This is a genomic window from Streptomyces sp. YKOK-I1 (genome assembly GCF_054660435.1).
Window position 1 is genome coordinate 5,593,603 of sequence record NZ_BAAGDR010000001.1, and the last position, 55,627, is coordinate 5,649,229.

The window sequence follows — 55,627 nt, forward strand, 5'->3', positions numbered from 1 at the left end:
CCCGCCGTGTCGTAGGCACGCAGCTCGTAGACGTAGGCCGCGCCGGTCACCGGGAGCGTGGTGTCGGTGTACGTGGTGGCGGCGGTCGAGGCCAGCCGGGTCCAGGTGGAGCCGTCGGCGGGGCGCCGGTAGACCCGGTGGCCGGCGAGGTCCATCTCCTTGTTCTTCGTCCAGCCCAGCTTCGCCCGGCCGGTCGCGCCGTCGTAGGCGACCGCGAGGCCCGTCGGGGTGAGCGGGGCGACCTTGTCGACCGCCGCCGAGGTGCGGGGCGTGTAGGCGAACTTGACGTTCGCGCCGCCGGTCCAGTTCACGTAGTCCACGCGGACGGTGTGCCTGCCCTTGGGGACCGTGAGGTTCAGGCTCTTCGTCACCGTCGTGGAGACGTTCTTCCAGACGTCGACCTTGCGGACGCCGTCGACATAGACGCGGACGCCGTCCTGGGCCGACACCGAGAAGGTGAAGGGGCCCCCGGAGCCGAAGTCGCGGGTCACCGTCCAGCGCACGCCGAAGTTGTTCGTGGGAAGGCCGGAGGCGGGGGCCCTCGTGCCCCAGTTCTCGCTGACCGCCGCGTCGCAGTCGGTCTTCTTCGCGGTGCCCGAAAAGGTGGTGTTCGCGAAGAATTGACGCTTGTACACCGGGGAGGTGCAGCTCGTCGTGGCCGAAGCGGGCGGGGCGGCGAGGGCGGTGAGGAGACCACCGGTCGTGGTGAGCACCACGGCCGTCGCGAGTCTGGCTGGCTTCATTCGATCCTCTGGTCGGGAAGGGCAGACGGGTACGGGAAACCGCCTGTCGTGATCACGACTCGCGAGAACTGGCCTTGGTTGTACGGCCCTTTGCCTGTGCGTGGAGCCCGCTTGGGGAGAGGGTGTAAAGAGAGGTCCGTACCCTCTTCGCTTCGTCTCCATGCGTCTTCACCCGCTGAGCGGAGGGTGATGTTGTTACTTCGTTAAGTGGTTCAACTTGACTCCGGAGGCCGCCGCCGCGTTGGCTTTTGGGACAACTGGGTCAACGTGTAGCGCCCAGGCACCGGAACGCACCTGAAGTGAGCCCCTCCATGCGTCGTATCGCCATAGCTGTGGTCGCCTCCACGATGTCCCTCTCGCTCGCGGGATGCGGGATGCTGGGGGCCTCGGAGGACAGCAGCTCAGCGACACCGACCCGGACGAACGACATCACCGTCGGCGTGCTGATGCCGGAGACGACGAACACCCGGTACGCGGAGTTCGACTACCCGATCATCAAGCAGAAGATCGCGGCCCTCACCAGCAACAAGGGCAAGACCCAGTACGCCAACGCGGCGTCCAGCGTCAAGAAGCAGAACGCCCAGATGCAGAAGATGATCGACGACAAGGTCGACTGCATCCTGCTCGACGCCGTCGACTCCCACAAGATCGCGCCCATGGTGAAGAAGGCCAAGGAGGCGAACATCCCGGTCATCGCCTACGACCGGCTCGCCGAGGGACCCATCGACGCGTACGTCTCCTTCGACAACGAACTCGTCGGCGAGGTGCAGGGCCGCGCCATCACCGAGGCGCTCGGCTCGGCCGACACCTCCGACCAGATCGTCATGATCAACGGCTCGCCCACCGACCCGAACGCCGCCCAGTTCAAGGAAGGGGCGATGAACGAGCTCAACGGCCGGGTGACCATCGCCGCGACCTACGACACCGACGGCTGGAAGCCCCCCATCGCGCAGGCCAACATGACCAAGGCGATCGAGAAGATCGGCAAGGACAACATCGCGGCCGTCTACTCCGCCAACGACGCCATGGCCGGCGGCATCATCAAGGCCCTGGAGGCCGCGGGCGTCAGCGGCAGCAACCTGCCCCCCATCACCGGCCAGGACGCCGAGCTGCCGGCCGTGCAGCGGATCATCAGCGGCGAGCAGTACATGACCGTCTACAAGCCGTACGCCGGTGAGGCGGAGGCCGCGGCCGAGGCGGCCGTCGCCAAGGTCCAGGGCCGTGAGCTCCAGTTCGAGGCGCTCACCCGCGACAAGGTCGACAGCCCCACCAACAAGTCCATCCCGGCCAAGCTGGTCACCGTGGTCGCGCTCACCAAGAGCAACATCAAGTCGACCGTCATCGCGGACGGCATCTACAAGGTCTCCGACATCTGCACCGAGAAGTACAAGGCCGCCTGCGCCGCCATCAACCTGAAGTAGCCCGCCGGGACGCGCCCCGGCGGGCGCCCCCCGCAGGGGGACCCCGCCGTGGGCCCGTCACGCCACCCGGGTGAACTCCACCGTGACCTCCGGCGGGCCGCCGGCCACACCCCGGTAGATCCCCTTGTGCGGGGTGACGTCGTCGTAGTCGCGGCCCCGGCCGACCACCACGTGGGACTCGTCGGCGCGGGCCCGGTTGGTCGGGTCGTAGCCGTACCAGTCGCCCGCCCAGTACTCGATCCAGGCATGGCTCTGCCCGGCCACCGGGCGGTGCAGCTCCGCCTCCCGCTCGGGGTGGAGATAGCCGGAGACGTACCGGGCGGGCAGTCCGAGGCCGCGCAGCAGCGCGATCGACACATGCGCGAGGTCCTGGCAGACGCCCGCGCCCTGCTCCCAGGCCTCCGCCGCCGAGGTGTTCACCCCCGTGGTGCCGGGGAGGTACGCGACCCGGTCGGCGACCAGGCCGGAGACGGCCACCGCCGTGGCGTGGGGGTCCAGGCCCGCCGCAGCCCTGCGCGCCTTCTTCACCAGCTTCGGCGGGACCGTCGTACGGACCGTCGGGGCGGCGAACTCCAGCAGCCGGGAGCCAGCGACCCGGTCCGCGATCTCCGGCCAGCCGAGGGCCGGGGGCAGCTCGTCCGGCGGGGCCGTCTCGACCAGGCTGGAGGCCGTGATCGTGAGATCGGCGTGCGGGTCCATCAGCTCGAAGGCGGTGACCTGCGTACCCCAGTAGTCCCAGTACGACCAGGTGGAGGCCGCCGGACGGATGGTCACCCGGGAATCCAGCGTGGTCTGTCCGGGCAGGGTCAGGGGGGTCATCCGGACCTCGTTGTGCGAGGAGACCGCGGCCTGCGCGTAGGAGACACGGGTCGTGTGCTGGATGCGGAGCCTGCGGGTCATCGCGCTCACGCTCCTTCCTGGGCCCACACCACGGGCCCCTGATACGGGAAGAACCGCTCGGCGACCGCCTCCGCCGAGGCCATGCAGGCGGTCTGGAGATCCCGCAGGAGCAGCGGCAGCTGGTCCTCCAGGCCCTCGGTGTCGAGGTACTCCAGGCGGGTGCGCAGCCCGCCGATGGGGCGGCGGGCCGGATCCTGGCGGGGCCGGCCGAGCGCCGACAGGCACTCCTCCGCCGTGGTCAGCGCGTGCAGCGCCGAGCGCGGGAAGTCCCGGTCCAGCAGCAGGAACTCCGCCACGCGCGCGGTGTCCCCGAAACCGCCGCGGACCCGCGCGAACGCCTCGTCGGCGCCGGACGCGCTCAGCAGCGTCGGCCAGTCCGGCGCGTGCGCGGCGTCCAGGACGCGCACCGACAGCAGTCGTACGGTCATGTCCACCCGCTCCAGACTCCGGCCGAGGACGACGAACCGCCAGGAGTCGTCCCGGCTCATCGTGGAGTCGGCCAGGCCGAAGAAGAGCGCGGCGCGGCTGCGGACCAGTTCCAGATAGCCGTACGGGCCCGTGCGGCGGGCGGCGCGGCGCTGGTCGGCGAGGGCGTGCCAGGTGGCGTTCAGGCACTCCCACATGGCCGAGGACACAGCCTCGCGGGCACTGCGGGCGTTGAGCCGGGCGGCGCCCAGGGCGCCTTCGATGGAGCCGGTCGAGCGGGCGTCGAACGCGAGCTGGTCGAGGACCTGCTGCATGTCGACCGGTGCGCGGCCCGCGTCCATGCCGAGGATCGCGTACAGCGACCGGCAGGCCAGGTCCTCGTCGCGCCAGGGGTCCTCCAGCATGCGGTGGAGGTAGGCGTCGAGGATGCGCGCGGTGGCGTCGGCCCGTTCGACGTAGCGGCCGGTCCAGGTCAGTGCCTCCGCGATGCGGGAGAGGATCACGTCGTTCACTGCTGCTGCGCCCCTTCCGGTACGAGGGTGGGGGTTCCGTCGGGGCCGAGCTGGCGGGGGACCACGGACGGGAGCGTGCCGTCCTCGGCGTCGCGGGAGGGGCCCTCGACGGGGCCCTCGGCGAGCACCCAGGTGTCCTTGGAGCCGCCGCCCTGGCTGGAGTTGACGATCAGGTTGCCCTCCTGGAGGGCGACCCGGGTCAGCCCGCCGGGCAGGACCCAGACCTCGTCGCCGTCGTTGACGGCGAACGGGCGCAGGTCGATGTGGCGGGGGGCCATGCGTTCGCCCGCGAGGGTGGGGGAGGTGGACAGGGCGACGGGCCGCTGGGCGATGAAGCCGCGCGGGTCGGCGGCAACGGCCTTCCGTGTCCTCTCCAGGGTCTTCGCGTCGGCCTTCGGGCCGATGACGATGCCCTGGCCGCCGGCGCCGTCGACCGGTTTGACGACGAGCTGGTCGATCTGGTCGAGGACGGCCTCCAGCTGGCCGGGTTCGTCGGGCCGGTACGACTCGACGTTGGGGAGAATCGGTTCCTCGCCGAGGTAGTACCGGATCAGGTCCGGGACGTAGGTGTAGAGCAGCTTGTCGTCGGCGACGCCGTTGCCGACCGCGTTGGCGAGGGTGACGTTCCCGGCCGTGGCCGCGCTCAGGATGCCCGGGCAGCCGATCACCGAGTCGGGGCGGAAGTGGAGCGGGTCGAGGAAGTCGTCGTCGAGCCGCCGGTAGACGACGTGGACGGGCACCTCGCCCCGGGTGGTGCGCATCCACACCCGGTTGTTGCGGCAGACCAGGTCGTGCCCCTCCACCAGCTGCACGCCCATCAGCCGCGCCAGCAGCGCGTGTTCGAAGTAGGCGGCGTTGCTGGGGCCCGGGGTGAGGACCACGACCCGGGGGTCGGCGGTCCGCTCGGGCGCGGCGGCCCGCAGCGCGGCCAGCAGCCGTGCCGGGTAGCCGTCGACGGGCACGACGTGCTGTCCGTCGAAGAGCGAGGGGAACACCCGGGTCATCGCCCGCCGGTTCTCGATGACGTACGACACCCCGCTGGGCACCCGTACGTTGTCCTCGAGGACCCGGAAGTCCCCGGCCTCGTCGCGCACCAGGTCGATGCCCGCGACATGGATGCGGACCCCGTTCGGGGGCTCCACCCCGTGGGCCGCGCGGTGGAAGTGCGGGGAGGTCAGCAGCAGACGCCAGGGGACGACTCCGTCCTCGAAGGCCCGGCAGGGCCCGTAGGCGTCGGCGAGGTAGGCCTCCAGGGCCCTGACCCGCTGCCCGACCCCGCGTTGTATGAAATCCCATTCGAGGGCGTCGAGGATCCTCGGCACCAGGTCCAGCGGCCAGGGCCGCTCCTCGCCCGCGAAGGCGTAGGTCACGCCCCGATCGGTGAACGAACGGGCCATCTGGTCTGCCCGGAAGCGCAGTTCACCTGGTTCGATCGGCTGGAGCGCCGCCAGTACCGGCTCGTAGGCGGTCCTGACCTCACCCGGCCGTTCGAACATCTCGTCCCACGCGTCGGCCAACGCGTACGCGTCAAATATGTCCGCCATGGCCCGACGTTAAGTGGGGGACGTAACAGGGCGATCACCCCGTGGTTTCCGGGAACGCACGCCTCCGCTGGGCGACGGGGCCCAGGGGTTCCCCGGGTCCGGCCGGGCTCCCCCGTCGTCCGGCCGGACCGACCCGGGTGGGAAGCACCCGGGGGGAAGTGGAATCAACGATGCCCGCCTCTTCCGGCCCGCGCCACCATCAGCTTGTTGCAGTGCGAGGGGCGGAGGCCGGGAGAAACCCGGTTATATGAGGGGTTTTCCGCTGCCGTGGCCGGGGGAGCCGTGTTGCGGAGCCGGTCCGCGCCGCGCATAGTGGCGTCCCGGAAGGCGCGTCAGAGAGGTGTCAGGCGGGGGTGGGATGGGCGATGGCCGGGCACGGGACGGAGGAGCATCCTCACGGTGCTGACCGACTGTGCGAGGCCGGGGATCGCGTGTATTCCCGGGCCGTACGGCGCGGACGCGTGCCGCGCTGCGACGCCGAGCAGGTTCCCTGTCTGCTGGAGCTGGCCCTGCTGCACCCCGATCCCGACGACATGGAGTGGCTGGTGCCGACCTCCCCGCAGGAGGTCATGACCCGGCTGCTGCGCGGGCTGCACGACGAGGTGAGCGCCAGTCAGCGGCGGATGGGTTCGGCCGTCGCCGCCTTCGAGTGGTACTCCGGTCTCGGGGGCCCCACGCCGGGCGCGCGGGCCCAGGAGGGCGCGGCGATCCGGGTCCTGGACGGCCCCTCGCGGATCCAGGCGGCGCTGGACCAGGCGACCGAGGCGTGCACGACCGAGGTGCTGACGGTGCAGCCGGGCGGCATCCGGCGCGAGCACGAACTGTCGGAGGGCCTGCACCGGGCGCTGGAGCTGCGCGGCCGGGGCGTGCGGATGCGCGATCTGTACAACCATGTGGCCCGGCACGGCCAGGGCCTGCTGAACTACCTGGAGCTGATGGGCGACGCGGTGGAGGCCCGGACCCTGGACGAGGTCGTCGACCGGCTGATCCTCTTCGACCGCAAGGTGGCCTTCATCCCGGCGAACGCCGACCGCACGATGGCGCTGGAGCTGCGCCACCCGGCCCTGGTGGCCTATCTGGTGACGGTCTTCGAGCGGCTGTGGCGGCTGGCGATCCCGCTGGGCGCCCAGCTTCCGGAGACCCGGGTCGAGGGCGTCTCGCACCGTGAGCAGTCCATCGCCGCGCTGCTGGCGGAGGGACACCAGGACGCGGTGATCGCCGAGCGCCTCGGGATCAGCGTCCGTACCTGCCGGGCCCATATCGCCCGGCTCTCGGAGACCCTGGGCGCGGCGAGCCGGACCCAGCTGGGGGTGCGGATCGCGCAGGTGGGACTGGACGGGCCGGTGGAGGGGAGCGGGGACGGCGCTGTGGTGGCGGGCGATGTGGCGGGCGCGTCGCCCGGCGCGGTGCAGGGCATGGTGGTGGACGGGGCGGGCCCGGACAGGCTGTCCGGCGCTCCTGCGGACGGGGTGCCGGGGCAGGTCTCCGGGCCGGGTCCGGGGGCGGGTCCGGGGCCCGGGGCCGGGGTCACCGAGGTGTTTCCGGATGCGCTTCCTGGTCGAGGATCCCCGACCGGGCGATGAGGTAGCCGAGCTGGGCGCGGCTCTCGCTGCCGAGGCCGGCGGCGAGTTTGGCGATGTGGACGCGGGCGGTGCGGATGTTCATGCCGAGGCGTGCGGCGATCACGGAGTCGGTGTGGCCCTCGACGAGGAGGGTGGCGATGGCCCGCTGACGGGGGGTCACCCCGTTGAGCGAGGGGCGTTGCACGGCCTGGGGGTACATCGGGGTGGCCAGCCGCCAGAGGCGGTCGAACGCGGTGGCCAGGAAGGCGATCAGGGCGGGCTGGCGGACTTCCAGGGCGAGGGTGCCGTCCTCGTTGGCGGGGAGGAAGGCCACGGTGCGGTCGACGACGAGCAGGCGGTCGGTGACCTCGTCGAGGCCGCGGGCCTCGGCGTCGCCGCTGAGCAGCTCGTAGTGGCCGATGATGACGTGGATGTGCCGGGTGGTGTGCTGGTAGAGGGTGCGGATCCGGCAGCCGCGGTCGAGCACGGCCTGGTCGCGCCGGCGGGCGATCTCCATGGCGGCGGCGGCCCGTTCGGTGTCGAGGCCGGTCCGCGGCTGGATGCACAGCAGTTCCTCGCGCATCTCGTCCATGGCCTCGCTGATGGCCTGGTTGATCTGCTCGTTGCCGCTGAGGACGCGCAGGGAGGCGGACTCCGCGGGGGCGGTGTGGCTGCCGGTGAGGCGCATGAGGGGTTCGAAGAGCGTGGCGAGCCGCTCCTCGTGGCGCCGTTCCTCGGCGATCCGGGCGGCGGAGGCGTTCAGCCGGCGGTGCAGGGCGACGGCGGGGGCGACGGGCTCCAGCCGGCGCAGATCGTCGACGGCCGGGTGGAGGAGGCCCAGGTCGAGCAGACAGGGGGCGGTCTCGGCGTCGCCTGCGGTGAGGTGGCCCTCGCGCAGGGCTCGTTCGTAGAGGCGGCTGCCCTGGGCACAGAGTTCTGCCACGCCGTGGTGGGGGTGCGGCGGCGCGTTCACGTCGGGTCTCTTTCCTGGTCGAGGATTCCTGAGCGTGCGATGAGGTAGCCGAGCTGGGCGCGGCTCTCGCTGCCGAGGCCGGCGGCGAGTTTGGCGATGTGGACGCGGGCGGTGCGGACGTTCATGCCGAGGCGGTCGGCGATCACGGTGTCGGTGTGGCCCTCGACGAGGAGGGTGGCGATGGCTCGCTGGCGGGGGGTGACACCGTTCAGGGTGGGCTGCCGCACGGCCTCGGGGTACATGGGGGTGGCCAGCTTCCACAGGTGTTCGAACGTGGCGGCGAAGTACCGGATGAGAGTGGGGTGGCGTACTTCGAGGGCGAGGGTGCGGTCCTTGTTGGCCGGGACGAAGGCGACGGTGCGGTCGAGCAGGATGAGCCGGTCGGTGACCTCGTCGAGGGTGCGGGCCTCGACGTCGCCGTGGATCTGCTCGTAGCGTGCCGCGACGGCCAGGGCGTGCCGCACGGTGTGCTGGTAGAGCGTGCGGATCCGGCCGCCGCGGTCCAGGAAGGCCTGGTCGCGTGCCATGGGCAGGAGGTGCACGGCGGGCGCCGTGTGGGTGTGGGCGGTGTGCGGCTGGATGCACCACATGTCCCGGCGGGCCTCGTCCATGGCGGAGGTGATGGCATCGTTGATGCGGTCATGACCACTCAGGACGCTGACGGGGGGTGCCTCCGGTCCGGCGGCGGGGCCCCGGGCGAGCCGCAACAGCGGTTCGAACGTCTCCACCAGCCGTGCCGTGTGCCGCCGTTCGTCCGCGACGCGGTCCGCGAGGGGCCGCAGCGCGCGGTGCAGGGCGAGGGCGGGCGGTACGGGTTCCAGCAGGCCGGGGTCGTCCCGGCCCGGCCGCAGCAGCCCCGCGGCGAGCAGACAGGGGGTGTCCTCGGCCTCGGGCCGGGTCACCCGGCGCTCGCGCAGGGCGCGGGCGTAGAGGCCCAGTCCCGGCTCGCACACCTCCTCGGCGTGGTGGTGCGCCTCGCTCGTCATCCGCGCCCTCTTCGGAAGCTCGTCACCTCACTCGTCCCGGTCCAGGATCCCCGACTGCGCGATCAGATAGCCGAGCTGGGCCCGGCTGCCGCTGCCCAGGGCGGTGGCGAGTTTGGCGATGTGGGCGCGGCAGGTGCGGACGTTCATCCCCAGCCGGCGGGCGATGGCCTCGTCGACATGGCCCTCGACGAGGAGTTTGGCGATGGAGTGCTGGATGTCGGTGAGGCCGTCGGGGGCGGTCTCGTACGGCGCTCCGGCGCTCAGCGGGACGGCCCGGTTCCACATGAACTCGAACACCTTGATGAGGTAGCGGACCAGCCCGGCGTGGCGGATCTCCAGGGCGACCTGGCGGTCGTCGCGGATCGGGATGAACGCCACCGTCTCGTCGCAGATGATCAGCCGCTCGACGAGTTCGTCGATGGTGCGGTACTCCGCCTTGCCGTCGGCGAACTGGTCCACCCAGGCGAGCCGTTCCGGGCTGTACCGGGCCGTGTGCTGGTAGAGGGTCCGGATCCGCACGCCGCGTTCGATCAGCGGCTTGTCGCGCTCCAGCGCCTCGATGAGCCGGCGTTCGGGGTGCCGGTGGCTCGGCTGGATCGAGAGCACCTCGTTGCGGCACTGCGAGGCGGCCAGGTCCAGGGCCCCGTTGATGTGGTCGAGGCCTTCGAGCAGGGTGATCGAGGGGGTGGAGGTCGTCGGCGGGGCGCTGAGCGTCATGAACGGCTCGAACGCCTCGGCCAGCTCGACGGAGAGCCGTCTGCGCTCGGTGATCTCGCGTTCGAGGGGGTTGAGCCGCTGGGCCAGGGCGACCGAGGGGGGAACCGGACGCAGCCAGTTCGCGTCATCGGCGTCGGGGTACAGCAGTGCGAGCTCCATCAGGCAAGGGGCGGGCTCCACGTCCACGCGGGCGATGCGTCCGGTGCGAAGTGCGTCCGCGTATAGGCGGCTTCCTTCCTCGCACAGGTCGGTCATGGCGTGGGGATGTGTCCCTTTTATTCGATTCGTTGCCAAATCTCCACCCCCCAGGGTCCTGAACATGCAGGAACATGATGCACCGATCGTGTGGCCATGACGTGCCCGAATGAGCCATCGTCTTACTCGTCGGGGGAAAGGGGAACTTCAAGTGAGGACGAAGCCGAATATGCGGAACAAAATGCTTCGCTCAGTACTTGTCGCCGCCTTCTCCGCCGTTCTGGCCTTCGGAGCGCTGTCCGGCCTGTCCGGCGGGACCAGCGAGCCGCAGCGCGACACGGCATGGTCGGCCGCGGCCAGTGGCGACGAGGATGCTTCTGTCTACCCGGCAGACACCGCGTGGAGCTGACGTGAGTACACCACCCGACGACCGTTCCTTCCGACGCGAGATGGCTACCGCCTACCGCTCCGGCTGGCACTTCATCGACCTGGTCACCGCCATCCCCCACAGTGGTGACTCGTTGATGGTGACCGTGTTCGGAGAACCGGTGGTCGTCACGCGGGACGAGGAGGACGACGTCCGGGCCTATCGGTGCCTGCGGCGGCCCCGGGGGGCGCCGCAGCCCGTACGGTGCGCGATCCGGTACGGAATGATCTTCGTGAACCTGGATCGGCGTGACCACCAGTTGTCGGAACCGGCTCCCCAGGCCGCTCCGCACACCATCTCAGCCACCCCCCGCAGTGCCTGACGCGATTCCCCCGTCGTAACAGATCGCCTCAGGTGCTTCCCCCCGCAGCGGCGTCACCGTGACCTGAACACGGTGACGCCGCTGCAGTTTTGTGGGGACATTTCCCCGTATCGGTGCGTTTCGGAACCCCTGTGCCGTGGCCGGAAAACGCCGCATGGCACGGCAGCCGGGTTTGGATCAGCCCCGGCCCGTCGTTCCGCCGTTCCTGTCCTTTCCGTACACGGGCGAAGCCTTGCCCGAACATTGAGCGGAATAGACTCAACTTTGTGTACGCTGGCACAGTCAGACAAGGGAGACGGCTGACGCAAGGAGGAGACAGCGAACGTGGACGCCGAGCTGACCAACCGGAGCCGGGACGCGATCAACGCGGCCGGCAACCGTGCCGTGTCGGGGGGACACCCCGACCTCACCCCTGCCCACCTGCTGCTCGCGCTGCTCCAGGGGCAGGACAACGAGAACATCGTCGATCTTCTCGCCGCCGTCGGCGCCGACCAGGCCGCCATCCGCGCGGGAGCCGAGCATGTGCTCGCCGGTCTGCCCAGCGTGACCGGCTCCACCGTGGCGCCCCCGCAGCCCAACCGTGAGCTGCTCGCCGTGATCGCCGACGCCCAGGCGCGGGCGAAGGAGCTGGGTGACGAGTTCCTCTCCACCGAGCACCTGCTGATCGGCACCGCCGCCAAGGGCGGCCAGGCCGCCGACGTGCTCGGCCGGCACGGCGCCGGCCCGGACCGGCTCCAGGACGCCTTCAAGAAGGCCCGCGGCGGCCGCCGGGTCACCACCGCCGACCCCGAGGGCCAGTACAAGGCCCTGGAGAAGTTCGGCACCGACTTCACCGCCGCCGCCCGCGACGGCAAGCTCGACCCGGTCATCGGCCGGGACCAGGAGATCCGCCGCGTCGTCCAGGTCCTCTCCCGCCGCACCAAGAACAACCCCGTCCTCATCGGCGAGCCCGGCGTCGGCAAGACCGCCGTCGTCGAGGGCCTCGCCCAGCGCATCGTCAAGGGCGACGTCCCGGAGTCCCTGAAGGACAAGCGGCTCGTCTCCCTCGACCTCGGCGCCATGGTCGCCGGCGCCAAGTACCGGGGCGAGTTCGAGGAGCGCCTGAAGACCGTCCTCGCCGAGATCAAGGAGAGCGACGGCCAGGTCATCACCTTCATCGACGAGCTGCACACGGTCGTCGGCGCGGGCGCCGGCGGCGACTCCGCGATGGACGCCGGCAACATGCTCAAGCCGATGCTCGCCCGCGGTGAGCTGCGCATGGTCGGCGCGACCACGCTCGACGAGTACCGCGAGCGGATCGAGAAGGACCCCGCCCTGGAGCGGCGCTTCCAGCAGGTGCTGGTGGCGGAGCCGACCGTCGAGGACACCATCGCGATCCTGCGCGGACTCAAGGGCCGCTACGAGGCGCACCACAAGGTCCAGATCGCCGACAGCGCGCTGGTCGCGGCCGCGACCCTCTCCGACCGGTACATCACCTCCCGCTTCCTGCCCGACAAGGCCATCGACCTCGTCGACGAGGCCGCCTCCCGCCTCCGGATGGAGATCGACTCCTCGCCCGTCGAGATCGACGAGCTCCAGCGGTCCGTGGACCGGCTGAAGATGGAGGAGCTGGCCATCGGCAAGGAGACCGACGCCGCCTCCCGCGAACGCCTGGAGAAGCTGCGCCGCGACCTCGCCGACAAGGAGGAGGAGCTGCGCGGGCTCACCGCCCGCTGGGAGAAGGAGAAGCAGTCCCTGAACCGGGTCGGCGAGCTGAAGGAGAAGCTCGACGAACTGCGCGGCCAGGCCGAGCGCGCCCAGCGCGAGGCCGACTTCGACACCGCCGGCAAGCTGCTGTACGGCGAGATCCCGGCCCTGGAGCGTGACCTGGAGGCCGCCACCGAGGCCGAGGAGGAGGCTGCCAAGGGCACCATGGTCAAGGAGGAGGTCGGCTCCGACGACATCGCCGACGTCGTCGCCGCCTGGACCGGCATCCCGGCGGGCCGCCTCCTGGAGGGCGAGACGCAGAAGCTGCTCCGCATGGAGGCCGAGCTGGGCCGCCGGCTGATCGGCCAGTCGGAAGCCGTCCAGGCCGTCTCGGACGCCGTACGGCGCTCCCGCGCGGGCATCGCCGACCCCGACCGCCCGACCGGCTCCTTCCTCTTCCTCGGCCCCACCGGCGTCGGCAAGACCGAGCTGGCCAAGGCCCTCGCCGACTTCCTCTTCGACGACGAGCGGGCCATGATCCGCATCGACATGTCGGAGTACGGCGAGAAGCACAGCGTCGCCCGGCTCGTCGGCGCGCCCCCCGGCTACGTCGGCTACGAGGAGGGCGGCCAGCTCACGGAGGCGGTCCGCCGCCGCCCGTACAGCGTGGTCCTCCTGGACGAGGTGGAGAAGGCCCACCCCGAGGTCTTCGACGTCCTGCTCCAGGTCCTCGACGACGGCCGCCTCACCGACGGCCAGGGCCGCACGGTCGACTTCCGCAACGCGATCCTCGTCCTGACCTCGAACCTGGGCAGCCAGTACCTGGTCGACCCGGTCTCCACGGAGGCGGAGAAGAAGGAGCAGGTCCTGGAGGTGGTCCGGGCGTCCTTCAAGCCGGAGTTCCTCAACCGCCTCGACGACCTGGTCGTCTTCTCGGCCCTGTCCAAGGACGAGCTGGGCCGGATCGCCCGCCTCCAGATCGACCGCCTCGCCCGCCGCCTCGCCGACCGCCGCCTCTCCCTGGAGGTCACCGACGCGGCCCTCGCCTGGCTCGCCGAGGAGGGCAACGACCCCGCCTACGGCGCCCGCCCGCTGCGCCGCCTGGTCCAGACGGCCATCGGCGACCGCCTCGCCCGGGAGATCCTCTCCGGCGAGGTCAAGGACGGCGACACGGTCCGCGTGGACACCTTCGGCGAGGGCCTGATCGTCGGCCCGAAGCCCACGAAGACCCTGTGACCACGCCGAGTCACCGCAGAGCGCGCCGGCCCCTGTTCCCCGGGGGCCGGCGCGCGCCGCTCGCACGCTCTCAGCGGAATTGCGCCAACCGGAGGTGAACCCTGGGGGGCGGGGCTTGCCACCCCCCTCCCCGGATGGGGGAGGATGGCGGGATCCGTACGAAGGGAAATTTCGGTGAGCATCGACCCGTCCTCGATTCCGAACTTCGGGGGCCAGCAGCCCGAGCCGCAGCCCCAGGGACCGGCGGGCCCCGTAGTCCCGGATCAGGACCTCGTGAAGCAGCTCCTCGACCAGATGGAGCTGAAGTACGTCGTCGACGACGAGGGTGACCTCGCGGCGCCGTGGGAGGAGTTCCGTACGTACTTCATGTTCCGCGGCGAGGGTGACCAGGCGGTCTACTCGGTGCGGACGTTCTACGACCGGCCCCACCAGATCGACGACAAGCAGCCCCTGCTGGAGGCGATCGACGACTGGAACCGGCGCACCCTGTGGCCCAAGGTCTACACGCACACCCACGACGACGGCACCGTCCGCCTCATCGGCGAGGCGCAGCTGCTGATCGGCGCCGGGGTGAACATCGAGCTGTTCGTCTCCTCCACGGTGAGCTGGGTGCGCGCGGCCATCGAGTTCGACAAGTGGCTGGTGGAGCAGCTGGGCCTGGAGAAGGACGTCGACGGCACGGACGGCGAGCCCGAGGAGGGCGACGCGTAGGTCCCCCCGACCGGCCCGTCCGTCCCGGCGGGGCACCGTCCACAGCCTGTGGACGGTGCCCCGCCTGCCGTTTTCGGCCCGCGAGATCGCGCTTGGCTCATGCCGGGTGGCCGAACCACAGGCCGGCGGCTCGCTCGAACGCTTCGGGGGCAGGGGTGTGGTCGCCTGCCCAGGCGACGACGCCGTCGGGGCGGATCAGCACGGCGCCCGATCCGAGGTCGTTCCGCGCCGCCCCGGCCGCATACCGTATCCGGCTTCCCCAGCCCTTGGCCGCACCGTACAGGCGGCGGCCGGCGCTGAAGTCGAGCGCGACGCCCCGGCCGTCCTGCGTCAGGTCGGCGAGACGGGTGCCGTCCTCGAGACGGAACTCCGGGGCGGTGCGGCCGACCAGCGGGTGCTCGCCGCCGAGGTCGAGGCGGTGGGCTGTGCCCGAGGTCTTCTCGAACACGTAGGTCGTCCCGTCCCGGGTCCCGAGCAGGTCACGCAGCACTCCCTGGACCGCCCGGGCATGCGGGTCCGGCCGCATGGCCGCCACCTGGGCGCGCGACCAGTCGAGCACCCCGGCGCCGATGGGGTGGCGCTCGCCGGTGTAGGTGTCGAGCAGTCCGTCCGGCGCGTGCCCGCGTACGGTCGCCGCGAGTTTCCAGCCCAGGTTCACGGCGTCGCCGAGGCCGAGGTTGAGTCCCTGCCCGCCGAGGGGGGAGTGGATGTGGGCGGCGTCGCCCGCGAGCAGTACGCGCCCCCGCCGGTACGCCGTCGTCTGCATCGCCCGGTCGGTGAAGGTCGAGGCGAGACGGACGCCGTTCAGTGTCACGTCGGTGCCGGACACGCGGCGCAGCACCGCCTGGAGATGGTCGCGGGTCGGCTGCCGCGAGCGGTCGTACGCGCCGCCGTCGAAGTCCGTCATGCCGATGTACTCCTTCGCGGGTGTCCGGAGGTACATGCCGGTCGGGGTCAGGTTGAACCCGGGGCGCAGTTTCTCGGGGTCGGCGATGTCGGCGAGGACGGCGTAGCCGGTGAACTGCGGATCGGTGCCGACGAAGTCGAAGCCCGCGAGCCCGCGTACCGTGCTGCGTCCTCCGTCGCAGCCGACGAGCCAGCGAGCCGCGTACTCCTGCCCGCCGGCTCGCGCGACCACGCTCTCGTCGTCCTGTGTGACGGCCGAGACCGTGACGCCGCGCCGGATCTCCACGCCGAACTTGAGAGCCCGCTCGGCCAGCACCGTCTCGACCGCTTCCATGCTTGTCATCAGGCCGTCCGCCGGGCTGGGAAGCCGGAACGGCAGGGCGGCGACGTCGACCTTGGCGGGATCGAGCATCATGCCGGCGAAGTGGCCCACAGTGCGCGGGGGTGACGGCTCGTCCGGGTCGGGGTGCGAGCCGGGGTCGTCGTGGATGCCCGAGGCGGTCAGCAGCGGGTGCAGCATCCCGCGGCGGTGGAACGCCTCGGCCGAAGAGGCGGACAGGCCCCGCATCCCGAGCGGGGCCGCCTTCCACGGGGAGCGGGGCTCCGGGTCCCGCTCGAGCACCAGAACGGAGCAGCCCGCGAGGCCGAGTTCGCAGGCCAGGAACAGGCCGACCGGGCCGGCGCCCACGATCACCACGTCATGCATGAGTACTCCTCTTACCGATTTCTGAAGGGTTGCGAGGACCCGACGGCGGCGGCGCGGGGTCCTGGTGTTCGCGCCGGCGCGGTCGCTCGGCTCAGGCCGCCGCGTTCGGCGGGTGAATCTCCTGGACGAACTCGCCGGAGGTTTCCTCGAAGATCAAGTCTTTCGTGGCCACGTATTCCGCCATGTAATCGCGCTGACCGTGGGCCATGACGGCCTCGACGCTCACCCAGTGTTCAAGGAGGGTGAAGGAGTGCGGGTCGTCCCGATCCCAGAGGATGCGGAACTCCAGGCAGTCCGGGTTGGCACGGATCGGTCCGACGATTTTCTTCAGCGCCTGCTCGGCTGCCTCGATCTTGTCCCGCCGGGCCCGGAGCCGGACCAGGAAGACCACGGGCCCCGGGTGGTCCTTCCGCTTGCGGTCGACGGCCTCGTCCGGGTCAGGGACGGCGGAGAGGGCATCGGACATGGGTTTCCCGCTTTCGTCGGCTTGGCATGGACAGCTGCTTGACGTCCGTCGGCGACGTCACGCCGCCGGACTCCTGGCGGCTTCGGCGTCGAGTGCCGCATGCAGCCGGAACCGGCCCGGCACCAGTTCGCCGGCTGCGCGGGCCTGCTCCAGTGCCGCCGACCACCACGCCAGATCGTCGAGTACGACGTCGAGTCCCGCCTTCGTCAGGAGGCTCGTGGGCCGGTCGGCGTCATCGAACGCGTCGTTGACGAACGGGATCACGACCGTGTTGCGAAGCGGCACGGCCTCCGCCTCCACCATGATCTGGGCGAGGTGCTCGATCGCCCGTGTCCCGCCGCCGATACCGGCGCTGTAGCCGACGGCGGCGACCGGCTTGTTGCGGAACGCGTGGGACAGCCAGACCGAGTCGATGGCGTTCTTCAGGACGCCCGGGATGCTGTGGTTGTACTCGCCCGTCACGACGATGTAGGCGTCCGCGTCCTTGATCTTCCGGTTCCACGCCTTCACGAGCGGCTCGGAGTACGTCGGGTCGTTGATGTCTCCGATGGTGCCGAAGTGCTCGGCGAAGAACGGGAGGGGCCAGTCCCGTAGGTCCAGCACCTCGACATCGAAGTTCTCGTGGGCGGCGGCGACGGAGGCCACCCAGGGCGCCACCTTGTCCGCGGCCCTGGTCGGGCGACTGGTCCCCAGGATGATCTTGAGCTTGGGCATGCGCACCTCCGCGTTGCGATCAACTGATCGTCAACGTAGCGCAAATCATTGCAGAGGACCAACCATTATTGAGTGGCAAACCTTTACATCGGGGATACGCTTGCGGAATGGAAAGTACGCGGGCGACCTCCGAGCGCCAGTCCATGCCGCTGATCGTCCACCTCGCGCGCGTGGGGCGACGCACCGTGGACGCGTCGATCGGGCCCGGCGACCTGCGCCACCGGCAGGTCGTCGCGCTCAACCTGCTGAGCGAGCGCGGGTCCGTGAGTCAGCAGGCGCTCGGAGAGATGCTCGGCCTGGATCCGAGCAACGTCGTCGGACTCCTCAATGAACTGGAGGAGCGCGGGCTGACCGTCCGCCGTCGCGACCCGGCCGACCGCCGGCGGCACATCGTCGAACTCTCCCAGGACGGCGAGACGGCACTGGAGGCGGCTCAGGCGCGACTGGCGAAAGTCGAGGACGTGATCCTCCACGCGCTCAGCCCCGCGGAACGCGCGACCCTGTACGAACTGCTGGTGCGCGCCGTCGGCGCAGACCGCCCCGGGGACGACGGGAGGGGTCCCCACCCCGCGCCGCCGTCTCGATGCGACTGAGCGCGTGATGGCGTCCATCCGTGATGTTGGGGCCCACCTGGCCGAGGTCGTGGAGCGGGCAGACCGGGACGACGTGCCTACCGTGATCACCCGGCGCGGCAAGCAGGTCGCCGCGGTGGTGTCCATCGAGGTGCTGCGCAAGTACCAGGAGTGGGAAGAGCGCGAGATCAACCGGATCATCGACGAGCGCATGACCAACCCGGCACCCGGCATCCCGATCGAGGACGTCATGAGGGAGACGCTGGCGCGCAGTGAGTGAGTACCGCACCGTCTTCCGGGCCGAGGCTCAGGCCGAACTCCGCATGGTCCCGCGAGCCATGGCCCTCCGCATTCTGGCCAAGCTGACTGAGCTGGAGAGCGACCCGACGGGGTTCAACTCCACGGCCCTCGTCTCCCAGCCCGACCGGCGCCGCCTGCGGGTGGGCGACTACCGCGTGATCTACACCCTCGACAACGGCGAGCTGGTGGTGTGGGTCGTACAGGCCGGGCATCGCTCCACCGTCTGCGACACCTGAGCCGGCACCTGCGCCGCGGACGACGCGGGTGCCACGGTTTCGGGTTGGGGTCCACTGAGGAGCCCAGACCGTACGGCTGTTACGCGGCGAGCGACTTCAGCCGGGTCACCGCCTCCTCCAGCACCCCCACCTGCTTGCAGAACGCGAACCGCACGAACGGGGCGCCCGCCTCGCTGTGGTCGTAGAAGACCGCGTTCGGGATGGCGACCACGCCCGCGCGTTCCGGCAGCGCCCGGCAGAACGCGAAGCCGTCGGACTCGCCGAGGGGCCGGATGTCGGTGGTGATGAAATACGTGCCCGCCGTCCGGAACACCTCGAAGCCCGCGTCCGTCAGCCCCGTCGCCAGCAGATCGCGCTTGGCCAGCATGTCCGCGCGGAAGGCGTCGAAGTAGGCGTCGGGGAGGGCGAGGGCCTCGGCGACCGCGTACTGGAACGGGCCGGACGACACATACGTCAGGAACTGCTTCGCCGAGCGCACCGCCGTGACCAGGCCGGGCGCCGCCGTGACCCAGCCGACCTTCCAGCCGGTGAAGGAGAAGGTCTTGCCGGCCGAGCCGATCGTCACCGTGCGCTCGCGCATGCCGGGCAGGGTGGCCAGCGGGATGTGCTCCGCCCCGTCGAACACCAGGTGCTCGTACACCTCGTCCGTGACGACCAGCAGGTCCCGCTCCACCGCCAGCGCGGCGATCGCGGTCAGCTCCTCGCGGGTGAGGACCGTGCCGGTCGGGTTGTGCGGGGTGTTGATCAGCAGCAGCCGGGTGCGGTCCGTGACCGCGTCGCGCAGCTCGTCCAGGTCCAGACGGAACCGGGCCCGCTCGGGGTCCGGGCGCAGGGTGACCGGTACCCGCGAGGCGCCCGCCATGGCGATGCAGGCGGCGTAGGAGTCGTAGTACGGCTCCAGGGCCACCACCTCGTCGCCCGGCTCCAGCAGGGCCAGCAGGGTGGCCGCGATGGCCTCCGTGGCGCCCGCGGTGACCAGGACCTCGGTGTCGGGGTCGTAGGACAGTCCGTAGCGGCGGGCCTGGTGGGCGACGATCGCCGTGCGCAGCTCGGGGACGCCCGGGCCCGGCGGGTACTGGTTGCCGCGCCCGTCCCGCAGCGCCCGCACCGCCGCCTCACGGACCTCCTCGGGGCCGTCCTGGTCGGGGAAGCCCTGCCCGAGGTTGATGGACCCGGTCGCCACCGCCAGGGCGGACATCTCGGCGAAGATCGTCGTCCCGAACTCGGCGAGACGGCGGTTGAGGAAGGGGCGTGAGCTGGAGGTCATGCCGGTCATCCTGCGCCGAAGCTCTGGAGTTCCTCAAGTGCGCTTTGGCGGGTGAGACGGGCGGGCATCCCCCGTTCACGCAAGCGCTCGGGCGCTGCGCGAGGCGCCCACGGGGGGCCGCTTCGGGGGATTCGGAAGGAGGGTGACGCCATGATCGTGGGCATCATCCTGGCGGTGATCGCCGTGCTCTTCGTGACGGTGCTCGTCGTCAACGCGCGCCGCAGGAGCCTCAGGCACGCCTACGGCCGTCCGGTGAGGTCGTACGGCGGCTCGGCGAGTCGCGGCCACTCCGGCAGCAGGTCCGCCACCGGCTCGGGCAGCGGCGCCGACACGGCCGCCGCGAGCTGGTGGGTGTTCGGAAGCGACAGCGGCTCGTCGTCCGGCGGCCACTCGGGCCACCACGGCCACTCGGGTGACTCCGGCGGCCACTCGGGCCACTCCTGCGGCGGCGGTTCGTCGTGCGGCGGCGGTTCGTCGTCCTGCGGCGGGGGCGGCGGCGGGTGCGGCGGAGGAGGCGGCGGATGCGGTGGAGGCAGCTGACACGGGGCAGCTGAGCTCCCCGAGGGGGAGCCGCATCCGGACCGCGGGGTCCGCCCCTGACCAGGGCGCCCCGCGGTCGCACCATGTTTTCGGGGTTTTCGGGCACGCTGTGGTTGAACAATTGAGCTGTGGAGCCCCCTGAGGGATGGAAACCCCACGAAGTTGGGTAAAAACGCTGTGGCGTCGCCACCGTTCATGATTCCCTCTAAATCACCAACGCAGCCCCCCGGACCCCTACGGACGTCCCGTGAGGACGTCGTTCCCGGTCCGGCCGGGGCCGGGGTGCGTGACCCACGCCCTCCCTCCTTGCGTCTTCGCGGAGCCGATCCATGCTCACGACCCTGAACACCTCCTACACCGACACGCGCGCGGCCGATCTCGCCTGGGCCCTGGGGCGTGAACCGCTGCCCGCCCTCGCCACGCTCGACCTCGAACTGTCCGGCGCCAAACTCCAGTTGAGACTGCTGGGCGCCTCGCACCAGGTGCTGCTGGAGGAGGAGCAGGGCTGTTGTTCGGAAACGGTGGCCTGCATCCCCGGCAGCAGCACCCCGCTCCCCCTGGGCGTGGCCAAACGCGTGGGCGACTGGGAGTACGAATTCGCCGCCCGCGTCGAGGTGCTGACGCCCGGTCGGTTCGCCGGCCGGGCGCAGGAACTCCTCGCCCTGGTCGCCGACCACCCCAACGGCCTGGCCGGTGTCTTCCCGGGCAGCCCGCACGCCTTCACCGCACTCCTCGCCCAGCGGCACGAGGGCCACGTCCAGTGGCGCACCTGGCACGCGTACCCGCAGGACGGGGAGCTGGTGGCGACGAGAACGCGGGTCGGGGTGCGGACGGGCGCGGGCCGGGACAGCCCGTCGGGGAGCCTGAGGAGCCCGGCCGGAACGTGAGGTTTGCGGCCCAACTTCCACACGTGTGGGTGACGTTGCGTCCCCGGCCCGTGACGTAACGTCGCACCGTGATCGAACCGCACGCACCGGCCCCGCCCGGCGCCCCACCGCCCTGGCGCGGCCCCGCGCGGCTGCCCGTCCGGCCGGACGTCGGGCGGTTCCTGGTCCTCGCGTGCGTGTTCGTCTGCGCGGCCTGCGGTCTCGTCTACGAGCTGGAACTGGTCGCCCTCGCCTCCTACCTGATGGGCGACTCGGTCACCCAGGCCTCCGTGGTGCTGTCCGTGATGGTCTTCGCGATGGGCATCGGCTCCCTCGCCGCCAAACGGCTGCGCCGGTTCGCCGCGGCCGGGTTCGGCGCCCTGGAGGTGGCCCTCGCGCTGGTCGGCGGATGCAGCGCGATGGTGCTGTACGCGGTGTTCGCCTGGACGGGCGACTGGGGCGGTCTGTGGGCCGACGGCCCACGCATCCTGCTGGTCGCCTTCTCCCTCGCCATCGGCCTGCTCATCGGCGCCGAGGTCCCCCTCCTCATGGAGCTCATCCAGCGCGTCCGCCGCCAGGACGCGGGCGGCGCCGTCGCCGACCTGTTCGCCGCGGACTACGTCGGCGGGCTCGTCGGCGGCCTCGCCTTCCCCTTCCTGCTGCTGCCGTTCTGCGGCCAGCTGACCAGCTCCCTGCTGACCGGCGCGGTCAACGTCGTCGCCGGGGGCGCCCTCGTCCTCGGACTGTTCCACCGCGACCTCGGCCGCCGCGCCCGCTGGCTGCTGCCGGTCGCCGGCGTCACCGTGATCGCCGTCCTCGGCTCCGCCGCCGTCCTCGTCGACGACTTCGAGCGGGCCGCGCGCCAGGCGGTCTACGGCGGCGACGTACGGGTCGCCCTGCGGACCGGCGTCCAGGAGGTCGTCCTGACCGGCGGCCGCCACGGCCGCCCCCTCGACCTCTACCTCGACGGCCGGCTCCGGGTCGGCGGCGACGAGCGCCGCTACCACGAGGCCCTCGTCCACCCCGCGATGCACGGCCGGCACGCGCGCGTGCTCGTCCTCGGCGGCGGAGACGGCCTGGCCGCCCGCGAGGCCCTCACCGTCCCCGGCGTGCACCGCGTCGACGTCGTCGAACTCGACGCCGACCTGATCCGCCTCGCCCGCACCGACCCCGCGCTGACCCGCCTCAACGCCCATGTCTACGCCGACCCCCGCGTCCGGGTCCGCACGGCCGACGCCTTCCACTGGCTGCGCGGGGCGCCCCCGGCGGCGTACGACGTCGTGCTCGCGGACCTGCCCGACCCCGATGTCACGGCGAGCGGCAAGCTGTACTCCCAGGAGTTCTACGGCCTCGCCCGGCGCGCCCTGGCCCCCGGCGGGCGGCTCGCCGTGCACGCCGGGCCGGTCACCGGCCGGCACCGGGCCTTCTGGACGGTGGAGGCGACCCTGCGCGCGGCCGGACTGCACACCGTCGCCTACCGCGTGGACGTCCGCGCCCCCGGCCGGCACGAGCGCGCCCCCGCCGACTGGGGCTTCCTCCTGGCCGACCCCGGCGCCCGCCCCGCCCTGCGACTCGACCCCGGCGAGCGGCTGCGCACCCTCACCCAGGCGGGCCTCCTGGCGGACGCGCGGGCGGCGTGGCGGACGCGGGTGGCCGGGGTGCCGCCGTCGACGCTGGTCCACCCGCGGTACTGACGGCACTCACGGCCAATCGCTGTTTCGCCGGGTGCGCGCGGGCGACCGCTGGGTAGGCTCCGGCCCTATGGAGCAAGAGGTGTTCGTTCCCGTTCCCGCCGAGCGGCTGAGGGCGGCGCTCGCCGACCCCGCCCGGGTGGCCCGCGCGGTGCCAGGCCTCCAGCAGGACGCCGGTGCCGTGCCCGTCGCCGGCCGGCTGAAGGTCCGGATCGGCGGCCACACCATCACCTACCGGGGGACCGTACGGCTCTCCGCGCGCGAGGACGGGACGTACGCCGCGGAGGGCGACGCCACCGAGGCCCGCGGCGCCGGCACGGTGAAACTCACGCTCCTGCTCCGACTCGAGGAGACCGACAAGGGCACGACCCTCCACTTCGAGACCACGGCAACAGCGACCGGCCGCGCCACGGAACTCCCCGAGGACCAAGTACGGGCCGCGGTCACCCGCCTGCTGAACCGCTTCGCGGAGAACTTGGGGTCGGACGCGGCCGAAACACCCACAGAGGAGAAGCCGGAGAGGCACCCCGCACCGAAACAGCCGACAGAGCCGGTGGGGCTGGAGGGGCTGGAAGAGTCCGAGCAGCTGGAAGGGGCCGAGGAGCCCGAAGAGCCCGCCGGGCCCACCGTGTCTGCTGAGGGGGCGGCGCCGACCGTGTTCGAGAGCGAGGGCCCAGACAAGCCCGTCGATGCCGCTGAGCCCGGCGATGCTGCCGAGCCCGGCGGTGCCGCTGAGCCCGGCGGTGCTGCCGAGCCTGGCGACTTCGCTGAGCCCGTCGAGCCCGCCGGACCCGTCGATGCCGCCGAGCCCGGCGATGCCGCCGAGCCCCGTGACTCCGCCGAGCCCGGCGACTCCGTTGAGCCCGTCGAGCCCGCCGGACCCGGCGATGGCGCCGAGCCTGGCGATGCCGCTGTGCCCGGCGATGCCGCCGAGCCCCGTGACTCCGGTGAGCCCGTCGATGCCGCTGAGCCCGGCGACTCCGTTGAGCCCGTCGAGCCCGCCGGACCCGGCGATGCCGCCGAGCCCCGTGACTCCGGTGAGCCCGGCGACTCCGCCGAGCCTGGCGACTCCGCCGAGCCTCGTGACTCCGGTGAACCCCGTGACTCCGCCGACCCCCTCGACTCCGTGGAGGCCGTTCAGCCTCCCGCCGAGGCTGCTCATGCGCGGCGGACGATGATCGGGCGGAGTGCCGAGGAGGTCGATCACGCGCCGCCGCGGGGGCGGTACGCGCCGGTGCCCGCGCCGCAGACGGTCGCCCCGAACAGCACGCTGCGCTGGGCCGCCCCCGCCGCCGCGCTGGTCGTGGCGTCGGCGATCGTCGTGGGGCGGGCGCTGCGCCGCCGCCGGTAGCCGTGCGGAACGGTCTCCTGATCGGCCCAGTAGGGTCGTCCCGTGAGTGACGAAGAGATCACGCTGACCGCGGGCGACGCGGAGGTGACCGTGCAGCCGGGCAATGGCGGCCGGGTCGGTGGACTGCGCGTCGACGGGCGTCAGCTGCTGCGGCAGGGGGAGCGGTTCGGGTGCTTCCCCATGGTCCCCTGGTGCGGGCGGATCCGCGACGGCCGGTTCCTCGACGGCGCCACCGTCCGCCAGATGCCGCTGAACGCCCCGCCGCACGCCATCCACGGCACCGCCCGCGACGGCGCCTGGAAGGTCGCGCGCGTGACGGCCGACGAGACCGTCCTGACGTACGACCTGGTGGAGCCCTGGCCCCACCCCGGCCGGATCACCCAGATCGTCCGGCTGACCGAGGACTCCCTGACGCTCACCATGGGCGTGGAGACGCACGGCTCGTCCTTCCCGGCGCAGATCGGCTGGCACCCCTGGTTCAACCGCACCCTGGGCGGCCCGGACGTCGAGGTCGCCTTCGAGCCCGCCTGGCAGGAGGAGCGCGGCGAGGACCACCTGCCGACCGGCAACCGCGTCGAGCCGAGGCCCGGCCCCTGGGACGACTGCTTCGGGATGCCCGGCGGCGTCGACGTCACCCTGACCTGGCCGGGGCAGCTCGCGGTGCGGGTGACCAGCCCGGAGAAGTGGGTCGTCGTCTACGACGAGCAGGACGCGGCCGTGTGCGTGGAACCGCAGACCGGCCCGCCGAACGGGCTGAACAGCCTCCCGCGGCTGGTCACGCCCCTGGAGCCGCTGGAGGCCACGACCACCTGGTCCTGGACCCGCCTCTAAGCTGTTCGGCATGACGGACGTGGATGCACGCGGCGCGCTGCTGCAACAGATCAAGGACAAGGCCGTGGTGCACGGCAAGGTGACCCTGTCGTCGGGTCTGGAGGCGGACTACTACGTCGACCTCCGCCGTGTCACCCTGGACGGCGAGGCCGCCCCGCTGGTCGGGCAGGTGCTGCTCGACCTCACGGACGGCCTGGAGTTCGACGCCGTCGGCGGGCTCACCATGGGCGCCGACCCGGTCGCCGCGAGCATGCTGCACGCGGCCGCCGCGCGGGGCCGCAGGCTCGACGCCTTCGTCGTACGGAAGGCGGCGAAGGCCCACGGCCTCCAGCGGCGCGTCGAGGGCCCCGAGATCAAGGGCCGCCGGGTCCTGGTCGTCGAGGACACCTCCACCACCGGCGGCTCCCCGCTCGCGGCCGTGGAGGCCGTGCGCGAGGCGGGCGCCGAGGTCGTCGCCGTCGCCACGATCGTGGACCGCGCGACCGGCGCCGACGAGAAGATCCGCGAGGGCGCGGGCGTGCCGTATCTGTTCGCCTTCTCGAAGGATGAACTGGGTCTGGACTGACCAGCCCTTTTGACCTGGACTTGCCCAGGATGCGGACCGGGCGTGGACCAGGCATGGACCATCCGCGCATCTCTGGAAAGATGGGGACGACGATGACGTCGCACCCAAGGTCTAGGTCAGGGCCGTAGCACTACGCGTACGCGTGTACGCACATCGCCAACCCGCAGATACCAAGGAGCGGACAGATGCCCATCGCAACCCCCGAGGTCTACAACGAGATGCTCGACCGGGCGAAGGCAGGCAAGTTCGCCTACCCGGCCATCAACGTCACCTCGACCCAGACCCTGCACGCGGCGCTGCGCGGCTTCGCCGAGGCGGAGAGCGACGGCATCGTCCAGATCTCCACGGGTGGCGCCGAGTTCCTGGGCGGCCAGTACAGCAAGGAGATGGTGACGGGCTCCGTCGCCCTCGCCGAGTTCGCGCACATCGTGGCCGAGAAGTACCCGGTCACCGTGGCCCTGCACACCGACCACTGCCCGAAGGACAAGCTCGACGGGTACGTACGTCCGCTGCTCGCGGTCTCCGAGGAGCGCGTGAAGGCCGGCCGCAACCCGCTGTTCCAGTCGCACATGTGGGACGGCTCGGCCGAGACCCTCGCCGACAACCTCGCGATCGCGCAGGAGCTGCTGGCCCGCGCCGCCGCCGCGAAGATCATCCTCGAGGTGGAGATCACCCCGACCGGCGGCGAGGAGGACGGCGTCTCCCACGAGATCAACGACTCGCTGTACACCACGGTCGAGGACGCGATCCGCACGGTCGAGGCGCTGGGCCTGGGCGAGAAGGGCCGCTACCTGCTGGCGGCCTCCTTCGGCAACGTCCACGGCGTGTACAAGCCGGGCAACGTCGTCCTCCGTCCCGAGCTGCTGAAGGAGCTGAACGACGGCGTCGCCGCCAAGTTCGGCAAGCAGTCCCCGTTCGACTTCGTCTTCCACGGCGGCTCCGGCTCCACCGAGCAGGAGATCGCGACCGCGCTGGAGAACGGCGTCATCAAGATGAACCTCGACACGGACACCCAGTACGCCTTCACGCGTCCGGTGGCCGCCCACATGTTCAAGAACTACGACGGCGTCCTCAAGGTCGACGGCGAGGTCGGCTCCAAGTCGACCTACGACCCGCGCACCTGGGGCAAGCTGGCCGAGGCGAGCATGGCCGCGCGGGTCGTCGAGGCCACGCAGAACCTGCGCTCGGCGGGTCAGAAGATCAAGTAGGCGTCCTTCGCAGGTCGTTTCACGGTGAGCCCGGTGCTTCGGCACCGGGCTCGCGGTATACCTGGGGGCATGCCCGAAGTCCGGATGGCGTCCCCGCAGGGCAAGTGGATCCTGTTCACCACGGTCCTCGGCTCCAGCATGGCCCTGCTGGACTCGACCGTCGTCAATGTGGCCCTGCCCCGGATCGGGGAGGACCTGGACGCCGACCTCGCCGCGCTCCAGTGGACCGTCAACGCGTACATGCTGACGCTGGCCGGTCTGATCCTGCTGGGCGGCTCCCTGGGGGACCGCTACGGGCGCCGGAAGGTGTTCGTCGTCGGGGTGGTGTGGTTCGCCACCGCCTCGCTGCTGTGCGGGCTCGCGCCGAGCGCGGGCGTGCTGATCGCCGCGCGGGCGTTGCAGGGGGTCGGCGGCGCGCTCCTCACGCCGGGCTCCCTGGCGCTGATCCAGGCGTCCTTCCACCCCGACGACCGGGGGCGGGCCGTGGGCCTGTGGTCGGGGTTCGGGGGCATCGGGGCGGCCGTGGGGCCCTTCCTGGGCGGCTGGCTGGTGGACGGGCCGGGCTGGCGGTGGGTGTTCCTGCTCAACGTGCCGCTGGCCCTGGTGTGCGTGCCGGTGGCGCTGCGGCACGTACCCGAGTCGAGTGCGGGAGGGCAGGCGCAGGGCCGCTTCGACGTCCTGGGGGCCGTCCTGGGCGCGCTGGCCCTCGGGCTGGTGACCTACGCGCTCATCGAGGCGGGCGAGGGGTCCTGGGCCGTCGTCCTCACCGCGGTGGCCGGGGTGGCCGCCGGGGTGGCGTTCGTCCGCGTCGAGCGGAGTCGGCCCGATCCGATGATGCCGCTCGGTATCTTCGCCTCCCGCCAGTTCACCGCCGTCAACCTGGTCACCCTGTGTGTGTACGCGGCGCTCGGCGGCTACTTCTTCCTCTCCGTGGTGCAGTTCCAGGTCGTCGCCGGGTACTCCGCGCTCGGCGCCGGTACGGCGTTGCTGCCGGCGACCGCGCTCATGCTGCTGTTCTCGGCGAGGTCCGGCGAACTGGCCAACCGCATCGGCCCGCGCATCCCCCTCACGGTCGGCCCGCTGGTGTGCGCCACGGGCATGCTGCTGATACTGCGGGTCGGGGCGGACGCCTCCTACCCCGCAGACGTGCTGCCCGCCGTGCTGGTGGTCGGCCTCGGCCTGGTCACCCTGGTCGCCCCGCTGACCGCGACCGTCCTGGCCTCGGTGGACGTCAGCCGGGCCGGTCTGGCCAGCGGGATCAACAACGCGGCGGCCCGTGCGGCGGGGCTCGTCTCCGTGGCCGCGCTGCCGTTGCTGACCGGGATGGGCCCGGACGCGTACCGCTCGCCGGACGCCTTCGACGACGCGTTCCGGCGGGCGATGGTGTGGTGCGCCGGGGCGCTGGTGGTGGGCGCCGTGATCGCCTTCACGACGGTACGGCGGCCCGCACCGGACTGCACCCGGCCGGAGTGCCTCACCCACGGCAGCGTGACGGCCCCGCCCCTGGAGGGCCGACGAGCACGGCGGCGGCTCGGCTAGGGCCCGTCGTTCGGATCAGGCCGCAGGAGAGTGACGGTGCCTTCGGGCCGACCCCGCGTCTGCGGCGTGATCCGAACGGCAGGTCCTGGGTCCACACTGGACCCATGTCGATTCACGAAAACCTCCTCGGAGGCCCGCCCCCGACCCATCTCCCCGACGACCCGGAGCCCCGCGACCTCCTGGCGAACGGCACGGCGCCCGCAGACGTCGCCGCGAAGTACCCGACGTCCTCGCTGGCCTGGGCCAGCCTCGCGGACGACGCCTTCGAGCGGGGCTCGGTGGTGGAGTCGTACGCGTACGCCCGTACGGGGTACCACCGTGGTCTGGACGCCCTGCGCCGCAGCGGCTGGAAGGGCCACGGCCCGGTCCCCTGGGAGCACGAGCCGAACCGCGGCTTCCTGCGCGCCCTGCACGCCCTCGCCCGCGCCGCGCAAGCGATCGGCGAGAAGGAGGAGTACGAGCGCTGCTCGCAGTTCCTGCAGGACTCCTCCCCGACGGCGGCCCAGACCCTGGGATAGCGCCGTTTTCTGATGCGGGGGCCCGTCCGTGATGCGGGCGGGCCTTGCGGGATCCGCTCCCGATGCGCAAGATGCGGGTGGGGACCGGGGCCCCCGTGTCGGAATCGGCAGGGGCGGACCGCTACCCGGAGTACAGCAGGAGACAGCGATGTCCCATGAGGCTCACGAAACTCAGGAGCCCGAGACCCCGCATCTCGACTTCGACGGCACCACGCCGTACGAGGACTACGTCAGGGCAGACGTTCTCACCCACCTCCAGCACACCCTCTCCGACGATCCCGGAGAGATGGTCTTCCTGGTCACGACCCAGGTCATGGAGCTGTGGTTCACGGTCATCGTCCACGAGTGGGAGACGGCGGCCGGCGCGCTGCGCGCGGACGACGTGCAGGTCGCGATCGACGCGCTGAAGCGTTCCGTACGGGAGCTGGAGGCGCTGAACGCCTCCTGGCGGCCGCTCGCCCAGCTCACCCCCGCCCAGTTCAACTCCTACCGGGGCGCCCTCGGCGAGGGCTCCGGTTTCCAGTCGGCGATGTACCGGCGGATGGAGTTCCTGCTCGCCGAGAAGTCCGCGTCCATGCTGGTCCCGCACCGCGGCGCGCCCCGTGTCCACGCCGAGCTGGAGAAGGCGCTGCACGAGCCCAGCCTCTACGACGAGGTGCTGCGGCTGCTGGCCCGCCGGGGCCACCCGGTCCCGGACGCCGTCCTGACGCGGGACGTCTCGCAGCGCTACGAGCCCTCCGAAGACGTCGAGGCCGTGTGGACCGCTCTGTACGCCGGTGACGGTTCCGACGAACTCGCCCGTCTAGGCGAGGCGTTGACGGATGTCGCCGAGCTGGTGTGGCGCTGGCGCAACGACCATCTGGTCGCCACCCGGCGCGCGATGGGCGCCAAGGCGGGCACCGGCGGCTCGGCCGGTGTGGCCTGGCTGGAGAAGCGCGCCCAGAAGAACGTCTTCCCGGAGCTGTGGACGGCGAGGTCGTATGTCTGACCTCACCGTCAAGGCACGGGAGCTGGACTCCGGTGACCAACTCGCCGACAAGCGAGCCGAGTTCGTCCTCGACGACGCCGTCTACCTCGACGGCAACTCGCTGGGCGCGCTGCCCGCCGCCGTCCCCGGACGCGTCGCGGACGTGGTCCGCCGGCAGTGGGGCGAGCTGCGCATCCGCTCGTGGGACGAGAGCGGCTGGTGGACCGCGCCCGAGCGGATCGGCGACCGGATCGCCCCGCTGGTGGGCGCCGCGGCCGGGCAGATCGTGGTCGGCGACTCGACCAGCGTCAACGTCTTCAAGGCGCTGGTGGGCGCGGTGCGTATCGCGGGGGAGGGGCGCGACGAGATCCTCGTCGACGCGACCACCTTCCCCACGGACGGCTACCTCGCCGAGTCGGCGGCCCGGATGACCGGCCGGATCCTGCGTCCGGTCCTCCCGGCGCAGGTGCCGGACGCGCTGTCGGAGCGTACGGCGGCCGTCCTGCTCAACCACGTCGACTACCGCACCGGCCGGCTGCACGACCTGCCCTCGCTCACCGCCGCCGTGCGCGCGGCGGGCGCGGTCTCCGTCTGGGACCTGTGCCACAGCGCGGGCGCCCTGCCGGTCGGTCTGGACGAGCACGGCGTGGACCTCGCGGTCGGCTGCACCTACAAGTACCTGAACGGCGGCCCCGGTTCACCGGCGTACCTGTATGTGCGCGGCGGACTCCAGGACCGCTTCGACTCCCCGCTGCCCGGCTGGAACTCGCATGCCGAGCCGTTCGGGATGCGGGGCGACTACGAGCCGGCCGAGGGCGCGGTGCGCGGCCGGGTCGGCACCCCGGACATCCTGTCCATGCTCGCCTTGGAGGCGGCACTCGACGTCTGGGAGGGCGTCTCGATCGAGGCGGTCCGGGCCAAGTCCCTTTCCCTGACCGACTTCTTCCTGGAGTGCGTCGCGGAGTACGTCCCCGAGGGGCGCGTCGAGTCGCTGACTCCGGCGCGTCACGAGGAGCGCGGGAGCCAGGTGGCGCTGCGCTGCTCGGACGCCGGCGAGGTCATGCGGCAGCTGGTCGAACGCGGGGTCGTCGGTGACTTCCGCCGCCCTGACGTGCTGCGATTCGGTTTCACCCCGCTGTACGTCGGCTTCGCGGACGTCGAGCGGGCGGCCTTGGTGCTGGGGGAGATCCTGGGCTGACGGTCCTCGAACCCATGTGCCGACCACCGGTGTGCTGAGTGAAGCCGGTGGTCGGCTGCGTATGGGGGTGGGGTGCGCGACGGGTACGGAGGTGGGGCGGGGCGGTGCGTACAGAACCGTTTACCCTCACCGAGCGTGACATCCGCGTGTCCGCGCACGTCACGGGCCTGATACCGTCCCCGCCAACGGCCGAAATTCTCACCTGGTCCGCCACCCCGTACCGTCCAAAACCGTTTCGTCGCTGAGAGGTTGGAGCATGCCGGACGACGTCGTCGCTGCCCGGGCCGTTGCCGAGGAGAAGTCGGCCTTCTCGCACCCGCCCGTCGACCCCGACGCCACCGCCGCCTACGGCGACCACCCCGACCAGGTGATCGACTTCTACGCCCCGAAGACACCGGCCGGTCCGGGCGGCTCCGTGCCCCTGGTCGTGGTGCTGCACGGGGGTGCGTGGCGGGCGCCGTACGACCGGCGGCACATCACGCCGTTCGCCGACTATCTGGCGCACCGCGGGTTCGCCGTGGCCAACGTGGAGTACCGGCGGGGCGCGGAGGGCGCGGCCGGGCGCGGCACGCCCCCGGTCGCGGGGCGCTGGCCCGACACCTTCGACGACGTCGCCGCGGCCCTCGACGCGCTGCCCGCGCTCGCCCGGCAGGCGCTGCCGCAGGCCGACGCCCGCCGGACCGTGCTCACCGGCCACTCCGCGGGCGGCCACCTCGCGTTGTGGGCGGCGGCCCGGCACGTCCTGCCCGCCGACGCCGCCTGGCGCACGGCCGGGTCCACCGCGCTGCGGGGGGTCGTCGCGCTCGCCCCGATCGCGGACTTCACGGTCGCGGAGAAACTGGACGTGTGTGGGGGTGCCGCCCGGCAACTCCTGGGCGGCGAGGAGCTGTTCACCGAACGCCGGCCGTACGCCGACCCGGCGCTCCTGCTGCCGACCGGTATCGCGACGACCCTCGTCCAGGGCCGCACGGACCTGGTCGTGCCCCAGCCGGTCGCCGAGGCGTACGCGGACGCGGCGGCCAAGGCGGGCGAGGTGGTGGGGCTGACCCTGCTGGAGGACGTGGGCCACTTCCCGCTGATCGATCCGGTGGCGGACGCCTGCGCGGTGGTGGCGGAGGAGATCGCCCAGCTGGCGTGGTGAGCCGCCCCGGGAGGGCGTGCCTGTCGTACCCGTAGTACCTGAGAGCTACGCCGCGGGACAGCTCCTCAGCGGGACGCGGACGACGCGCCGCGATCCGTAACTTCCAAGCCTGGCAGGCCCGATGACGGGCGAACCGGCGCGGAGGGGCGGGCATCGGGCATGCGCGGGTGGGGGCGACGGAACACGGACGGTGCGGGGCGGGGCCGTGCGGAGCAGGCCGGGCGGGACCAGGAAGCGGTAGGCGGGCAGGGGCCTGACGAGGGTGTCGGGCGCGTCCGCGAGGAGGTGGTCGGGCGGGGCCGCGCAGCGGGCGCGGGGCGCGACCGTGAAGTGAGGGGCGCGCGGGGGCGGCGTCGGCTGAGGGTGCTGCCGGCCGTGCTGGTCACCGCCGCCGTGGTCGTGCCGCTCACCGCGGCGGCCCGGCCCGCCGTCCCCGCGCCCGCTCCCGCGCACCTCGCCCCGCTGACGGCGGCGACGCTCGACGAGGCCTACGCCGCGAACCGGGCCAACGCCGCCCTGGCGTCCCGGACGGCCGCGGCCCACGGCGACAGCCACCGCGCGGCGGCCGACCGGGAGATGGCCGCCCCCTCGCGCAAGCTGCTCGCCTTCGACGGCCGGGGCGAGGGCCGGGCCACGGAGGTGTTCGGGGATCTCGCCCACGCCGACCGGGTCGCGGTCCTCGTCCCGGGCTCCGACACCTCGCTGGACACCTACGGCCGCTTCCGCGCGGGCGCCTCGGCCCTGCACGAGCGGCTCTCCCACGAGCCCGGCGGCAGCCGTACGGCGGTGGTGGCCTGGCTCGGCTACACCACCCCGGCCACGGTCGGCACGACGGTGCTCACCCCGACCCGCGCCGAGGAAGCCGCCCCGCGGCTCGGGGAGTTCCTGCGCGAGTTGCGCGCCGTCACCGGCCCGGGCGCCCAGGTCTCCCTCCTGTGCCACTCGTACGGCTCGGTCGTGTGCGGCCGCTCCGCCGCCCACCTGGACGTGGACGACATCGTCCTGCTCGGCAGCCCCGGCACCGGCGCGGACACCGCGGCCGGCCTCCACACCCGGGCGCGCGTCTGGGCGGCCCGGGGCGCCGACGACTGGGTGGCGCACGTGCCCCACGTCAGGGCCGACCTGTTCGGCACGACGGTCGGCTTCGGCACCGACCCGGTCTCCCCGGCCTTCGGCGCCCGGGTGTTCCGCGCCGGCGACGGCGGCCACAGCGACTACTTCTCCCCGGGCTCGGCCTGTCTGGCCAACCTCGCCCGGATCGTGCTCGGCGAGACGACGGAGGTGACCCGTGTCTGACATCCGCGCGACCTCGGGCGTACGGCGCGCCGCTGCCCGGATCCATGACGGCACACCCCCGCACCGCGACCGTGCCGTGGACGCCCTGCGGGCCCTGGCCATCCTCGGGGTGGTCCTCGGCCACTGGCTGGTGACCGCCCTCGTCGCCGACGGCGACACCCTGCGCGCGGCGAGCCCGCTCGGCACCATGCCCTGGCTGGCGCCCGTCTCCTGGGCGTTCCAGACGCTCGCGGTGTTCTTCATGGTGGGCGGCCATGTCGCGACCCGGGGCCTCGCCTCGGCCCGCGCCCGCGGCACGGCGTACGGCACCTGGCTGCGGGCGCGGCTGTCCCGGCTGTTCCTGCCGGTCACGGCGGTGCTGGCGGTGTGGGCGGTGACCACGGCGGGCCTGCTGCTGGGCGGCGCCTCCTTCGTCACCGTGCACACCGTGGTGAAGCTGGCGCTGTCCCCGCTGTGGTTCCTGCTGGTGTTCGCCGCGCTCACGGCCGCGACCCCGCTGCTGACCCGGCTCAGTCCGCTGTGGCCGCTGGCGGTCGTCCTCCACGTGGACCTGGTGCGGTTCGGCCTGGGCGGCCCGGCCTGGCTCGGCTGGGTGAACCTGGCGGCCGGCTGGCTGGTGCCGTACACCCTCGGCGCGGCCTGGTCCCGGGGCGAGCTGGAGCGCCCGCGCGCGGGCTGGACCCTGCTCCTCGGGGGTGCCGCGGCGACGGCGGTCCTGGTGGCCTTCGCGGGCTACCCGGCGTCGATGGTGGGGGTGCCCGGCGCGGCGGTCTCCAACCTCGACCCGCCGACCCTGGCCGCCGTCACCTTCGGCCTCGCCCAGTGCGGACTGGCCCTGCTGCTGCGCGAGCGGCTGCGCCGCGCCCTGCGGCGGCCGGTGGCCTGGGCGGCGGTGGCACTGGTCAACCTCTCCGCGATGACGGTGTTCCTGTGGCACCAGACGGCGATGATGGCGACCACCGCGACGGCCCTCCCGGCCGGCCGCCTCCCCGGTCTGCACACCCGGCCCGACGGGCTGGAGTGGGTCGCGGACCGGCTGCTGTGGCTGCCGGTGTTCGCCCTGGTGCTGGGGGTGTGCTGGGCGGCGTTCCACGGCTTCGAGTCCGCCACGGCCCGCCGCGGGGGCGGGCGGACGCGTGTGGTGCGGGCCGGAGGGCCGCCGGAGGCTTCGGGCCTGCGCGAGGCCCATCGTGTCTAGGGTGGTGCGGACGAACGGGGTGGAGAGGGTGCTGACCGGGGTGCAGAACTGGGCGGTCCGCGGTGCGCGGACGCTGCGCGACGACCTGTGGACGGCCAGAGCGGACCCGCTCCCGCCCTCCGTCTGGCTGCGCTGGCTGCCGCACGGCCTGGTCTGCCTGGTCGCGTTCGGCACCACGGTCGCCAACTTCGACCAGATGATCGACGGCTACCAGCTCGGTGTGCAGTACGGCACGGTGTGCGCGCTGCTGCAGGGAGCGGCGGTGGTGCTGGCGCTGTGGCGGCCGGTACCGGCGTGGTGGCTGTCCCTGACGGTCACGGTGGTGGCCGCGGTGGGCGCCCGGAGCGTGATGCTCGCCGACCTCAACCCCCGCGCAGCTCAATGGCCGTTGGGTGAGCCCCTTCCCGACTCGGCGCCGGATCTCCCCAGCTGGCCCTGGGGCCCGCCCGGGCTGATCGCGCACTGCCTGGTGCTGTTGCTGCTCGCGCTGCGGCTGCCCACCCGGATCGCCGTCGAGGTGCTGGCCCTGACGGCACTCGCCACCTACCTGGTCCAAGGGGTGCTGGGCGGCGTGAGCTACACACCGACCGGGGTGCTCGCGGTGATCCTGTTCGCCGCCGTCGTCCTCGTCGGCACCGCCCTGCGCGGCCGCCGGGTGGCCCGCACCCAGCTCGTCGAGCAGGCCGGCATCACCGCCGAGGAACGCGCCCGCCGCACCCTCCTGGAGGAGCGCAACCGCATCGCGCGCGAGCTGCACGACGTGGTCGCCCACCACATGTCGGTCATCTCCATCCAGGCCCAGGTCGCCCCTCACCTGGTGGAGAACCCCTCCGAGGAACTCAGGGAGAACCTCGCCGGCATCCGGCAGAACGCGCTGGAGGCGCTCACCGAACTGCGCCGGGTGCTCGGCGTGCTGCGCTCGGAGAACCCCGAGGACCCCTACGGCCTCGGCGCGGCCGGCACCGGCAGCGCCCCGGACACCCCGCAGCCCACGCTCGACCGTCTCGACGCCCTCCTGGAGAACACCCGGGCGGCCGGGCTGGACGTCGCCGCCACCGTCAAGGGTGAGCCGCCCGCCTACTCGCCGGGCGTGCAGCTGTCGGCGTACCGGATAGTCCAGGAGGCGCTGAGCAACGCCCTGCGGCATGCGCCGGGTTCCCAGGTCCTGGTCCGGGTCGTCCACCAGTCCCGGGGCCTGTCCCTGGAGGTCATCAACGGCCGCCCGAGCGGTCCCGTCCGGCCCTCGCCGGGCGCGGGGCACGGCCTGCTCGGCATGCGGGAGCGGGCGGCGATGCTCGGCGGCCATGTCGTGGCCCACCCGACCCTGCACGGCGGGTTCTCCGTCCTGGCGTTCCTCCCGAGGGACGGCGTCGCCCTCTCCGACCCCGACCCCGGGACCCCGGAGGACCTGGAACTCGTCTTCCCGGACGACCCGCCCCCAGCAGAGAAGGAGGAACGATGACGAGCGGTGACACCATCCGTGTACTGATCGCCGACGACCAGCAGATGGTGCGGCAGGGCTTCACCGTGCTGCTCAACGCCCACCCCGGCATCGAGGTGATCGGGCAGGCGGTGAACGGCCTGGACGCCATCGCCCTGGTCGCCGAACTCCTCCCGGACGTCGTCCTGATGGACATCCGGATGCCGGGGCTCGGCGGCGTCGACGCCACCCGCCACATCACCCTCGCGCACCCCGCCGTCAAGGTGCTGGTGCTCACCACCTTCGACCTCGACGAGTACGTGTACGAGGCCCTGTCCGCCGGGGCGTCCGGCTTCCTGCTGAAGGACGCCTCGGCGGACCAGCTCGCGGAGGCCGTCCGGGTCGTGGCGGCCGGCGACGCCCTGCTCGCCCCCGGCATCACCCGCAAGCTGATCGCCGAGTTCTCCCGGCTGAACAGCACCCCGCGCCCTCCGCAGAAGGAGCGCGTCGGCGATCTCACCGAGCGCGAGACGGAGGTGCTCGCCCTGATCGCGCAGGGCCTGTCCAACGCGGAGATCGCACGGGAACTCGTCGTCGCCGAGCAGACCGTGAAGACGCACGTGGGCCGCATCCTGGTCAAACTGGGCCTGCGGGACCGCACCCAGGCGGCGGTGTTCGCGTACGAGTCGGGGCTGGTCCGGCCCTCCGGGTACTGACCCGTAGTACTTGAGGGGGATCCGCCGGAACCCCTCTCCATGGTGACGACCGCGACCCCCTTGCCCGCCTACCGTTTTGACCGTGACCGAGACGACGCAGACCCATCTGCCGCCCCAGGACGACCCGTACGGCGCCTATCAGCCGAAGAGCCCGGAGGTCCGGGCGGCCATGGACGCTCTGCGTGGGATGAAGAAGGACCTGTTCGACGACGCGCTGGCCTACCGCCCGCTGCCCCCGAAGGAGCCCACGGGCCGCTTCACGAAGGGGCTGCGGGGCCGCAGACGGGAGTACGCGACCTACTCGCGGCACATCCTGGTCGGGGCGGCCGGCGCGGTGGCGGTGCTGGCCTCCGTGATGCCCGCCGGAGGCGACTCGGTGTCCGTGCTGAGCGGACTGCTGGTCCTGGTGCCGGTGCTGCTGACGCTGGTCCGGCCGGCCGCCGCGTTCTGGGCGTCGCTCGCCTCGACCACGGCGGTCGCCCTGCTCGGCGAGACCTACGGCAACTGGCCCTGGCTGCCGCCCAGTTTCATCTCCCACCTGGGCGTGCTCACGGTGGTGGCGATCCGTACCCGCCCGCGCACGGCCGCCTGGATGTGGGTGTTCACGGCCGCCTACGGCTTCATCGCCGAGACCGTCTTCGGCTGGAGCCACTACGCCACGAACGTCGGGCCCATGATGGTCACCTCCGCGCTGGTCCTGCTCGGCGTCACGGTCCGGCACATACGCCGGCAGGCCGAGCAGGAGGTGACGGCCCAGCAGACCGTGACCGCCCACGAGCGCTCCCGGCGCACCCTCCTGGAGGAGCGCACGACGATCGCCCGCGAGCTGCACGACGTGGTCGCCCACCACATGTCGGTGGTCGCCATCCAGGCGGAGGCCGCCCCCTACCGGGTGGAGAACCCGCCGGAGGAGCTGGAGAAGGCCTTCGTCACGATCCGGGAGAACGCGGTGGCGGCCCTCACCGAGCTGCGCCGGGTGCTGGGCGTGGTCCGCGCCGAGGACTACGAGGCGCCGGACGCCCCCCAGCCCACCCTCGCCGACCTGGACGCGCTCCTCGCCAATGTGCGGGAGACCGGCCTGGACGTCGAGAAGGTGGTCACGGGCGCGGCCCGGGAACTCCCGCAGGGCGTCGAGCTGTCGGCGTACCGCATCGCCCAGGAGGCCCTGAGCAACACCCTGCGGCACGCCCCCGGGGCGAGCGCCCGGGTGGAGATCGGCTATGTGCTCGGCGGGCTGGGGCTGCGCGTGGTCAACGACCCGCCGCCCAACCCCGCGCTGGTGAAGCCCTCGCCCGGCGCCGGGCACGGCATCACGGGGATGCGTGAGCGGGTGAGCATGCTGAACGGCGAGATGACCGCGGAGCCCACCCCGGCCGGGGGCTACGAGGTGACGGTGTTCCTGCCCGTACCGGCCGCGAGCGAGAGTGGCGCATGACGATCAGGGTTCTGATAGCCGACGACCAGATGATGGTGCGCGAGGGCTTCTCGGTCCTGCTGAACGCGATGCCGGACATCGAGGTCGTCGGCGAGGCGGTCAACGGCCGTGAGGCGGTGGACCGGGTCCGTGAGCTGTCCCCCGACGTGGTCCTGATGGACATCCGGATGCCCGAGCTGAACGGCATCGACGCGACCCGGGAGATCGTGGCGGCGGACGAGGCGGCGAAGGTCCTGGTGCTGACCACCTTCGACCTCGACGAGTACGTGTACCAGGCGCTGCGCGCGGGGGCCTCCGGCTTCCTCCTCAAGGACGCCTCGGCCCGCCAGCTCGCGGACGGGGTCCGGGTGGTGGCGGCCGGCGAGGCGCTGCTCGCCCCCTCCGTCACCAGGCGTCTGATCACCGAGTTCTCGAAGCTGTCGACCAGCCTCGTGCTGCCCCGCGGCGCCCAGGCCGCCTACGGTGATCTGACCGAGCGGGAGACGGAGGTCCTGGTGCTGATCGCGCAGGGCCTGTCCAACGTCGAGATAGCGGGCCGGCTGGTGGTCGCCGAGTCCACCATCAAGACCCATGTGAGCCGGATCCTGGTCAAGCTGGGGCTGCGGGACCGGACCCAGGCGGCGGTGTTCGCGTACGAGGCGAGACTGGTGACACCGGGCTGACCCGGGTCCGCTGGCTACCATGACCCCGGTTTCCGGTGCTCGACCGACCGACCGAGAGCGAGAGAAGGGCAACGCATGTCCGGCGCTTCCGAGACGCGTGGCGGCGCGGTGCGGGTACTGATCGTCGACGACGAGCCCGAGCTCACCGAGCTGCTGTCCGCGGCCGTGACCGAGGCGGGCTGGCGGCCCTTCGCGGCGGGCGACGGACGTGGCGCGCTGCGGCTGGCACGGGACTGCGCCCCGCACGTCGTCGTCCTGGACGGGATGCTGCCGGACCTGGACGGGATCCAGGTGCTGCGCCGGCTCAGGAGCGAGAACCCGCGGCTTCCGGTGCTGATGCTCACCGCCCGCGACGCACTGGAGCACCGGCTGGACGGACTGTCGTCCGGCGCGGACGACTACATCACCAAGCCGTTCTCGCTGGAGGAGGTCATGCTGCGGGTGCGCGGGCTGCTGCGCCGGGCCGGGCTGCCCGAGGAGGCGGCCGACGGGTCGGTGCGGACCCTGGGGGACCTCGTGCTGGCCGAGCGGACCCGGGAGGTGCAGCGCGGCGGGACGCCGATCGCGCTGACGACCAAGGAGTTCGACCTGCTGCGGTTCCTCATGAGCCATCCGCACCAGGTGCTGAGCAAGGCGCAGATCCTGGACCATGTGTGGAACGCGTCGTTCGACGGCGAGGGGAACCTGGTCGAGGTCTACATCCACGGCCTGCGGGCGAAGATCGACAAGGGGCGGGTCCCGATGATCCGCACGGTCCGCGGGGTCGGGTACGCGATCCGGGCCGCGGACGACGGGGCATGAGGTTCTTCCGGCGCGGGGCGGGCTCCGGGGCCCGTCCGGGGTGGCGTTCGCTGAGGGTCCGGCTGGTGCTGTTCGTGTCCGTGACGCTGGCGGTGGTGTGCGCGGCGATGGCGCTCACCACGGTGTACGTGCAGCGCGTGTATCTGCTGGGGGACCTGGACCAGCGGGTCACGAACGCGGCGGAGCGCAGCCAGGGCGGCTTGCAGCGCCGGACCGGAGGGGCGACGGACCTGGGGTTCCTCAACGAACGCGGGCAGCCCACCGGCACCCTGGCGGCGCGGTTCGCCGACGGGAAGGTCAACGCCGCCGAGGTGGTGACCGAGGACGGCCGTCAGCAGGTGCTCGGCGCCGCCCAGCGGGCCGCGCTGAACGGGATCACCCCCGACGGTTCGCTGCACACCCGCACGGTCCCCGGCCTGGGCACCTACCGGGTGACCGCGATCGGCGGCGACGGGGTCCCCGTGCTGGCCGGGCTCCCGATGGACGGGATCCAGCAGGTGATCGACCGGCTGATGGTGCTCGAGTCGGTGATCACGGGGGTCGGTCTGACGGCCGCGGCCTGCGCCTGCGCGGTGGTCATCCGGCGCCAGCTGCGTCCGCTCGGCCGGGTCGCGGCCACCGCCGCCGAGGTGGCCCGGGTGCCGCTGAACCGCGGGGAGGTCACGGACCTGGCCCGGGTCGCCGCCCGGGACACCGACCCCGGCACCGAGGCCGGCCAGGTGGGCGCCGTGCTCAACCGGCTGATCGACCATGTCGAGGCCTCGCTGGCCGAACGCCAGGCCACCGAGCAGCGGATGCGCCGGTTCCTCACCGACGCCAGCCATGAACTGCGCACCCCGCTCGCCTCGATCGCGGGCTACGCCGAGTTCATGAACGGCGGCAGCACGACCATCGAGCCGGAGCTCGCCTGGCACCGGGTCTCGGCGCAGTCGGCGCGGATGACCGACCTCGTCGAGGATCTGCTGCTGCTCGCCCGGCTCGACGAGGGGCGGCCCCTGCGGCGGGCCGAGGTGAACATCGCGACGCTGGTGGCCGAGGCGGTGTGGGACGCGCAGGCCGCGGGCGGCGACCACGACTGGCAGCTCGCGCTGCGCCTGGACACCCCGGTGACGGTCGTCGCCGACCCGTCCCGGCTGCACCAGGTGATCGCCAACCTGCTGGCCAACGCCCGGATCCACACACCGGCGGGGACGAGGATCACGGTGATCGTGGAGGCGACGGAGACGGGGGAGGCCGAGGGGCCGCACTGTGTCATCCGCGTCCGGGACGACGGCCCCGGCATCCCGCCCGAGCTGCTCCCCACCGTCTTCGAGCGCTTCACCCGCGCCGACGCCTCGCGCTCCCGGGCGGCCGGTGCGCAGGGCGGTTCCGGGCTGGGTCTGGCCATCGCCGCGGCGATCACCGAGGCGCACGGCGGCCGGGTCGAGGTGGTGAGCGAGCCGGGGTGCACGGAGTTCTCGGTGACGCTCCCGCTCGGAGCCTGAGGGAGCCTGAGGGTGTCTGAAGGAGTCTAAGGACTCTCACAGAACCCCAGGTCAGAGCCTGTCCCGCGGCCTCCCGCGGGTCCCTTTCGGCGGGCTTGTCCCCGGTGCTTAAGGCCTGCCTAAGTTGGCTGCTCCAGAGTCTTCGGCAGGCGGCCGGTCCAGTGGGGGCGGGCATATGAACAAGGGGATCAGGGACGATGACCGAGCTCGACACCGGTGAGCCGACGGCCCGCGAGCCGCAGTCCGAAACCGGCGGCCGTGCTCACGCGAGCCGCCGCAACTTCATGCGCAAGGTGTTCTTCGCGTCCGGCGCCACGGCCGTCGCGACCATGGCCGGCGCGGGCGCCTGGGCGGCGATGGCGGACGACGCGACGCCGACCGCCGACGCCTCCGCCGCCCCGAGCGGAGCGCCCAGCGGCGGCCCGGGCGGCGGTACCGGCGGTCCGGGCAACATGTCGATCACCGAGGAGTTCTTCGGTCTGACCACCGACGGGAACCGGATCGACGACCTGTTCACGATCCACTCCACCAAGGTGGCCACCGCCCCGGTGATCTCCGCGGCGAACGCCTTCCTGGCCGGTCTCACCGACACCCAGAAGACCTCGACGCAGTTCACGGTGCACTCCACCGAGTGGCGGCTGTGGAGCAACGTCGACTCCTACGAGCGCCAGGGCGTCTCCCTCGCCGATCTGAGCGACGACCAGAAGGCCCTGGGCACGGCCCTGCTGAAGGCCGCCCTGAGCGCGGACGGCCTGGAGACGACGGAGAAGATCCGGAAGATCAACCAGGCGGCCGGCGAGGCGATCGGCAACACGAACTCCTTCAACGAGGACGCCTACTACTGGACCGTGATGGGCACCCCCTCGGACAGCGAGCCCTGGGGCTTCCAGTTCGACGGCCACCACCTGGTGATCAACTACTTCGTGCTCGGCGACCAGGTCGTCATGAGCCCCTGCTTCTGGGGCTCGGAGCCGACCTCGATGGAGATCGACGGCGAGACGGTGACGGTGTGCCACGAGGAGGTCGTCGCCGGCCTCGCGTTCATCAACTCCCTCACCACCGCCCAGCAGGCCGTGGCGATCGAGTCGACGACCAAGTCCAACGAGTCGATGAAGGCGGGGGCGTTCTCCGACAACACCGTCCAGGCGTACACCGGCATCCGGGGCAACGCCCTGACCGCCGCCCAGAAGAAGAAGCTCCTCGGGATCGCCGAGGCGTTCGTGGGCCGCGCCAAGGCCGACGCCGCGAAGGTGCGCATGGCGGAGATCCGGGGGCACCTCGACGACACCTATGTCACCTGGGCCGGCGGCACCGGCGACGACGACGCCTTCTACGTGCGCGTCCACAGCCCGGTCGTCTGGATCGAGGTCGACTGCCAGGCCCCCGGCCCGCTGGCCGGCGCGTACGGCGCGACCCAGGGCAGCGGCGCCACCCAGAAGCACGTCCACTCGATCATCCGTACCCCCAACGGCAACGACTACGGGAGGGAGCTCCTCAGGCAGCACTACCTGACGTCGCCGCACCACCGGTGACCTCTCCCGCGTGACCACCGGGCCGGATCCCCCCGTCATTCCGGCCCGGTTCCACGCATGGTCCGGACGCCCGCCGCTGGGTAGGTTGTGCGCCATGACCGAGGGCGGGGAAGAGCGGGCGCGGCAGTGGTGCGGGTGCGCGTGGCCGCGGACGGACGTACCGCCGCCGGCCGGGACCCGGATCCACACCGAACAGCAGGACACCTCGGCGCCGGGCTGGCTGCGACTGCTCGACCTGGTCGAGGAGGCGGCCGCCGACGGGCGCGAGGAGTTCGCACCGCTGCGCGGACTCCCCTTCGAGCACCGGCAGCAGATCGTCACCCTCCCGCCGACCATCGCCCAGCTCACGGCCGTACGGCATCTGATGCTCTACGGCAGCAACCTCGTCCGGATCCCGCCGGAGATCGGCGCCATGGAGAGCCTGGAGGAGTTCACCCCGTACACCTCCTACCGGCTGCACTGGTTCCCGTACGAACTGACCCGCTGCCGGAAGCTGCGCGCCAGCACGGTCAGCACACGCGCGCTGTACGGCAACTTCAAGAACCGCATGCCGTTCCCCGCCCTGCACACACCGGCCCTGCCGGCCCAGGCGTGCGGTGTCTGCGCCGGCCCGCTGCCCCCGACGGGCCACGAACAGGTCTGGATCTCCCTCGGCGTCGCCACGGACGTCCTGCCCCTCCTGGTCGACGCCTGTTCCCGGGCCTGCCTGGACGCCCTGCCCACCCCCGCGGCCCACCACGTCCCCACGCCCCACCGCGGTGGCCCGTCGGTGGCCCAGCCACCCGCCCGCTGACCTCACATCGGCAGGGACAGCAGCCGCACGGACCCGGACGGCCAGGTCGCGTCCTCGACCAGCGGGGTCCACATCGTGCGCAACGGCATGTCGACGGCACCTCCCGGCTGCTCGACCCGCGTCCCACCGGCCGACACCCGCCAGCCGAGACGCTCGTAGACGGGGACGAGGCTCGGCCGGCAGAAGAGCAGCCCGAACTCCGCGCCGGTGCCGCGGGCGTGCTCCGTCGCGGCCGTCACCACCAGCCGGGCCAGCCCCTGTCCCCGGACCTCGGGCGCCACGACGACACCACCGAGGCCGGCCACCCGGACCGGGGCACCGCCCCCGGCCGACACCGACGTCTCCACCAGCCCGGCGTGCGCCACGAGCCGGCCGTCGTGCCGCACCCCGAAGTGCACGTCCTTGTCCCGCCACGTCAGACCCGTCGCCCCGGTCCCGAACGGGTCGGCGACACCCCCGGTGATCTCGTCCCGGTCCGCCGGGGTGTAGCGGGCGAGCCGGACGACGGACATCGGCATGGTGGTCACTTCGGTCACTTCCTCTCGGTCGACTGACCACCGCCTCCCCACCCCGGCCGCGCGGCAACCCCTGGTCAGCGGGTCGATCAGCGGTTAGCGTCCGTGCATGGCAGCAGCTGACGACCTTCGTTTCGACCCGTGGGACCCGGCGTTCCTCGCCGACCCCTACCCCGCCTACGCCGAGCTGCGGGAGCGGGGGCGGGTGATCCACTACGCGCCGACCGACCAGTGGCTCGTCCCGCATCACGCGGACGTGTCGGCGCTGCTGCGGGACCGGCGGCTGGGGCGGACGTATCAGCACCGGTTCACCCACGAGGACTTCGGGCGGACGGCACCCCCGGCCGAGCACGAGCCGTTCCACACGCTGAACGACCACGGGATGCTGGACCTGGAACCGCCGGACCACACCAGGATCCGGCGGCTGGTGTCGAAGGCGTTCACCCCGCGCACGGTCGAGCAGCTCAAGCCGTACGTCACCCGGCTCGCGGGGGAGCTGGTGGACCGGCTGGTGGAGTCGGGCGGGGGCGATCTGCTGAGCGAGGTCGCCGAACCGCTGCCCGTGGCCGTGATCGCCGAGATGCTCGGGATACCGGAGGCCGACCGTGCGCCGCTGCGGCCCTGGTCGGCGGACATCTGCGGGATGTACGAGCTGAACCCGTCCGAGGACACCGCCGCGCGGGCGGTACGGGCCTCCGTCGAGTTCTCCGCCTATCTGCGTGAGCTGATCGCGGCCCGCCGCAAGGAACCGGGCGACGACCTCATCTCCGGGCTGATCGCCGCGCACGACGAGGGCGACCGGCTCACCGAGCAGGAGATGATCTCCACCGCGGTGCTGCTGCTCAACGCCGGGCACGAGGCGACCGTGAACGCCACGGTCAACGGCTGGTCGGCTCTCTTCCGCAACCCCGGGCAGCTCGCCGCGCTCCGCGCCGACCACACGCTCGTCCCCGCCGCCGTCGAGGAGCTCATGCGGTACGACACCCCGCTCCAGCTCTTCGAGCGGTGGGTGCTGGACGACATCGAGGTCGACGGGACGACGATCCCCCGGGGCGCCGAGGTCGCCCTGCTCTTCGGCTCCGCCAACCACGACCCGGCGGTGTTCGCGCACCCCGAGCGGCTGGACCTCACCCGGGCGGAGAACCCGCACATCTCGTTCTCCGCCGGCATCCACTACTGCATCGGCGCGCCGCTGGCCCGGATCGAACTGGCCGCCTCGATGACGGCCCTGCTGGAGAAGGCCCCGACGCTGGCGCTCGCGGAGGAGCCGAAGCGCAAGCCGAACTTCGTGATCCGGGGCCTGGAAGGACTGAGCGTCACCTTGTGATCCGCCTCAACGGCGCCCGGTGAGGCGGCTGACCACCGCCCACAGGACCAGTCCCGCCGCCGTTCCGGCCAGCAGCGCGAGCGGCAGTTCCAGGTAGAGGACGCTCAGGTCGGGGGCCTGCTCGAAGCGCCAGAGCCGGGAGCGGACGTCGACCGACCACACCGCGAGACCCGCCCCCGCCCCGAGGACCGCACTCAGACATCCGACGGCCGCCTGCACCCGCTGCCCCATACCCACAGGGGACGCCCGCGGGCCGCCGCTGGTTTCCCGGGCCGATACCGGGTCCACGGACTCTCCGCAACACCACCGACCTCCCGACCCCCGCCGACCTCCGGCTTCCTGGACACTTCCGGCCGCCGACCGCCCGCTTCCCGGCCGTCGCCGGTCTCCCGGGTCGGTGCCGGGTTCGCGGAGGTTCCGGGACACCACCGACCTCCCGACCCCCACCGACCTCCCGACCCCCGCCGACCTCCCGGCGCCCGCCGCCGACCTCCGGCTTCCCGGACACGTCCGGTCTCCCGGCCGCCGCCGACCGCTAGCCTCCCGGCCGCCGCCGCCGCCGACCGCCCGCCTCCCGGCCGCTTCCCGGCGCCCGCCTCCCGACCGCCCGCCTCCCGGTCGGCGCCGGGATCCCCTGCTGATGGGGGTTTCCGGGGCCCGGGCTCAGGTGGTCAGGTCCCGGTGCCGTAGTCCTGCCAGCCCCCCGGCCACCAGTACCCCCGACAGGGTCGCCAGTAGTCCCAGCGGGGCCCAGTGCATCTCGCCGCCCGGCAGCTTGGGCAGGTGGCCGAAGGGGGAGAGGTCCAGGACGAGCTGCGGGGCGTCCAGGGCCGGGCCGATCCAGCCGATGAGCAGGACCGCGCCCGCCACGCCCCACGCGGCCGGCGCCAGCCGGGGTGCCGTGCCGTACAGCAGGACCGCGAGCCCGCCGACCACCCACACCGCCGGGAGCTGAACCAGGCACGCGGCCAGGATGGGGCCCGCCTCCTTGCCGTACCCCACGACGAAACCGAGCCCGGCGAGCAGCATGATCAGGGCGGCGCCGCCGAAGGCGATCAGCAGATGGCCGCCGGCCCAGCGCAGCCGGCCCACCGCGTTCGCGAGGACCGGTTCCGCCCGGCCGGAGGTCTCCTCACCGTGCAGCCGCAGCACCGAGGCGACCACGTACAGGGAGGCGATCAGACCCAGCATGCCGACCATCGCCGCGAGGAAGGCGTCGGTCAGTCCCGACTGGCCGCCCATCCGTTCGAAGATCTCGCGCGCCTTGACGTTGTCGGCGACGAGGTCGGCCGCGCCGTCCGTCAGCCCGCCGTAGACGACTCCGGCGAGGAAGAAGCCGACGCTCCAGCCCAGCACCCCGCCCCGCTGGAGCCGCAGGGCCAGTGCGCCCGCCGACGCCAGCCGGCCGGTGGCGGGTCCCGGGCGGGTCGGCAGGAAGCTCATGCCGACGTCCCGGCGCCCCGCCAGCCAGTAGGCCACGGCCGCCTGGACCGCCACCGCGCCCGCGAACAGGCCCAGCACCCACCACCGTTCGTCCGCGAACGCCCGCAGGTTCTCCAGCCAGCCCAGCGGGGACACCCAGGTCAGCACCGAAGACCCGTCGTCGGTGGCCGAGTCGCCCGCCGCCCGCAGGACGAAGGCCGCGCCCAGCACCGCCGCCGTCAGGCCCCGGGCCAGCCGCGCGCTCTCGGTGAGCTGCGCGACGATCGCCGCCATGGTGGCGAACACCATCCCGACCCCGGCCAGCCCGAGGCCGAACGCGACCGCGCCCGCCGCCCCCTGCCCGGCCAGGCCCGCCGTCACCAGCAGCCCGAGGACCGCGCTCGCGATCCCCGCCGCGAGCAGCGCCGCCGTCAGCGAGGCACGTCGGCCGACCGCGCCGGACGCGATCAGCTCCTGCCGCCCGCTCTCCTCCTCGTCCCGGGTGTGCCGTACGACGATCAGCAGGGCGGTGACGGCGGCGAGTCCCCCCGCGAAGACACCGACCCGCCAGGCGGTGAGCGCGCCGAGGGAGTCGTCGAAGACCGGCCCGAGCAGCGCACGGAAGGAGGAGTTGGTGGACATCTGACGGAGCAGGTCGGCGCGTTCGGCGGGGGTGCTGTACAGGCCCTTCAGGGTGGTCGGCATCGACAGGACCGTCAGGGAGTTCACGGCCACCCAGACGGGGATCAGCACCCGGTCGCGGCGGAGCGCGAAGCGCGTCAGCGTGCCGGTGCCCGCGAGGGCCGTCATCGGGCCTCCTCCTGGACCTCGTCCTGGACCTCTTCCCGGTCCTCCTCCTGGACCTCTTCCCGGTCCTCGTCCTGAGCCTCTTCCTGGTAGTGGCTCAGGAAGAGTTCCTCGAGGGTCGGCGGGGTCGAGGTCAGCGACCGTACCCCCGAGTCCGTCAACGACCGCAGGACGGCGTCGAGTTTGTCGGTGTCGACCTGGAGGCGGACCCTCCTGCCCCGGACGTCGAGGTCGTGGACGCCGGGCAGGGCGGCCAACCCGTTGGGCGGGCCCGCGAGTTCGGCCGTGACGCTGGTCCGGGTCAGATGGCGCAGGTCGGCGAGCGAACCGCTCTCCACCGTGCGGCCCTTGCGGATGATGCTGACCCGGTCGCACAACTCCTCGACCTCGCTGAGGATGTGGGACGACAGCAGGACCGTACGGCCCCGGTCCCGCTCCTCCTCCACACAGCGCTGGAAGACCTCCTCCATCAGCGGGTCCAGGCCCGAGGTCGGCTCGTCCAGGATGAGCAGGTCGACGTCCGAGGCGAACGCGGCGACCAGGGCGACCTTCTGCCGGTTGCCCTTGGAGTAGGTCCGGCCCTTCTTGGTGGGGTCCAGCTCGAAGCGGTCGATCAGGCCGGCGCGACGGGCGGGGTCCAGGCCGCCGCGCAGCCGGCCGTAGAGGTCGATGACCTCGCCGCCGGAGAGGTTGCGCCAGAGGGTGACGTCCCCGGGGACGTACGCGATCCTGCGGTGCACCTCGACGGCGTCCGACCACGGGTCGCGGCCGAGGATCCGCGCGGCGCCGGAGTCGGCGCGCAGCAGGCCGAGCAGGACGCGGATGGCGGTGGACTTGCCGGCCCCGTTCGGGCCGAGGAAGCCGTGCACCTCGCCCCGCTCGACCTCCAGGTCGAGGCCGTCGAGCGCGTGGGTGCGGCCGAAGGACTTGTGGAGTCCGGACACCGTGATGGCCTTCGTCATGCCTCCGAACGTACGCTTCTTTCAGAAATTTGTGAAGTTAAGGAAGAGAGTGAAGCGACGTTAGGATGACGGCATGAGCGAGAACGGACGGGACGCGGAGGCCGTGTCGAGGTTCGTCGAGTCCTTCGCGGCGCAGCTCGTGGAGGCGGGTGTGCCGCGCATGCCGGCCCGGATCTTCTCCGCGCTGCTCGCCTCCGACACCGGGGTGCTGACCTCGGCCGAGCTGAGCGAGCTGCTGCGGATCAGCCCCGCCGCCGTCTCCGGCGCGGTGCGCTACCTGGCGCAGGTGCACCTTGTCTCCCGCGAGCGCGAGCCCGGTTCCCGGCGGGAGCGGTACCGCGTGCACAGTGACCAGTGGTACGAGGCGCTCACCAATCGTGAGGCGATCCTCAAGCGCTGGGAGGAGGCGCTGAGGGCCGGGATCGCCAGCCTCGGAGCCGACACCCCGGCGGGGAGTCGGCTGGCCGAGACGCTGGCGTTCTTCGAGTTCGTGGAGCGGGACGTCGCCGAGATGATGGAGCGCTGGCGCGTCCACCGCGAACGGACCTTCGGACACTGACCGGGGTCAGCGCTCCCTGGTCTCCTCCAGGACCGTCCGGCCCAGCAGCAGATAGCGCTCGGGGGAGCGCCGCTTGAGGTACTGCGCGTAGCCGATGCCCGCCACCGCGATCAGGGCGACCAGCCACGGGGTCGCCTTCAGCACCAGCGAACCCGACTCCGTGCCGGCCGCGACGCCCATGTTGGACACCAGCAGCGCCACCACCGCGAGCATGGCGACCCCGCCGGTCAGCGGGGCGGCGAAGGTCCGGAACCAGTGCCGGCTCTCGGGGTGGTGCGAGCGGAAGTACGCCAGCACGGCGAACGAGCACACCGCCTGCACGACCAGGATCGCCATGGTGCCGAGGATCGCGAGCAGGACGTACGTCCCGGTGTACGGGTCCTTGCCGGCGGCCCAGAACGCGCCGATCAGGACCGCCGAGACGATCGTCTGGACGAGGCCCGCGATGTGCGGGGAGCCGTGCCGGGCGTGGGTGCGGCCGACGGTGCGCTGGAGGGACGGCAGGACGCCTTCCCGGCCGAGGGCGTACATGTAGCGGGCGGCGCAGTTGTGGAAGGCCATGCCGCAGGCCAGCGAGCCCGTGATCATCAGCCACTGCATGACGACGACCGCCCAGTGGCCGACGTACTGCTCGGTGGGGGTGAAGAACAGGGCCAGCGGGTCGTCGGTGGCGACCTTCACGGCCTGCGACTCGCCCGTGCCGGTGATCGCCATCCAGGAGACGAAGACGTAGAAGACGCCGACGCCGAGCACGGAGATCATCGTCGCCTTGGGGATGATCCTCTTCGGGTTGCGGGACTCCTCGCCGTACATCGCCGTCGACTCGAAGCCGACCCACGACCAGAAGGCGAAGAACAGTCCGAGGCCGGCCGAGGTGCCCTTGAAGGCGTTCACCGGGTTGACCGGGTCGAGGCTGAAGCCGTCGGGGCCGCCGCCGTGCAGGGCGACCGAGACCGCCATCGCGGCGAGGATCGTCACCTCGGTGGCCAGCAGCACGACCAGCAGCTTCTCGGCGACCGAGACGCCGAACCAGGTGCCGGTCGCGTTGATGGCGAGCATCAGGACCGCGAACGCCCACCACGGGATGTGCAGCCCCGTCTGGTCCTTCAGGGTCGTGGTGGCGAAGGTCGAGAAGATGCCGATCAGCGCGGGCTCGAACACGACGTACGCGAAGGTCGCGAGCAGCCCGGAGGCCAGGCCGACCGTGCGGCCGAGGCCGTAGGAGATGAAGCCGTAGAAGGCGCCCGTGGAGGTGATGTGCTTCGCCATCGAGGTGAAGCCGACGGAAAAGATCGCCAGGACGACCATTGCGACGAGATAGCTCGCCGGGGCGCCGATGCCGTTCCCGGCGGACACCATGAAGGGCACGTTGCCCGTCATCGCGGTGATCGGCGCGGCCGTCGCGACGGCCATGAAGACCACGCCCAGCAGGCCCACGGCGTTGGGTTTGAGCCGGTGAACTGCGCCTACGTCACTCGTCTGGGTCGCCGGGGCGATGCCCTCGTCCACTGCCATCGGGTGGCCCCTCTCCTTATGCCGTCCATAGGTGTGCTGGACCGGAACTCTTCAGTCCGAATGAGTCGATCAGGGGGGTCGGGGCGTTAAATGTTTGTCAACCAGACCTTTAGAACCGTTGGAAATCTGAGGGAAACACCGGGCTCACACCGGGCTCGTACGGTCGCGCCATGAGCGTCTACACGACCGTCCTCGGCGGCGAGCGGCACCGCTTCGGCTCCCTCGCCCGCCTCCTCGCCGCGGCGAGCCCCGAACGCTCCGGCGACCGTCTGGCCGGCCTCGCGGCCCGTACCGCCAGGGAGCGGGTCGCGGCGCGCTGGGCCCTCGCGGACGTCCCCCTGACCGACTTCCTCACCGAGCCCCTCATCCCGTACGAGGACGACGACGTCACCCGGCTCATCCTCGACACCCACCAGCGGGCCGCCTTCGCGCCGGTCGCCTCGATGACCGTCGGGGAACTGCGGGAATGGCTGCTGTCCGAGGCCGCGGACACGGCCGCGCTGACCGCGCTCGCGCCGGGCCTGACCCCGGAGATGGCCGCCGCGGTGTCGAAGCTGATGGGGAACGCGGACCTGGTCGCGGTCGCGCGGAAGGTGCGGGTGGTGACCGCCTTCCGCTCCACGATCGGGCTGCCGGGCCGTCTCGCGACCCGCCTCCAGCCCAACCACCCGACGGACGACCCCGCGGGCGTCGCGGCCGCCCTCCTGGACGGTCTGCTGCTGGGCTCCGGCGACGCGGTGATCGGCATCAACCCGGCGACCGACAGCCCGAAGGCCGTACGCGACCTGCTGGAGCTGCTCGACGGGGTGATCGGCCGCTACTCCATCCCCACCCAGTCCTGCGTCCTGAGCCATGTCACGACGACCGTCGGCCTGATGGAGCGCGGGGCGCCCGTCGACCTCGTCTTCCAGTCCATCGCGGGCACCCAGGCCGCCAACGCCTCCTTCGGCGTCACCCTCGGCCTGCTCGACGAGGCGTACGAGGCCGCCCTCGCCCTGGACCGGGGGACCGTCGGACGCAACGTCATGTACTTCGAGACCGGCCAGGGCAGCGCCCTGTCGGCCGGCGCGCACCACGGGGTCGACCAGCAGACGGCCGAGGCACGGGCGTACGCGGTCGCCCGCCGCTACGACCCGCTCCTGGTGAACACGGTCGTCGGCTTCATCGGCCCCGAGTACCTCTACGACGGCCGGCAGATCCTCCGCGCCGCCCTGGAGGACCACTTCTGCGGCAAGCTCCTCGGCCTGCCCATGGGCCTGGACATCTGCTACACCAACCACGCCGACGCGGACGACGACGACATCGCCACCATGCTCACGATGCTCGGCGTGGCCGGGGCGTCCTTCGTGATCTGCACCCCGGGCGGCGACGACATCATGCTCAACTACCAGTCGGCCTCGTACCACGACGCGCTCTATCTGCGGGAGGTGCTGGGGCTGCGCCCGGCGCCGGAGTTCGAGGCATGGCTGGACTCGATCGGGCTGCTGGACGACCGCGGTGGCATCCGCGAGATCTCCGGTACGGCCCACCCCTTGACGGCGATCGGACGGGAGCTCGCGGCATGACGGACGTATCCCTGGTCAACGGTGAACTGTGGCCCGCCCTGCGCCGCCGCACCCAGGCCCGTATCGGCCTCGGCCGGGCCGGCGCCGCGCTGCCCACCCGGCACCGGCTGGAACTCCAGGCCGCGCACGCCGCCGCCCGGGACGCGGTGCACTCGCCGTTCGTCCCGGACACGGTGGCCGCAGCGCTGCCGGGCCTTGCGACGGTACGGGTCCGCAGCGCCGCCCCCGACCGGCTCACCTACCTCCAGCGCCCCGACCTGGGCCGCCGGCTGGAGCCCGTGGACCGGGCGCATCTCCCGGTCGGCGACTGGGACGTCGTCTTCGTCGTCGCGGACGGGCTCTCCAGCCGGGCGGTGCACGAGCACGCGGCGGCGCTGGTGCGGGCGACGGTGGAGCGCCTGCCCGGCTGGAACCTGGCCCCCGTCGTCCTCGCCGAACAGGCCCGCGTGGCCCTCGGCGACGACGTGGCGACGGCGATGGGCGCGACGGCGGTGGTCGTCCTGATCGGCGAACGCCCCGGCATGTCGGCGGCGGACTCCCTGGGCGCGTACCTCACGTACCGCCCGGTGCCGGGTACGACCACCGACGCCGACCGCAACTGCCTGTCCAACATCCGGCCGCCGCTGGGCCTGTCGTATGAGCTGGCGGCGGGGAAGCTGGCGGGGTTGCTGGGGAGGGCCCGGGAGCTGGGGATCTCCGGGGTGGCGCTGAAGGACGAGACCGACTCCGCGGACATGGCGGAGGCGCTGCACTGAGCCGGGACAGCGTCATACGCAGCAACCGGACACCACAAAAGGGCGAACCCTCTCGCGTGACGGAACCTTTCGGTCCGGCCGAGGAACGTTCTTCGGCATGCGAGACATCTTCACGATCCGGCGCCGGTTCGGCGCAGCCGTCGCCGCGTTCGTCGCGGCCGCCACGGTGGGAGGCGGTGCCGTCCTCCCCGCCGAAGCGGCTCCGGCCGCCGTGGGAAAGGTTCTGCGAGAGAACTCACCCACCGGCATCGACAACAGTTACCTCGTCGTCCTGAAGCAGTCGGTCCGGTTCAGGGCGGCCTCTCCGAAGGGCACCCAGCTGGCCGCCAAGTACGGCGCCAGGGTGGACAAGGCCTACGGCTCGGCGGTGAACGGCTATGCCGTCAGTGTCAGCGCGGCCGGGGCAAGGAGCTTCGCGGAGGACCCGTCCGTCGCGTTCGTCGAGAAGAACCAGAGACTCGCCCTCGACGCGACCCAGGCCGACCCGCCCTGGGGACTGGACCGCATCGACCAGGCAGCGCTTCCGCTCAGCAGGACCTACACCTACCCGGACACGGCGGGCAAGGGCGCCACGGTGTACGTCATCGACACCGGGGTGCGCATCACGCACCAGCAGATCGCCGGGCGCGCCGTCTACGGCTACGACGCGGTCGACGGCGACGGCATTGCCGCCGACGGCCACGGCCACGGCACCCATGTGGCCACGACGATCGCCGGCACCACGTACGGAGCGGCCAAGGCCACCAAGATCGTGGCGGTGCGCGTGCTCGGCAACGACGGTTCCGGTACGACGTCCGGAGTCATCGCCGGCGTGGACTGGGTCACCGCGCACCGTGTCCGCCCCGCGGTCGCCAACATGTCGCTCGGCGGCGGCGCCAGCACCGCGCTGGACACCGCGGTGAACAACTCCATCGCCTCCGGTGTCACGTACACCGTCGCCGCCGGCAACTCGAACACGAACGCCGGCGGGAGCTCACCCGCCCGCGTGAGCGCCGCGATCACCGTCGGCGCCACCACCAACACCGACTACCGGGCCAGCTACTCCAACTACGGGCCGGTCCTGGACCTGTTCGCCCCCGGATCGTCGATCACGGCCGGCTGGTACACCAGCGACACCGCCACAGCCACCCTGTCCGGCACCTCGATGGCCGCTCCGCATGTCGCCGGCGCCGCGGCCGTCTACCTCACCGCCCACCCCACCGCCGGCCCGGCGGACGTCCGGAACGCCCTCGTCGCCGGAGCGACCAACGGCGTCCTGCACAGCGTCGGCCTCGGCTCACCCAACAGGCTCCTCAGAGTCGTGCCCTGACCGGTCGCCCTGACCCAAGGACGCGGGCCCGGCCCGGGGTCTCCCGCCCCGGGCCGGGCCCGGCGGTGCGCCAGGACGTCGTCGACCCCCTGTGCGGCCCCTACCCCCGCCCCACCGGCAGCACCAGCCCCAGCTCCCCCTCCCGCACCGTCCACGTCCGCCTGCGCACCGGCCCCAGCACGCCCGCGTCCGCCCGGTAGCGGAAGTCCGCGCCCGAGACGGTCACCGTGCGCCCCCTGGCCTCCAGCGGCGCCGCCTCCGCGCCCACCGACAGGGGCCGGACCACCACCTCCGCCTCCCCGGACGCCCCCGGGGTCACCGACACCGCCTCCACCGGCTGGTCGAGGTCGACCAGGGTCACCCCGTCCACCTCGACCCGCAGCCGGGCCGGGCCCGGCGGGACAGGGGCGGAGACGGGGCGCGGGGGACGCGAGGGGACGAGGGTGCGGACGAGGGACTGGAGCCAGGGCCGCCCGCCGGCCGCCGCCGTCTCCTCCTGCGTCGCGAGCTGCTGGAGCGGCGGGATCCGCAGCGCCCCCAGCACCACCCCGTCGCTGTCGTCCACCAGCAGGTCCAGCCGCCGCTCGGCGCCGTCGAGGACGGCCCGCGCCGCCGCGACGGCCCCCGTGGGGATCCCCAGGGCGTGCGCCACACCCAGCACGGTGCCCACCGGCACCATCGACAGCACACATCCGGCCAGCTCCCGCTGCCGGTGCAGCAGCGACACCGTCCGGGTCAGGGTGCGGTCGTCACCGATCACGACCGGCCGCCGCGAACCCCGCCGGGCCAGCACCCGGGCGAACTCCTCCGGGCTCTCCGGAAGACACACCTTCGTACTCGCCGCACCCGCGCTGAGCACGTCTTTCGCGATCCGTACGGACTCCCCGTCGGCCCTCCGGGCAATCGGATCGATGATCACCAGCAGCTGGTCCGGCGTCGCGAAAGTCGCCACCTCGGTCCTGCCTCGCTTCCTCGGGTAGCATCTTTGTGCAAGAGCCCCTTGCGCTATTGCGCCAGGGGCTTCGTCTATTCCGGGGCATCCGGGTCCGACGGTGTGCGACCAACGACGGTCGCGGAACTGCGGCCAACGACGGTCGCGGTGCACGCGGTGGTGGAAAAAGCCTCCGCGTACGCCCCTGACCTTGGACATGCCCCACCCGGAAGGGGTGTACGCGCGTGCCCGCACTTGTGCTGCTCGGTGCTCAGTGGGGTGACGAAGGCAAGGGAAAGGCCACCGATCTACTCGGCGGCTCGGTGGACTACGTAGTGCGCTACCAGGGCGGCAACAACGCCGGCCACACGGTCGTCGTCGGTGACCAGAAGTACGCACTCCACCTCCTCCCTTCCGGAATCCTGTCGCCCGGCTGTACGCCGGTCATCGGTAACGGCGTCGTCGTCGACCCGTCGGTCCTGCTCTCCGAGCTGAGCGGTCTGAACGAGCGAGGCGTGGATACGTCGAAGCTCCTGATCAGCGGCAACGCGCACATCATCACCCCGTACAACGTCACTGTCGACAAGGTGACGGAACGCTTCCTCGGAAAGCGCAAGATCGGCACGACCGGGCGCGGGATCGGTCCGACATATGCGGACAAGATCAACCGCGTGGGCATC

At 72.2% G+C, this 55,627-nt stretch carries 52 protein-coding genes and 1 pseudogene (2 of these 53 running past the window's edge); 36 read left to right on the top strand and 17 right to left on the bottom strand.

Annotated features, from left to right (window positions below):
- Positions 1–743, bottom strand: the 5' portion of a protein-coding gene (locus ACYQ8Q_RS24920; protein ID WP_460067960.1) for a fibronectin type III domain-containing protein. The gene continues 958 nt to the left of window position 1, outside the view; the window shows 743 of its 1,701 coding nt (coding positions 1–743); its start codon is at positions 741–743; its stop codon lies beyond the left edge, outside the window.
- A gap of 311 nt (positions 744–1,054) precedes the next feature.
- Here ACYQ8Q_RS24920 and ACYQ8Q_RS24925 point away from each other — a divergent pair, with 311 nt between their 5' ends.
- Positions 1,055–2,164: a sugar ABC transporter substrate-binding protein gene (locus ACYQ8Q_RS24925; RefSeq protein ID WP_460067962.1), complete on the top strand. Its 1,110-nt coding sequence runs from the start codon at positions 1,055–1,057 to the stop codon at positions 2,162–2,164.
- A gap of 57 nt (positions 2,165–2,221) precedes the next feature.
- Here the strand turns inward: ACYQ8Q_RS24925 and ACYQ8Q_RS24930 are convergent, their stop codons facing one another.
- Genes ACYQ8Q_RS24930 through ACYQ8Q_RS24940 form a run of 3 tightly spaced genes read right to left on the bottom strand, consistent with a single transcriptional unit; the run spans position 2,222 to position 5,546 of the window.
- Complete coding sequence (locus tag ACYQ8Q_RS24930) at positions 2,222–3,064, bottom strand: transglutaminase family protein (RefSeq protein WP_460067963.1); 843 nt, start codon at positions 3,062–3,064, stop codon at positions 2,222–2,224.
- A gap of 5 nt (positions 3,065–3,069) precedes the next feature.
- Positions 3,070–4,002, bottom strand: a complete 933-nt coding sequence (locus ACYQ8Q_RS24935; RefSeq protein ID WP_460067964.1) for an alpha-E domain-containing protein — start codon at positions 4,000–4,002, stop codon at positions 3,070–3,072.
- The gene (locus tag ACYQ8Q_RS24940; protein WP_460067965.1) at positions 3,999–5,546 is read right to left on the bottom strand and encodes a circularly permuted type 2 ATP-grasp protein; all 1,548 of its coding nucleotides are present in this window, start codon (positions 5,544–5,546) and stop codon (positions 3,999–4,001) included. The genes ACYQ8Q_RS24935 and ACYQ8Q_RS24940 overlap by 4 nt, the downstream gene beginning before the upstream one ends.
- 365 nt (positions 5,547–5,911) lie before the next feature.
- Here ACYQ8Q_RS24940 and ACYQ8Q_RS24945 point away from each other — a divergent pair.
- A pseudogene (locus ACYQ8Q_RS24945) lies at positions 5,912–6,889 on the top strand (helix-turn-helix transcriptional regulator); the annotation flags it as partial.
- Between the two features lie 184 nt (positions 6,890–7,073).
- Here the strand turns inward: ACYQ8Q_RS24945 and ACYQ8Q_RS24950 are convergent.
- Genes ACYQ8Q_RS24950 through ACYQ8Q_RS24960 form a run of 3 tightly spaced genes read right to left on the bottom strand, consistent with a single transcriptional unit; the run spans position 7,074 to position 10,105 of the window.
- The gene (locus ACYQ8Q_RS24950) at positions 7,074–8,081 is read right to left on the bottom strand and encodes a helix-turn-helix transcriptional regulator (protein WP_460067966.1); all 1,008 of its coding nucleotides are present in this window, start codon (positions 8,079–8,081) and stop codon (positions 7,074–7,076) included.
- Positions 8,078–9,067: a helix-turn-helix transcriptional regulator gene (locus ACYQ8Q_RS24955; protein ID WP_460067967.1), complete on the bottom strand. Its 990-nt coding sequence runs from the start codon at positions 9,065–9,067 to the stop codon at positions 8,078–8,080. Before ACYQ8Q_RS24955 ends, ACYQ8Q_RS24950 begins: the two co-directional genes overlap by 4 nt.
- A 27-nt stretch (positions 9,068–9,094) precedes the next feature.
- Positions 9,095–10,105: a helix-turn-helix transcriptional regulator gene (locus tag ACYQ8Q_RS24960; protein ID WP_460067968.1), complete on the bottom strand. Its 1,011-nt coding sequence runs from the start codon at positions 10,103–10,105 to the stop codon at positions 9,095–9,097.
- A 284-nt stretch (positions 10,106–10,389) separates the two neighbouring features.
- Here ACYQ8Q_RS24960 and ACYQ8Q_RS24965 point away from each other — a divergent pair, with 284 nt between their 5' ends.
- The 3 genes from ACYQ8Q_RS24965 (at position 10,390) to ACYQ8Q_RS24975 (ending at position 14,361) form a co-directional block, all read left to right on the top strand.
- Complete coding sequence (locus ACYQ8Q_RS24965) at positions 10,390–10,728, top strand: hypothetical protein (protein WP_460067969.1); 339 nt, start codon at positions 10,390–10,392, stop codon at positions 10,726–10,728.
- 324 nt (positions 10,729–11,052) lie between these two features.
- Positions 11,053–13,650 (top strand): ATP-dependent chaperone ClpB, encoded by a 2,598-nt coding sequence (gene clpB, locus ACYQ8Q_RS24970; RefSeq protein ID WP_460067970.1) that lies wholly within the window; start codon positions 11,053–11,055, stop codon positions 13,648–13,650.
- Positions 13,651–13,824: 174 nt separating this feature from the next.
- Positions 13,825–14,361, top strand: a complete 537-nt coding sequence (locus ACYQ8Q_RS24975; RefSeq protein WP_460067971.1) for a YbjN domain-containing protein — start codon at positions 13,825–13,827, stop codon at positions 14,359–14,361.
- A gap of 97 nt (positions 14,362–14,458) precedes the next feature.
- On the opposite strand, the gene ACYQ8Q_RS24980 is transcribed toward ACYQ8Q_RS24975, so the two are convergent.
- From ACYQ8Q_RS24980 to ACYQ8Q_RS24990, 3 genes are all read right to left on the bottom strand, one after another.
- Positions 14,459–15,973 carry an FAD-dependent monooxygenase gene (locus tag ACYQ8Q_RS24980; RefSeq protein ID WP_460067972.1) on the bottom strand — a complete coding sequence of 505 codons (1,515 nt, stop codon included), beginning with the start codon at positions 15,971–15,973 and terminating at the stop codon, positions 14,459–14,461.
- Between the two features lie 91 nt (positions 15,974–16,064).
- Complete coding sequence (locus ACYQ8Q_RS24985; protein WP_460067973.1) at positions 16,065–16,439, bottom strand: putative quinol monooxygenase; 375 nt, start codon at positions 16,437–16,439, stop codon at positions 16,065–16,067.
- A gap of 57 nt (positions 16,440–16,496) precedes the next feature.
- On the bottom strand, positions 16,497–17,153 hold the full coding sequence (locus ACYQ8Q_RS24990) for an NADPH-dependent FMN reductase (RefSeq protein ID WP_460067974.1): 657 nt from the start codon (positions 17,151–17,153) through the stop codon (positions 16,497–16,499).
- 107 nt (positions 17,154–17,260) lie between these two features.
- Between ACYQ8Q_RS24990 and ACYQ8Q_RS24995 the strand changes: the two genes are divergently transcribed.
- From ACYQ8Q_RS24995 to ACYQ8Q_RS25005, 3 genes are read left to right on the top strand one after another with little or no spacing between them, the layout of a single operon-like run.
- Complete coding sequence (locus ACYQ8Q_RS24995) at positions 17,261–17,746, top strand: MarR family winged helix-turn-helix transcriptional regulator (protein ID WP_460067975.1); 486 nt, start codon at positions 17,261–17,263, stop codon at positions 17,744–17,746.
- A 7-nt stretch (positions 17,747–17,753) separates the two neighbouring features.
- Positions 17,754–18,005 (top strand): type II toxin-antitoxin system prevent-host-death family antitoxin, encoded by a 252-nt coding sequence (locus ACYQ8Q_RS25000; protein WP_460067976.1) that lies wholly within the window; start codon positions 17,754–17,756, stop codon positions 18,003–18,005.
- Entirely contained in the window at positions 17,998–18,261 is a 264-nt protein-coding gene (locus ACYQ8Q_RS25005) for a type II toxin-antitoxin system RelE family toxin (RefSeq protein ID WP_460067977.1), read from the top strand. The genes ACYQ8Q_RS25000 and ACYQ8Q_RS25005 overlap by 8 nt, the downstream gene beginning before the upstream one ends.
- Before the next feature lie 79 nt (positions 18,262–18,340).
- Here the strand turns inward: ACYQ8Q_RS25005 and ACYQ8Q_RS25010 are convergent, their stop codons facing one another.
- A complete protein-coding gene (locus tag ACYQ8Q_RS25010) occupies positions 18,341–19,537 on the bottom strand; it encodes a pyridoxal phosphate-dependent aminotransferase (protein WP_460067978.1) in 1,197 nt (398 codons plus the stop codon).
- 141 nt (positions 19,538–19,678) lie between these two features.
- On the opposite strand from ACYQ8Q_RS25010, the gene ACYQ8Q_RS25015 reads away from it, so the two are divergent.
- From ACYQ8Q_RS25015 to ACYQ8Q_RS25120, 22 genes are all read left to right on the top strand, one after another.
- Positions 19,679–20,068: a hypothetical protein gene (locus ACYQ8Q_RS25015; protein WP_460067979.1), complete on the top strand. Its 390-nt coding sequence runs from the start codon at positions 19,679–19,681 to the stop codon at positions 20,066–20,068.
- Between the two features lie 329 nt (positions 20,069–20,397).
- A complete protein-coding gene (locus ACYQ8Q_RS25020) occupies positions 20,398–20,955 on the top strand; it encodes a DUF2617 family protein (RefSeq protein ID WP_460067980.1) in 558 nt (185 codons plus the stop codon).
- Positions 20,956–21,023: 68 nt separating this feature from the next.
- Positions 21,024–22,628: a polyamine aminopropyltransferase gene (locus tag ACYQ8Q_RS25025; RefSeq protein WP_460067981.1), complete on the top strand. Its 1,605-nt coding sequence runs from the start codon at positions 21,024–21,026 to the stop codon at positions 22,626–22,628.
- Between the two features lie 79 nt (positions 22,629–22,707).
- A complete protein-coding gene (locus ACYQ8Q_RS25030) occupies positions 22,708–23,976 on the top strand; it encodes an SRPBCC domain-containing protein (protein ID WP_460067982.1) in 1,269 nt (422 codons plus the stop codon).
- 42 nt (positions 23,977–24,018) lie between these two features.
- Positions 24,019–24,807 carry an aldose epimerase family protein gene (locus ACYQ8Q_RS25035; protein ID WP_460067983.1) on the top strand — a complete coding sequence of 263 codons (789 nt, stop codon included), beginning with the start codon at positions 24,019–24,021 and terminating at the stop codon, positions 24,805–24,807.
- A 10-nt stretch (positions 24,808–24,817) separates the two neighbouring features.
- Positions 24,818–25,372, top strand: a complete 555-nt coding sequence (gene pyrE / locus ACYQ8Q_RS25040; protein ID WP_460067984.1) for an orotate phosphoribosyltransferase — start codon at positions 24,818–24,820, stop codon at positions 25,370–25,372.
- A gap of 185 nt (positions 25,373–25,557) precedes the next feature.
- Positions 25,558–26,580, top strand: coding sequence for a class II fructose-bisphosphate aldolase (gene fbaA, locus ACYQ8Q_RS25045; RefSeq protein ID WP_460067985.1), 1,023 nt, complete (start codon positions 25,558–25,560; stop codon positions 26,578–26,580).
- Positions 26,581–26,649: 69 nt separating this feature from the next.
- Complete coding sequence (locus ACYQ8Q_RS25050) at positions 26,650–28,119, top strand: MFS transporter (RefSeq protein WP_460067986.1); 1,470 nt, start codon at positions 26,650–26,652, stop codon at positions 28,117–28,119.
- A 104-nt stretch (positions 28,120–28,223) separates the two neighbouring features.
- A complete protein-coding gene (locus tag ACYQ8Q_RS25055) occupies positions 28,224–28,637 on the top strand; it encodes a DUF3151 domain-containing protein (RefSeq protein WP_460067987.1) in 414 nt (137 codons plus the stop codon).
- Between the two features lie 148 nt (positions 28,638–28,785).
- Complete coding sequence (locus tag ACYQ8Q_RS25060; protein WP_460067988.1) at positions 28,786–29,625, top strand: tryptophan 2,3-dioxygenase family protein; 840 nt, start codon at positions 28,786–28,788, stop codon at positions 29,623–29,625.
- Entirely contained in the window at positions 29,618–30,802 is a 1,185-nt protein-coding gene (kynU, locus tag ACYQ8Q_RS25065; RefSeq protein ID WP_460067989.1) for a kynureninase, read from the top strand. The genes ACYQ8Q_RS25060 and kynU overlap by 8 nt, the downstream gene beginning before the upstream one ends.
- Positions 30,803–31,058: 256 nt before the next feature.
- Positions 31,059–31,943 (top strand): alpha/beta hydrolase, encoded by an 885-nt coding sequence (locus ACYQ8Q_RS25070; protein WP_460067990.1) that lies wholly within the window; start codon positions 31,059–31,061, stop codon positions 31,941–31,943.
- 330 nt (positions 31,944–32,273) lie between these two features.
- A complete protein-coding gene (locus ACYQ8Q_RS25075; protein ID WP_460067992.1) occupies positions 32,274–33,239 on the top strand; it encodes an alpha/beta hydrolase in 966 nt (321 codons plus the stop codon).
- Positions 33,232–34,437 (top strand): acyltransferase family protein, encoded by a 1,206-nt coding sequence (locus ACYQ8Q_RS25080; RefSeq protein ID WP_460067993.1) that lies wholly within the window; start codon positions 33,232–33,234, stop codon positions 34,435–34,437. The genes ACYQ8Q_RS25075 and ACYQ8Q_RS25080 overlap by 8 nt, the downstream gene beginning before the upstream one ends.
- Position 34,438: 1 nt before the next feature.
- Positions 34,439–35,899 (top strand): sensor histidine kinase, encoded by a 1,461-nt coding sequence (locus ACYQ8Q_RS25085; protein ID WP_460067994.1) that lies wholly within the window; start codon positions 34,439–34,441, stop codon positions 35,897–35,899.
- A complete protein-coding gene (locus ACYQ8Q_RS25090) occupies positions 35,896–36,573 on the top strand; it encodes a response regulator (protein WP_460067995.1) in 678 nt (225 codons plus the stop codon). The genes ACYQ8Q_RS25085 and ACYQ8Q_RS25090 overlap by 4 nt, the downstream gene beginning before the upstream one ends.
- An 82-nt stretch (positions 36,574–36,655) precedes the next feature.
- Positions 36,656–38,008, top strand: a complete 1,353-nt coding sequence (locus ACYQ8Q_RS25095) for a sensor histidine kinase (protein ID WP_460067996.1) — start codon at positions 36,656–36,658, stop codon at positions 38,006–38,008.
- A complete protein-coding gene (locus tag ACYQ8Q_RS25100; RefSeq protein ID WP_460067997.1) occupies positions 38,005–38,670 on the top strand; it encodes a response regulator in 666 nt (221 codons plus the stop codon). The genes ACYQ8Q_RS25095 and ACYQ8Q_RS25100 overlap by 4 nt, the downstream gene beginning before the upstream one ends.
- A 75-nt stretch (positions 38,671–38,745) precedes the next feature.
- The gene (locus ACYQ8Q_RS25105; protein ID WP_460067998.1) at positions 38,746–39,471 is read left to right on the top strand and encodes a response regulator transcription factor; all 726 of its coding nucleotides are present in this window, start codon (positions 38,746–38,748) and stop codon (positions 39,469–39,471) included.
- Positions 39,468–40,955, top strand: a complete 1,488-nt coding sequence (locus ACYQ8Q_RS25110) for a sensor histidine kinase (RefSeq protein WP_460068000.1) — start codon at positions 39,468–39,470, stop codon at positions 40,953–40,955. Before ACYQ8Q_RS25105 ends, ACYQ8Q_RS25110 begins: the two co-directional genes overlap by 4 nt.
- Before the next feature lie 197 nt (positions 40,956–41,152).
- Positions 41,153–42,487 carry a DUF3500 domain-containing protein gene (locus tag ACYQ8Q_RS25115; protein WP_460068002.1) on the top strand — a complete coding sequence of 445 codons (1,335 nt, stop codon included), beginning with the start codon at positions 41,153–41,155 and terminating at the stop codon, positions 42,485–42,487.
- A 94-nt stretch (positions 42,488–42,581) separates the two neighbouring features.
- On the top strand, positions 42,582–43,280 hold the full coding sequence (locus tag ACYQ8Q_RS25120) for a leucine-rich repeat domain-containing protein (protein ID WP_460068003.1): 699 nt from the start codon (positions 42,582–42,584) through the stop codon (positions 43,278–43,280).
- Between the two features lie 2 nt (positions 43,281–43,282).
- Here ACYQ8Q_RS25120 and ACYQ8Q_RS25125 read toward each other — a convergent pair whose 3' ends face one another.
- Positions 43,283–43,798 carry a GNAT family N-acetyltransferase gene (locus tag ACYQ8Q_RS25125; RefSeq protein ID WP_460073476.1) on the bottom strand — a complete coding sequence of 172 codons (516 nt, stop codon included), beginning with the start codon at positions 43,796–43,798 and terminating at the stop codon, positions 43,283–43,285.
- A 106-nt stretch (positions 43,799–43,904) separates the two neighbouring features.
- Between ACYQ8Q_RS25125 and ACYQ8Q_RS25130 the strand changes: the two genes are divergently transcribed.
- Positions 43,905–45,122, top strand: a complete 1,218-nt coding sequence (locus tag ACYQ8Q_RS25130; RefSeq protein ID WP_460068004.1) for a cytochrome P450 — start codon at positions 43,905–43,907, stop codon at positions 45,120–45,122.
- A 6-nt stretch (positions 45,123–45,128) separates the two neighbouring features.
- Here the strand turns inward: ACYQ8Q_RS25130 and ACYQ8Q_RS25135 are convergent, their stop codons facing one another.
- From ACYQ8Q_RS25135 to ACYQ8Q_RS25145, 3 genes are all read right to left on the bottom strand, one after another.
- Positions 45,129–45,353 carry a hypothetical protein gene (locus ACYQ8Q_RS25135; protein WP_460068005.1) on the bottom strand — a complete coding sequence of 75 codons (225 nt, stop codon included), beginning with the start codon at positions 45,351–45,353 and terminating at the stop codon, positions 45,129–45,131.
- Between the two features lie 432 nt (positions 45,354–45,785).
- On the bottom strand, positions 45,786–47,354 hold the full coding sequence (locus ACYQ8Q_RS25140; protein ID WP_460068006.1) for an ABC transporter permease: 1,569 nt from the start codon (positions 47,352–47,354) through the stop codon (positions 45,786–45,788).
- On the bottom strand, positions 47,351–48,313 hold the full coding sequence (locus tag ACYQ8Q_RS25145; RefSeq protein ID WP_460068007.1) for an ABC transporter ATP-binding protein: 963 nt from the start codon (positions 48,311–48,313) through the stop codon (positions 47,351–47,353). Before ACYQ8Q_RS25145 ends, ACYQ8Q_RS25140 begins: the two co-directional genes overlap by 4 nt.
- Positions 48,314–48,386: 73 nt before the next feature.
- Here ACYQ8Q_RS25145 and ACYQ8Q_RS25150 point away from each other — a divergent pair, with 73 nt between their 5' ends.
- Entirely contained in the window at positions 48,387–48,872 is a 486-nt protein-coding gene (locus ACYQ8Q_RS25150) for a GbsR/MarR family transcriptional regulator (RefSeq protein ID WP_460068008.1), read from the top strand.
- Positions 48,873–48,878: 6 nt separating this feature from the next.
- Here the strand turns inward: ACYQ8Q_RS25150 and ACYQ8Q_RS25155 are convergent, their stop codons facing one another.
- Positions 48,879–50,387 carry an APC family permease gene (locus ACYQ8Q_RS25155; RefSeq protein ID WP_460068009.1) on the bottom strand — a complete coding sequence of 503 codons (1,509 nt, stop codon included), beginning with the start codon at positions 50,385–50,387 and terminating at the stop codon, positions 48,879–48,881.
- Positions 50,388–50,557: 170 nt separating this feature from the next.
- Here ACYQ8Q_RS25155 and ACYQ8Q_RS25160 point away from each other — a divergent pair, with 170 nt between their 5' ends.
- The 3 genes from ACYQ8Q_RS25160 (at position 50,558) to ACYQ8Q_RS25170 (ending at position 54,016) form a co-directional block, all read left to right on the top strand.
- Positions 50,558–51,952 (top strand): ethanolamine ammonia-lyase subunit EutB, encoded by a 1,395-nt coding sequence (locus tag ACYQ8Q_RS25160; protein WP_460068010.1) that lies wholly within the window; start codon positions 50,558–50,560, stop codon positions 51,950–51,952.
- Positions 51,949–52,707 carry an ethanolamine ammonia-lyase subunit EutC gene (gene eutC / locus ACYQ8Q_RS25165; RefSeq protein ID WP_460068012.1) on the top strand — a complete coding sequence of 253 codons (759 nt, stop codon included), beginning with the start codon at positions 51,949–51,951 and terminating at the stop codon, positions 52,705–52,707. Before ACYQ8Q_RS25160 ends, eutC begins: the two co-directional genes overlap by 4 nt.
- Positions 52,708–52,804: 97 nt before the next feature.
- The gene (locus tag ACYQ8Q_RS25170) at positions 52,805–54,016 is read left to right on the top strand and encodes a S8 family peptidase (protein ID WP_460068013.1); all 1,212 of its coding nucleotides are present in this window, start codon (positions 52,805–52,807) and stop codon (positions 54,014–54,016) included.
- A gap of 100 nt (positions 54,017–54,116) precedes the next feature.
- Here ACYQ8Q_RS25170 and ACYQ8Q_RS25175 read toward each other — a convergent pair whose 3' ends face one another.
- The gene (locus ACYQ8Q_RS25175) at positions 54,117–54,968 is read right to left on the bottom strand and encodes a diacylglycerol kinase family protein (RefSeq protein WP_460068014.1); all 852 of its coding nucleotides are present in this window, start codon (positions 54,966–54,968) and stop codon (positions 54,117–54,119) included.
- Positions 54,969–55,192: 224 nt separating this feature from the next.
- Here ACYQ8Q_RS25175 and ACYQ8Q_RS25180 point away from each other — a divergent pair, with 224 nt between their 5' ends.
- Positions 55,193–55,627, top strand: the 5' end (the start) of a protein-coding gene (locus ACYQ8Q_RS25180) for an adenylosuccinate synthase (RefSeq protein WP_460068015.1). Its footprint extends 849 nt past the window's final position; 435 of the gene's 1,284 nt are visible here — the first part of the coding sequence; its start codon is at positions 55,193–55,195; the stop codon falls past the right edge of the window.

What these genes read in the sequence shown, in the direction of transcription:
- ACYQ8Q_RS24925 (WP_460067962.1), top strand. Translation starts at nt 1,055, where the DNA reads ATGCGTCGTATCGCCATAGCTGTGGTCGCCTCCACGATGTCCCTCTCG.
- ACYQ8Q_RS24930 (WP_460067963.1), bottom strand. Translation starts at nt 3,064, where the DNA reads ATGACCCGCAGGCTCCGCATCCAGCACACGACCCGTGTCTCCTACGCG.
- ACYQ8Q_RS24940 (WP_460067965.1), bottom strand. Translation starts at nt 5,546, where the DNA reads ATGGCGGACATATTTGACGCGTACGCGTTGGCCGACGCGTGGGACGAG.
- ACYQ8Q_RS24955 (WP_460067967.1), bottom strand. Translation starts at nt 9,067, where the DNA reads ATGACGAGCGAGGCGCACCACCACGCCGAGGAGGTGTGCGAGCCGGGA.
- ACYQ8Q_RS24960 (WP_460067968.1), bottom strand. Translation starts at nt 10,105, where the DNA reads ATGTTCAGGACCCTGGGGGGTGGAGATTTGGCAACGAATCGAATAAAA.
- ACYQ8Q_RS24980 (WP_460067972.1), bottom strand. Translation starts at nt 15,973, where the DNA reads ATGCATGACGTGGTGATCGTGGGCGCCGGCCCGGTCGGCCTGTTCCTG.
- ACYQ8Q_RS24985 (WP_460067973.1), bottom strand. Translation starts at nt 16,439, where the DNA reads ATGTCCGATGCCCTCTCCGCCGTCCCTGACCCGGACGAGGCCGTCGAC.
- ACYQ8Q_RS24990 (WP_460067974.1), bottom strand. Translation starts at nt 17,153, where the DNA reads ATGCCCAAGCTCAAGATCATCCTGGGGACCAGTCGCCCGACCAGGGCC.
- ACYQ8Q_RS24995 (WP_460067975.1), top strand. Translation starts at nt 17,261, where the DNA reads ATGGAAAGTACGCGGGCGACCTCCGAGCGCCAGTCCATGCCGCTGATC.
- ACYQ8Q_RS25000 (WP_460067976.1), top strand. Translation starts at nt 17,754, where the DNA reads ATGGCGTCCATCCGTGATGTTGGGGCCCACCTGGCCGAGGTCGTGGAG.
- ACYQ8Q_RS25010 (WP_460067978.1), bottom strand. Translation starts at nt 19,537, where the DNA reads ATGACCGGCATGACCTCCAGCTCACGCCCCTTCCTCAACCGCCGTCTC.
- ACYQ8Q_RS25015 (WP_460067979.1), top strand. Translation starts at nt 19,679, where the DNA reads ATGATCGTGGGCATCATCCTGGCGGTGATCGCCGTGCTCTTCGTGACG.
- ACYQ8Q_RS25020 (WP_460067980.1), top strand. Translation starts at nt 20,398, where the DNA reads ATGCTCACGACCCTGAACACCTCCTACACCGACACGCGCGCGGCCGAT.
- pyrE (WP_460067984.1), top strand. Translation starts at nt 24,818, where the DNA reads ATGACGGACGTGGATGCACGCGGCGCGCTGCTGCAACAGATCAAGGAC.
- fbaA (WP_460067985.1), top strand. Translation starts at nt 25,558, where the DNA reads ATGCCCATCGCAACCCCCGAGGTCTACAACGAGATGCTCGACCGGGCG.
- ACYQ8Q_RS25050 (WP_460067986.1), top strand. Translation starts at nt 26,650, where the DNA reads ATGCCCGAAGTCCGGATGGCGTCCCCGCAGGGCAAGTGGATCCTGTTC.
- ACYQ8Q_RS25055 (WP_460067987.1), top strand. Translation starts at nt 28,224, where the DNA reads ATGTCGATTCACGAAAACCTCCTCGGAGGCCCGCCCCCGACCCATCTC.
- ACYQ8Q_RS25060 (WP_460067988.1), top strand. Translation starts at nt 28,786, where the DNA reads ATGTCCCATGAGGCTCACGAAACTCAGGAGCCCGAGACCCCGCATCTC.
- kynU (WP_460067989.1), top strand. Translation starts at nt 29,618, where the DNA reads ATGTCTGACCTCACCGTCAAGGCACGGGAGCTGGACTCCGGTGACCAA.
- ACYQ8Q_RS25070 (WP_460067990.1), top strand. Translation starts at nt 31,059, where the DNA reads ATGCCGGACGACGTCGTCGCTGCCCGGGCCGTTGCCGAGGAGAAGTCG.
- ACYQ8Q_RS25090 (WP_460067995.1), top strand. Translation starts at nt 35,896, where the DNA reads ATGACGAGCGGTGACACCATCCGTGTACTGATCGCCGACGACCAGCAG.
- ACYQ8Q_RS25100 (WP_460067997.1), top strand. Translation starts at nt 38,005, where the DNA reads ATGACGATCAGGGTTCTGATAGCCGACGACCAGATGATGGTGCGCGAG.
- ACYQ8Q_RS25105 (WP_460067998.1), top strand. Translation starts at nt 38,746, where the DNA reads ATGTCCGGCGCTTCCGAGACGCGTGGCGGCGCGGTGCGGGTACTGATC.
- ACYQ8Q_RS25110 (WP_460068000.1), top strand. Translation starts at nt 39,468, where the DNA reads ATGAGGTTCTTCCGGCGCGGGGCGGGCTCCGGGGCCCGTCCGGGGTGG.
- ACYQ8Q_RS25115 (WP_460068002.1), top strand. Translation starts at nt 41,153, where the DNA reads ATGACCGAGCTCGACACCGGTGAGCCGACGGCCCGCGAGCCGCAGTCC.
- ACYQ8Q_RS25120 (WP_460068003.1), top strand. Translation starts at nt 42,582, where the DNA reads ATGACCGAGGGCGGGGAAGAGCGGGCGCGGCAGTGGTGCGGGTGCGCG.
- ACYQ8Q_RS25125 (WP_460073476.1), bottom strand. Translation starts at nt 43,798, where the DNA reads ATGCCGATGTCCGTCGTCCGGCTCGCCCGCTACACCCCGGCGGACCGG.
- ACYQ8Q_RS25130 (WP_460068004.1), top strand. Translation starts at nt 43,905, where the DNA reads ATGGCAGCAGCTGACGACCTTCGTTTCGACCCGTGGGACCCGGCGTTC.
- ACYQ8Q_RS25135 (WP_460068005.1), bottom strand. Translation starts at nt 45,353, where the DNA reads ATGGGGCAGCGGGTGCAGGCGGCCGTCGGATGTCTGAGTGCGGTCCTC.
- ACYQ8Q_RS25140 (WP_460068006.1), bottom strand. Translation starts at nt 47,354, where the DNA reads ATGACGGCCCTCGCGGGCACCGGCACGCTGACGCGCTTCGCGCTCCGC.
- ACYQ8Q_RS25145 (WP_460068007.1), bottom strand. Translation starts at nt 48,313, where the DNA reads ATGACGAAGGCCATCACGGTGTCCGGACTCCACAAGTCCTTCGGCCGC.
- ACYQ8Q_RS25150 (WP_460068008.1), top strand. Translation starts at nt 48,387, where the DNA reads ATGAGCGAGAACGGACGGGACGCGGAGGCCGTGTCGAGGTTCGTCGAG.
- ACYQ8Q_RS25155 (WP_460068009.1), bottom strand. Translation starts at nt 50,387, where the DNA reads ATGGCAGTGGACGAGGGCATCGCCCCGGCGACCCAGACGAGTGACGTA.
- ACYQ8Q_RS25160 (WP_460068010.1), top strand. Translation starts at nt 50,558, where the DNA reads ATGAGCGTCTACACGACCGTCCTCGGCGGCGAGCGGCACCGCTTCGGC.
- eutC (WP_460068012.1), top strand. Translation starts at nt 51,949, where the DNA reads ATGACGGACGTATCCCTGGTCAACGGTGAACTGTGGCCCGCCCTGCGC.
- ACYQ8Q_RS25170 (WP_460068013.1), top strand. Translation starts at nt 52,805, where the DNA reads ATGCGAGACATCTTCACGATCCGGCGCCGGTTCGGCGCAGCCGTCGCC.